General features: G+C 68.5%; 18 protein-coding genes and 2 pseudogenes. 7 read left to right on the plus strand and 13 right to left on the minus strand.

All coding sequences use genetic code 11. The features are described 5' to 3' along the window. Positions 1-521 precede the first annotated feature (521 nt). From ACF08M_RS37295 to ACF08M_RS37310, 4 genes are all read right to left on the minus strand, one after another. A complete protein-coding gene (locus ACF08M_RS37295; protein ID WP_392189744.1) occupies positions 522-896 on the minus strand; it encodes a nuclear transport factor 2 family protein in 375 nt (124 codons plus the stop codon). A 134-nt stretch (positions 897-1,030) separates the two neighbouring features. Further along, the gene (gene car / locus ACF08M_RS37300; RefSeq protein ID WP_392189745.1) at positions 1,031-4,432 is read right to left on the minus strand and encodes a carboxylic acid reductase; all 3,402 of its coding nucleotides are present in this window, start codon (positions 4,430-4,432) and stop codon (positions 1,031-1,033) included. Positions 4,433-4,626: 194 nt separating this feature from the next. Beyond that, entirely contained in the window at positions 4,627-5,823 is a 1,197-nt protein-coding gene (locus ACF08M_RS37305) for a cytochrome P450 (RefSeq protein ID WP_392189746.1), read from the minus strand. A 65-nt stretch (positions 5,824-5,888) separates the two neighbouring features. Next, positions 5,889-6,674 (minus strand): SDR family oxidoreductase, encoded by a 786-nt coding sequence (locus tag ACF08M_RS37310; RefSeq protein ID WP_392189747.1) that lies wholly within the window; start codon positions 6,672-6,674, stop codon positions 5,889-5,891. Between the two features lie 424 nt (positions 6,675-7,098). On the opposite strand from ACF08M_RS37310, the gene ACF08M_RS37315 reads away from it, so the two are divergent. Continuing rightward, a complete protein-coding gene (locus ACF08M_RS37315; protein ID WP_392189748.1) occupies positions 7,099-8,187 on the plus strand; it encodes an NADH:flavin oxidoreductase in 1,089 nt (362 codons plus the stop codon). A 91-nt stretch (positions 8,188-8,278) separates the two neighbouring features. On the opposite strand, the gene ACF08M_RS37320 is transcribed toward ACF08M_RS37315, so the two are convergent. The 5 genes from ACF08M_RS37320 to ACF08M_RS37340 form a co-directional block, all read right to left on the minus strand. Continuing rightward, the gene (locus tag ACF08M_RS37320; protein WP_392189749.1) at positions 8,279-9,205 is read right to left on the minus strand and encodes a LysR family transcriptional regulator; all 927 of its coding nucleotides are present in this window, start codon (positions 9,203-9,205) and stop codon (positions 8,279-8,281) included. A 97-nt stretch (positions 9,206-9,302) separates the two neighbouring features. Further along, a complete protein-coding gene (locus ACF08M_RS37325) occupies positions 9,303-29,297 on the minus strand; it encodes an SDR family NAD(P)-dependent oxidoreductase (RefSeq protein ID WP_392189750.1) in 19,995 nt (6,664 codons plus the stop codon). Beyond that, the gene (gene asnB, locus ACF08M_RS37330) at positions 29,294-31,339 is read right to left on the minus strand and encodes an asparagine synthase (glutamine-hydrolyzing) (RefSeq protein ID WP_392189751.1); all 2,046 of its coding nucleotides are present in this window, start codon (positions 31,337-31,339) and stop codon (positions 29,294-29,296) included. Before asnB ends, ACF08M_RS37325 begins: the two co-directional genes overlap by 4 nt. 33 nt (positions 31,340-31,372) lie before the next feature. Further along, positions 31,373-31,630, minus strand: a complete 258-nt coding sequence (locus ACF08M_RS37335) for a phosphopantetheine-binding protein (protein WP_392189752.1) — start codon at positions 31,628-31,630, stop codon at positions 31,373-31,375. Positions 31,631-31,633: 3 nt separating this feature from the next. Then, positions 31,634-32,680, minus strand: coding sequence for an ACP S-malonyltransferase (locus tag ACF08M_RS37340; protein ID WP_392189753.1), 1,047 nt, complete (start codon positions 32,678-32,680; stop codon positions 31,634-31,636). A 224-nt stretch (positions 32,681-32,904) separates the two neighbouring features. Between ACF08M_RS37340 and ACF08M_RS37345 the strand changes: the two genes are divergently transcribed. After that, on the plus strand, positions 32,905-36,168 hold the full coding sequence (locus ACF08M_RS37345) for a BTAD domain-containing putative transcriptional regulator (protein WP_392189754.1): 3,264 nt from the start codon (positions 32,905-32,907) through the stop codon (positions 36,166-36,168). Here ACF08M_RS37345 and ACF08M_RS37350 read toward each other — a convergent pair. Beyond that, positions 36,142-36,363, minus strand: coding sequence for an SAM-dependent methyltransferase (locus ACF08M_RS37350; protein WP_392189761.1), 222 nt, complete (start codon positions 36,361-36,363; stop codon positions 36,142-36,144). The two genes, ACF08M_RS37345 and ACF08M_RS37350, sit on opposite strands and share 27 nt — an antisense overlap. On the opposite strand from ACF08M_RS37350, the gene ACF08M_RS37355 reads away from it, so the two are divergent. The 3 genes from ACF08M_RS37355 (at position 36,350) to ACF08M_RS37365 (ending at position 38,766) form a co-directional block, all read left to right on the plus strand. Next, complete coding sequence (locus tag ACF08M_RS37355; RefSeq protein WP_392189755.1) at positions 36,350-36,901, plus strand: hypothetical protein; 552 nt, start codon at positions 36,350-36,352, stop codon at positions 36,899-36,901. The genes ACF08M_RS37350 and ACF08M_RS37355 overlap by 14 nt on opposite strands. A 76-nt stretch (positions 36,902-36,977) precedes the next feature. Further along, complete coding sequence (locus ACF08M_RS37360) at positions 36,978-37,106, plus strand: hypothetical protein (RefSeq protein ID WP_392189756.1); 129 nt, start codon at positions 36,978-36,980, stop codon at positions 37,104-37,106. Between the two features lie 358 nt (positions 37,107-37,464). Further along, on the plus strand, positions 37,465-38,766 hold the full coding sequence (locus tag ACF08M_RS37365) for a hypothetical protein (RefSeq protein ID WP_392189757.1): 1,302 nt from the start codon (positions 37,465-37,467) through the stop codon (positions 38,764-38,766). Here the strand turns inward: ACF08M_RS37365 and ACF08M_RS37370 are convergent. Together ACF08M_RS37370 and ACF08M_RS37375 are read right to left on the minus strand one after the other, a co-directional pair. After that, positions 38,750-40,570: an asparagine synthase-related protein gene (locus ACF08M_RS37370; RefSeq protein WP_392189758.1), complete on the minus strand. Its 1,821-nt coding sequence runs from the start codon at positions 40,568-40,570 to the stop codon at positions 38,750-38,752. The two genes, ACF08M_RS37365 and ACF08M_RS37370, sit on opposite strands and share 17 nt — an antisense overlap. 1 nt (position 40,571) lies before the next feature. Next, a complete protein-coding gene (locus ACF08M_RS37375) occupies positions 40,572-41,195 on the minus strand; it encodes a lasso peptide biosynthesis B2 protein (RefSeq protein ID WP_392189759.1) in 624 nt (207 codons plus the stop codon). Positions 41,196-41,629: 434 nt separating this feature from the next. On the opposite strand from ACF08M_RS37375, the pseudogene ACF08M_RS37380 reads away from it, so the two are divergent. After that, positions 41,630-42,104: pseudogene (locus ACF08M_RS37380) on the plus strand (ATP-binding protein). On the opposite strand, the gene ACF08M_RS37385 reads toward ACF08M_RS37380, so the two are convergent. Continuing rightward, positions 42,026-42,226: a hypothetical protein gene (locus ACF08M_RS37385; protein WP_392189760.1), complete on the minus strand. Its 201-nt coding sequence runs from the start codon at positions 42,224-42,226 to the stop codon at positions 42,026-42,028. The pseudogene ACF08M_RS37380 and the gene ACF08M_RS37385 overlap by 79 nt on opposite strands. 302 nt (positions 42,227-42,528) lie before the next feature. Between ACF08M_RS37385 and ACF08M_RS37390 the strand changes: the two are divergent. Then, positions 42,529-42,641 (plus strand): annotated as a pseudogene (locus ACF08M_RS37390) (IS630 family transposase); the annotation flags it as partial.

A 42,641-nucleotide genomic window follows, 5' to 3' on the forward strand; every position in this document is an offset into this window, starting at 1 on the left:
CCGCCCCGCCCACCGCAGCGTGACCCAGGCCCCCGCCCAACCCCCACACGCCCTGACGCGCCCTCAACCGATCAACACCCCACCAACGTGACAACACCAGCGGATGACGTCGGTGATCAGGCGGATCGGAGAGCGGCGTTCGACAGGGGGTGCTCCTTGGATCGGGGTCTGTGCGATGCGGTCGAGCTGCATGAGGCACCGGCCGCCGTCATGGCCGACCTGTTCGTAGGTCGGCTCGGAAGCCCGGATACCCTCACCGACCTGGTTTTTCCGGGACGTTGTACGTTGACATGCTCCCGGCGGAGGTTTCCAGGCCTTTGGATTTCTTTCTTGTCTGCCGTGGGCGAATGCCCGCCGACAGCTGCGTGGAGCCCTCCTGCCACGGACGAGTTGAGGCGCAAGACATGCGCCAGCAGCTGCATCATGGAGGGGACTGTAAAACGTTTGGCTCTGTTCCGTAGTCGGTGCCGGCCTGCTGCCAGTGGCCGGTGCCCCGCCTCCCCGGTGGAACAGAGGGCGGATCAGTGTGCCTCGGCCGTCGGGACCGTGTAGATGCACTCCTCGATCCGGTCGATGAGGCCGTCGCCCTCGAACCGGAAGCAGACCGCGGCGTGGACCCTGCTGCCCGACCCATCGGCCAAACTCAGGTGAAGCACCTGCTGTTGGAAGACCTCGTCCGCATTCTGGAACTGGCGGATTACGTCGTACCGCAGCGCATCGACGTCAGCGGCAAAAGCCTTGAACCGCTCCAGCATCGCGTCGATCGCACGCTCTCCCTGACCGTCGTTCTGCCACACCGTGGCCCTGCTGGTGCACATCGCCCGGCACCCGGCGAGGTCGTACACCTCCAGAGAGCGCAGAAACGAAATCGCCGTCTCGCTGTTGTTCTGTCCCATATCGAGTTCCCATTTCGCTGTCTCTCGTTGAATGTGCGGCTGCCGAAAGGCCGTTCCGCGCCGTTCAGCGGCCGGTGCCGGCGGGAGTACGCCACAGCCCGGGCCGGGGCCCCGACCGCCGGACGGGACAGCCCTCAGAGCAGTTCGAGCCGACGCAGGTCGGTGACGTACTTGCCGATGAGGGCCGCCGACAGATGGGGGATGTCCTGACCGGGGCCGACTTTGGCGGCATGCACGGCGGCATGGAACCGGTCCGCGGATATCGCCGAGCCGGGAACGCCCTCCTCGGGTTGCGCGAAGGCGTGCAGCAGGGGCAGCAGCGAGTGCTGACGCTGCTTCTCCGGCAGGGCGCGGAGAGCGGTCGTGATGCGGGCGAGCCATTCGCCGTAGCTGTCGATCCGCCGGATCGGGTGACCTGCCTCTATGAGCCAGTCGACGAAGGTGTCCAGCGAGATGCCGTCGTCGTGCGGGTTCAGCACGTTGAAGGTCTGGTAGCCCTCGGTGGCCCGCGCGCCCAGCGCGGTGATGGCCTCTGCGGTGAAGTCGACCGGCAGGCCGTCGTAGTGCGCGCGGTCACTGGTCCGGTAGAACGAGGCCGGCGCGATGCCGGTGGCGAGCAGGCTCAGCAGCAGACGGGTGAACAGGTCGGGGACATTCAGCTGCCCCTGGTACCTGCTGTGCGCGAGGATCATGTCCGACCGGAAGACGGCGACCGGCAGGCCGCACAGGTCGTGTGCCTCCCGGAGCAGGACCTCCCCGGCCCATTTGCTGGTCGCGTACCCGTTGGCGTAGCTCCGGTCGATCCGCCGCACCGGGCTGGTGCTGCGGATGTCGGCGTCCTCTCCGAGAGCCGGCACCCCGGCTCCGGCCCCTACGGCGACGGTGGACACGTAGGTGATGGGTTTGATCCGCGCGGTGAGCGCCAGCCGGATCAGCTCTGCCGTGCCGACGACGTTGGGTCCGATCAGCTGTTGGTAGGGCAGTACGTGGTTGACCAGGGCGGCCGGGTGGACGATCAGGTCCGCGGTATCGGCCAGGCCCTTCCACGTTTCCTCGTCCAGGCCCAGGTGCGGCTCGCCGATGTCACCCGCGAGTACGTCCAGGGTCCCTTCGGCCAGATCCCGGTACCGCCGGAGCAGTTCCGCGTCACCGCTGCCGAAGGCCTCCTCAAGCCGCTTCGCCGCAGCAGCCGCGTCGCTTGCGCGTACGACGCAGATCAGCTTGCCGCCGGAGGGCGCCAGCCGCTCCAGCCATTCCAGGCACAGGAACCGGCCGAGGTAGCCGTTGGCTCCGGTCAGCAGGACGGCGCGCACGGCACCGCGGGGGCGGGGCAGCGCCGGCGCGGCGGCGAGCGTCGGCGCGCCGATGAACTTTTCCAGGGTGAGGTCACCGGCGCGGACTTCGGTGCTGTTCTCGCCGTGCACGGACGCGAATGTGGGCCGTTCCGCCCCAGACTCGCGTTCCGACTCTATGTACCTCGCCAGCCGGGCCAGATCATTGGCCGGGCTGAGGACCACCCCGACCGGAACCTCGATGTGGAAGATCTCCTTCATGAGGAGGGAGAAGGACAGCGCGGACAGGGAGTCCCCACCCAGGTCCGTGAGGTGCGCGTCGGCGCCGAGAGCGGTGTTCGAACAGCCCAGCAGTGCCTGGGCGGCCCGGGTGACCGTCTCCAGCACCGGTCGGTCCAAACCGGCTTGGAGCAGCTCCTGCACCTCCCTGACCTGGCCCTCGGCGATCTCGGCGGACAGCCGGTCAAGAGCCTCCCCGTAGCGCTCCTTGAGCCTGGGGCGCAGCAGTTTGTGGCTCTCGGAGAGCAGACCGTTCTCCGGGCTGAAGGGTTCGGTCTCGATCAGGAAGTCACGCGGGACCTCGTACGAGTTGAGCTCGGCCTCCCTGGCCATCTGCTGGAGCGCCTCGCTGAGCAGCGACTTGAGCGAGTCCGACTCCTCACCGCCGTCGGCCTGCGCGCAGGGCGCGGGCACCACCACCGCGAGCAGGTAGGCGCGTTCGCTGTTGCCGTGCAGGTAGATCTGCCGGATGAGGGGGCTGCCGGCGAAGACGGTCTCCAGTCGGGAGACGGCGATGAATTCGCCCTGGGACAGCTTCAGAGTGTCCTTGGTGCGGTCGACGTAGACCAGCCGGTCGGGTCCGACCTCGGCCATGACGTCGCCGGTCCGGTAGTAGCCGTCCTCGTCGAAGATCTCGGCGGTGACCTCGGGCCGCTTGTAGTACCCGGGAATGATGCTCTCCGTCCTGAGCAGCAGTTCCCCGCGCGGATGCGGTAGGTCGGTGCGGAAATAGCCCAGTTCCGGGACGTCGGCCAGCTTGTAGTCGATCACCGGCGGGCGCTGCACCACCGTGTCGAGCAGTACTCCGCCGGCCTCCGTGGACCCGTAGCCGGTGTACAGGTGGAGGTTCAGACAGGACTCGACGAAGGCCGCCACCTCCGCGGACAGCGGGGCGGTCCCGCAGAACGCCTTGGCCACGCGCCCGCCCAGGAGGTTCTCGCGCAAATCCGTCCTGACCGCCGTCTCGACGTCACCCGGTTCACCGGCTCTGCGGCCCAGTTCGCTCTGGTACTGCTGAAAGAGCATGTCGCACAGGCGCGGGACCATGGTCAGCTCGGTGGGACGGATCAGCGCGATGTCCTCGAACAGGGTGGACAGGTCGCTCCTGGCGGTGAAGTAGCCGACACCGCCCCGCACGAGCGAGCCCATCAGAGCGTAGCGGCCCGCGAGATGGCTCTGCGGCATGTAGAGGATGCTGATCGGGGGCCCGTCCGCCGCCCCGTAGCTGAACCCGTACCACGCGGTCCCGACCAGCCGCTGGGTGTACATGGCCCCTTTGGGGGTCCCGGTGCTGCCGGAGGTGTAGATGAGCAGGGCCAGAGGATCGTCTCCCGCGTCTGCGGTGAACAGAGGGGCGGGCGGCAGGCCGGCTCCGCGTTCGATCAGCGCGGTCAGTGAGCCGACGGCCACCGGGCGGCCGGCTTCGGCCAGGCGGCGCCGGGCGGACTCGAAGGCTGTTCGCTGGTCGGCGACTTCGGGACGGTAGTCGAACACGATCACGTGCTGGATCGAGCTTCCCTCGGTCACGGCTTCAACAGCGGTGTCCAGACGCTCGATGCTGGTGGCGAGGGCGCGCGGCTCCGTCTCGGCGATGATCGGTGTCAGTTGGGACAGCGGCGCACTGGACTGCAGGGGCACGGACACAGCACCGGCGTGGATGCACGCGAGGTCGAGCGTCGCATAGTCGGTACTGGCGAAGCCGAGAATGCAGATCCGGTCGCCGGCGCTCAACGGATGCTGCGGATCGTGGTGCCACGTGCCGGCGACCGCGCGGACACGTGCCCACAGTTCGCGGTAGCTGATGGTGTCGAACTTCGGGAGCAGCCGCGCTGTCGATGTTTCCTCCGCGCGTTGACCGAGAGCCGGCCGGTCCCCGTAGCCCTCCAGCACGGCCGCCATGACCTCGGCGAGTCCCTTGTCGGGATCACGCACTGCCGCAGTGACCGCCCCCAGTGGTTCGGTCATGATCAGGCCTCCCTTGGCGTCCAGGTAATGTCGGCACGTCCTGGATGTGGACGTCGCCGGGCACTTGACTGCGTGCGTTGTCCGGCCGCGGAATCCGTACGTCACTCCTCACAGTGGGCTGCGGTTCGGCGCGTGGTGTGCCGCCCGGCCGTGACCGTGTCCGCGGAACGCGCACCCGTGGGCGTGTGCGGACCTCACCAGCTGACCGACAGGGCTTCCACCCCGCGGATCAGGCGGTCGGTGCGCCAGGAGATCTGGTCGACCGGCACGGCAAGGCGCAGGCCGGGCAGGCGGCGGAGCAGGGATTCGAGCACGATTCGCAGCTCCATCCTGGCCAGCTGCGCGCCGAGGCAGTGGTGCACGCCGTGCCCGAAGGTGACGTGCGGAACGTTCCCTCGGTGGAAGTCGATCTCCTCCGGGTGGTCGAACACTGCGGGATCCCGGTTGGCGATCCCCAACTCGGCGACCACCGCGTCGCCCGCCCGAATGATCTGGCCGCTCAGTTCCACGTCCTCGATGGCGATGCGAGTGAAACCGGCGGACGCGCTGATCGGGATGATCCGGGAGAGTTCCTCGACCGCGTCGGGCACCAGACCGGGGTCGGCGACAAGTTTCTGCCAGAGATCGGGTCTGGTCAGCAGCGTGTAGACGAAGTTGCCGAGCTGGTTGGCGGTGGCCTCCTGGCCTGCGGACAGCAAGCTGACCCCGAGGCTGACCAGTTCCTCGTCGAGGAGCCGGTCGGCCTCGTCCTCCGCATCGACCAGTTCGCCGAGCAAGTCGTCGGTGGGGGTGGTGCGGCGGAGTACGACCAGGCCGGCGAGGTAATCGTTGAGGTGTCCCCGGGCCTGCGCGGACTGCACCGGATCGGACAGCATCAGCAAGCCGTCCACCCAGACGTTGAACCGGTCGCGGTCGGCGACGGGCACGCCGAGCAGTTCGCAGATGACCGTGATCGGCAGCGGCCAGGTCAGCGTCCGGGTCAGGTCAGCGGGCCCACCTGCGGCGATCATGGTGTCGAGCAGGCCGTTCACGATCTGCTCGACGCGCGGGCGGAGCGCTTCGACACGGCGTACGGTGAACGAGTTGGCCACCCGGCGCCGCAGCCGGCTGTGCTCCGGCGGGTCCATGCTCAGCATGGAGGTGCTGGGCAGACCGGTGGCGACCGTGCGGGGGATGTCCTCGCCCACGGCGGCGGCACGGCTGAACCGGGGATCGGCCAGTACCGTCTTGACGTCCGCGTGCCGTGTGACCAGCCAGGCGTCGCCACCGTAGGGCAGACTCACGCGCAGCACCGGCTGTTCGCCGCAGATCTCGGCCAGCTTCGGGTCCACTTCGAGCCGGTCGACCGGACCGAACGGGTAGGCCCGTATCCCTTCCCCTGTGGCGGTCATCGTGTCAGTCCTTTCAGTCCTGGCAGACGGTTACCTGCGCATACCTGGTCACCGATGAAGGAGGTTCAGCTCAGGGCCGCACTGCGCCCGCCGTCGATGACGAGAGTGCTGCCGGTGATCCACGCGGCGCGGTCCGAGACCAGGAAACCGACAGCCTCCGCGATGTCGCCCGACTGGCCGATACGCCCGAGCGGGATTTCGTCGGCCCACTCCACGGAATCGTTGCCGAGGTAATCAACGATCTTTTCGCGTGCCTCGTCCGCCCCTGGTGTCATGACGTTCCCGAGAGAGACGGCGACGACGCGGATGCCTTGCGGCGCCAACTCGGCCGCAAGCCCATTGCTGTAGGTCTCCAGTGCGGACTTGGCGGCTGCGTAGTGCAGGATCATCGGGTAGGACGCAATGGTGGCGATGGACGAGACGTGTACGACGACTCCGCCTCCGCTCTCGCGCATGGACGGCACGAGTGCGGAATTGAGACGGACCGCGGCGAGGAAGTTGATGTCCACTGTGTACTGCCAGTCCTTCTCAATGTCCAGCGCACTCTGAAAGGCTCGGCAGCCACCCGCGTTGTTGACGATGATGTCCACTCCGCCGAGATTTTCCAGAGCGGTATCCGCGAACTCGCGCACACCGTCGGGCGTACTGAGGTCGGCTCTGACGAACTTGGCTGCGGACGGGGTCTGCTCGGTCGGATTGCGGGCAGAGGTCACGACGGTGGCGCCGGCGCCGAGCAATTTCTGCACGATCGCGGCGCCGATACCGCGGCTGCCGCCGGTCACCACGGCCCGCTTGCCTTCCAACTCATTGGCGAGATTTTCAGTCTTTTCGGTAAGGCGATATCGGCCCATTCCGGGTTCCGCCCCCTTTTCTGCCTCAGCAGGCCTGTCCGCGCAGTGGATCGGCAATGGAGATCGGCTCTCCTTATGCTATTCGGAATGGGAGTTCCAGCCCGACCGACGGTGGCTACGCGGAATCACGAAGACCACTATCAACGGCCTCTCCGATACGGTCAAGCTGATTATTTCGATGAACTGGATCGCATCATGCGATACAAGCCGGAATGACCTCTGAGAGCTGGACATCGCTATCAGTGAGGCCGATAATCATGCGCTACCGGTGTGTGGCAGCAACAATTTCCGCACAGCCCGGGAACATCTCGTCAAGGGCTGCCCCGCACTGCCTGATGGATCAGTGCGCAGCAGTGGGACGCGTGGGGGAAACAGGTGTACACGGAACGTCCGTGTAAGCAGTGCCGACAAATCTGGAGGAACAATGGCCAGCCTGGACGAGCCGTTCACCGTGGGCGGCCTCACGGTCCCCAACCGGATCGTGATGGCCCCGATGACCAGGATGCAGTCCCCCGGCGGCGTGCCGGGCCCGGACGTGGCGGAGTACTACGCCCGCCGGGCGGCCCACCAGGTCGGCCTGATCATCACTGAGGGCACCTACATCAACCGGGCCGCCGCCGGCGCGTACGAGAACGTTCCCCACTTCTACGGCGAGCAGCCCCTCACCGGCTGGGCCCATGTGGTGCGGCGGGTGCACCAGGCCGGTGGCAGGATCATTCCTCAGCTGTGGCACACCGGGGTCATACGCTTCGGGACGGAACCGTCTGCGGAGGGCCCGTCCGGGCTCGGACTGGACGGCGCCCCGGCCGGTCATGCCATGACCCAGCGGAACATCGACGACACGGTGGCCGCCTTCACGGAGGCCGCCGCGGCCGCAGAGCGGCTCGGGTTCGACGGCGTGGAACTGCACGGCGCGCACGGCTACCTGATCGACGACTTCCTGTGGCGCGGCACCAACCGGCGTACCGACCGCTACGGCGGAGACCCGGCCTCCCGCGCCCGTTTCGGCGCCGAGATCGTGCAGGCGATCCGCGCGGCCGTCAGTCCGGGGTTCCCGGTTTTCTTCCGGCTCTCCCAGTGGAAGGTCAACCACTACGAGGCCCGCATCGCGGAGAACCCGGACGAGCTGGCGCAGTTGCTCACGCCGCTGGCCGAGGCCGGTGTCGACGCGTTCCACGCCTCCACCCGCCGATACTGGCTGCCCGAGTTCGACGGCAGTTCGCTCAATCTGGCCGGCTGGGTACGCAAGCTCAGCGGCAGGGCCACGGTGACGGTCGGCTCCGTCGGCCTGGACCAGGAGTACGGTGTGGGCGACTTCGCCCAGGGCTTCACCGAACAGGCCGGTCTGACCGGGATCGAGGAGCTGGTGGCCCGCCTGGAGCGCGACGAGTTCGACCTCGTCGCCGTGGGCAGGACGTTGCTGGCCAACCCGGACTGGGCGGAGAAGGCACTGCGCGGTGAGCTGGCCCAGACCGTTCCCTACGACCCGGCCGTGCTCAAGACCCTGATCTGACGGCCGCACGTCCGCTCCCGGCGCGCGCGGGACCTCCGGCAGTGGGCCGGCAGTTCACGAGCCGCCGGTCACGTCCGCAGAACGTTCCATATCACGCAATCGAATTCACTTCGCCACTGATCGAAACCGCAGAGCCCAGCACTTCCAGGAAGGCCCTGCCGCGGCTGCTGAGGTGCAGATCGGGCATCATGGCCACACCGAGGGACGAAGCAGGCACCTCTCCGGCGATCTCGACCGATCGGATACTCCCGCCGTCCAAAGTCCTCGCATGGGCCGCGCGTTGATACATCAAAGCGAACCCGGAACCTGCGGCCACCAGTGCACGCATGGTCTCAAGACTCGTCGTCGTGATCACTTGCGGCATCCGGACTCCCGCAGTGGCGAACATCGTCTCGAAATGGTGCAGAACGGCCGGGACGTTCAGAGTGACGAGCGGCCGAACGGCCAGCTCGTCCAAACCGATCGAGCCAGTCATGCCCATGGGGCCACCATCCGCCAGCAGGGCATGAACAGGCAGCTCGGCCAGAGGGTGAAACCTGGCACCGCCCGACAGGAAATCGTACGTCACGGCCAATTCGCACCGGCCGTCCTGCAGCAGCTCCAACAGCCGTTCCGATGCCTCGTGAACGTTCAACTGCAGGGCCATATAGCGCTCTTCAGTCATTCGGCGGACCAGGGGCAGCAGGAAGGGTGCGATCGAGAAGAAGAAACCCACATCCAGCCGGCCGGCGGTGTGGCCTGCCAGGGCGTCGCCCTGAGCTTTGAGGTTTCTGGCCTGCCCCAGCAACGCGCGTGCCTCCCGGAGCAGGTGGCGGCCGCTCGGGGTCAGGGTGACACCTCGGGCATGATGACGAAGCAGCAGCTGCACACCGAGTTGGCGTTCCAGCCTCATCACAGCGGAGGAGACCGTTGACTGCGATGCGCACAGCTGCTCCGCCGCCTCCGATATGTTGCCGAGCTCGGCGGATACGACGAAGTACCGCAATTGCGTCAGGCTGAAGCCCAGCCGATCGCTCATCGCGCACACCCGGAGAGCCTCGGATGCGCGGGCCGGTCCCGTCGGGCACGCGATTCCGCCAGGACGTCGGGACGCCCGCACGGGCCGGCCGGATGATTCATGATCCCTCTTCTGCGTCTCGTGGTGGAAGGGGCGTGGAGAGCCGGGTTTCTGCCGAGCCGGTCGCATCTCGTCGTTGGAACTGCCGCCGGGAGGCACAGTGTTCGCGCAGCCATTCATGAACGGCGAGTGCGGTCGGCTCCGCGTACTCCTCAAGCATGGAGAAGTGATCCCCCGCCACCTGTGTCCGTACGTGTTCCAGCGGCCAGTCGGCGCGCGCGTCATTACCGAGCAGTTCGAGCAGGGTCCTGCCCTCCGCGGCGCTGACCAGGAGAGTCGGGGTGGTCACCGGCAGCGGGCGCCAGCCTTCGAGCAACTGCGCGTACCAAGCCATCGCCGTGAGCTGATCGTCGAGGACGGGCAGTTGCGGGAACCGGTCGAGCAGCCGTCGGGTGAGCACCGACATTCCCCGGATCATGGCGGTTCCGGCCGACTGGAGCGTATCGAGCAGCACCAGAGCGGCGGGCGGAGCACCGGCCTTCTCCAGCCGCCGTACCAGCTCGTGGGCGGGCCACCCTCCGGAGGAGTAGGCGGCGAGCGCGAACGGTCTGCCGTCGAACCGTCGGAGCAGCGTCCCGGCCAGCCGGTCCGCGGCCGCTTCCAGGTTCACCGGAAGCGGCTCACCGGTGCCGTATCCGGGGATGGAGACCGTCCACACCTGGCGGCGGCCGCGGAGTGCGGCTGCGAATTTCACGTACTGGTGGGCCCCGGTGGGTGCGATGAGGGAGGACAGGCAGACCAGGGCCGGTTCCTGGTCGCCGTCCGACAGCCGCAGAGTCTCCGGCTCCGGTCCTGCTCCGGTCGCGGAGGTCGGCCGGAGCCGGGCGGCGATCGACAGCAGGTCACCGGCCTGCTGCGGGGTTCCGGTCCGCACCGCCGCGCGGAATAGCGCGGCAATGGGCTGTGCCGGTCCGGTGACGGGAAGCGCGGACGGCTCCGGCGGCCGGAACTCGGTGTCGGAGACGGCTGTCCCCGCCGCCGCGGGGTTCAGGCGAGCCAGGAGGGCGTCCACCCGAGAGCTGCCGGTCGCCATGAAGTGGCCGGCGAGTTCCTCGATGGACTCGGCGTCGAAGAGCAGAGTGGACGGAACCTCTCCGAGGTCCTCACGCAGCGCGGTGGTGAGCTGAAGGACGAGGATGGAGTCCATCCCGTAGTCGCTGAGCGGCGCGGAGAGCGCGATCCTGTCCGGCGGAATACCGAGAGTGTGCGCGGCCTGGTCTCTGAGGTATCCGGCCATGGTGCCGGCCCGGCTCTGAGCATCGCTGCCGGAGGTACCGGCTGTCCCGCCACTGGTCGGGGGCTGTGCCGGGGCGGGGCGGGAGTGCGGGGGTGCGGTGGCCTTCGGCGGAGGCTCCGGAAGCGCTCGCGGAGCAGCGGATTCCCGCTGCTCCGGCGGGGTCACTGCCTGCCGGACGATCCCATCGCTCTCGGCGGCGATGATCTGCTGCCCGAGCTCAAGAGTCTCGGGCAGCACGGAGACGACGGGGGAGAAACCTTCGCTCACCAGCACCTTCCGCCAGTTCGCGGGCGACAGCGCGGGCGAACCGGGTACGCGCAGCGCGTGGTCCTCGAAGAGCCACCAGCCCTCCAGCAGTCCGAATGTGAGATGGCTGGAGACATCGAACGCCGCCAGTTCGTTCAGCAGGAGCCACCCCCCGTCGCGCAGCGCCGCCTTCGCGTTGCGGATGGTGTTCCGGGTGTCGCGGGTCGCGTGCAGCACGTTGGCGGCGATGACCAGGTCGTAGCTCCCGCTCTCCACCCCCTGCCCGGCCAGCGGCTGCTCGGCGTCGAAGCGGGCGTAGGCGAGATACGGAACTTCCGGTCCGTACTCGGTCCTGGCGTGGTTCAGGAACGCCTTCGAGAGATCGGTGTACGCGTAGGTCTCGATGTGGTCCTGGAACGGGCGCAGTGCGGCGAACATCCCGGCGCTCGTGCCGCCCGTACCGGCGCCGATCTCCAGGATGCGCAGGCGTGCGGCCGGGTCCAGACGCAGCCGCTCCCCGACGATGGCGGCCGCGGCATCCGTCATGGCGCGGTTGTACATGTCGGCCACGCGGTTGTTGCGGTACGTGCCTTCGACGAGCGCGACGGAACCGCGCGGGAACAGGATGTCCGTGGGCCTGGTCCTGCCGGTGAGGATGTCTGGCAGCGCACGGAGTGCGGCATCGAGCAGGGCGAGCTCTGCCGCCTTGTCCGGATCCGTGGACCAGCCCTCGCGGCGCCGGTCCCACTCACGGCTGAGGACGTCCAGCGGCGGGGCCGCCGGCGGCACGATACGGAGTGCGTGGTCGAGCCAGGTGTCGTACCGCTCCAGGATTCCGGCACGGCGGCGCAGCCGGGCGACGTCGTCGCGGGACGGCGGATTACCGAGGCCGCGCAGGCCGCCGAGCGCTTCCAGGTGTCCGCGGACCATGCGCGCAAGGAGCGGATCGCGTTCGTTCCTGCGCCACGCGGCGATCGCGTGGATCGCCTCCCGTTCGGACGGAGCCCTGGTGGCTGCCACAACGGCGGCGGGCGTGATGCGGGACCGCGCCCTTCCGTGGACCGTGAGCCGCGTCGCCGGGTCGATCCCCGCGATGGCGTCGGGCTTTTGCAACTTGACGAAGCTCAGCTGACGCTGCGGCCCGCGCAGCAGCGTGTCGAGTGCCTCCATCGCCTCGGGCGGCTCGATCGAGAGGAGGCCCCAGCGTGCCATGTGTTCCCGGTGGTCTTCGGTCGAGGCGCTGCCGATACTCCCCCACCACCCCCAGTTCATCACCTTCACCGGGCACTCCCAGTGCCGGGCGAGGAACTGGGCGTAGGCGTCGCTGAAAGTGCATCCGGCCGCGTAGTTGCTCTGGCCCGCGGCGGTCGTGAACGACTGGACGGACGAGAAGAAGAGGACGAAGTCCAAGGTCTCATCCGCGAAGACCTCTGCCATGGCCACGCTGACGTCGACCTTCGCGGTGAGGCCGGCGCGCAGTGTCGCTTCGTCCATGCGCGCCACGCTCCGGTCCCGCAGGTCCAGCGCCGCCTGGATGACGCCGTGGATCCGCGGATGGTGCCGCCTGATCTCCTCGTAGGCGGTACGCAGCGACTCGGGGTCCGCAGCGTCGGCGGAGAGGTAGCGCACACTGCCGCGCCCGGTGCAGGTGCTCAGTTTCGCTGCGATCGACGCGTCCTGCGGGCGCCGCCCGATCCAGATCACGTGAGCGCCGTAGCGCTGGACGACATGCCGGGTCCATTCGGTGCCGAGCCCGCCCGCACCTCCGATCACGACATAGAGACCGCCTTCCCGGTACGCGGTCCGCTGCATGGTTCCTGGCTGGTTCGGCACCCAGCGCCGGACCAGCCACTGGCCCGCGCGGCGCACCAGAGTGTCGCTCTCCGCGCGGTCCGGGAGTGCCGGCAGCCCCTCGGGGAGGTCGGCGGTGTCGAGGTCCGTCCGGCGGACCGACCAGTTCGTGTACTCCTGCCCGAGCGAACCGAAGAGGCCGTGCAGCCCGGCGTGGGCAGGTGCTGTCGGCTCGGTGTCGTAGGTGGCCAGGGCGCTCCGCGTCACCAGTGTCACGGCGAGCGGACGTGCGTCGTGTCCCGTGCGGACGAGGGCCTTGATCATGCGGAAGGCGGCGATGACGCCGTCCTCCTGGGCCGCGGTGAAGCCGGCGGTGTCGGTCGGCAGGAGTGCCTCCTGGTCCTCCGGCGCCGCACCGGAAGCGATCCAGACGAGGTGGCCGACCGGCGTCAGGTCCCGGAGCCGGCACATGATCTGGTCCGTCGACGCGCTCGGTGCGAGGTCCCACATCGTGACCCGCGGGTACTGGCGGGCGAGCGTGGCCCGCTGCCCGGTGGTCCCTCCCACCACAAGGACCTGCCCCGCAGGCGGCAGGGCACGGGTGCCGGAGGTGCGCTCGGATACGGGTTCCCAGACCGGTGCGAACAGTGAGGGTGCCGGTTCCTTCACCCGGCGCGAGGTGTACCCGGTCATCCGGGCACAGACCTCCCCGTCGCCGTCGACGAGATCCACGTCGAGTCGGCTCAGCGCGGTCGCCGTCTCCGTGCCGTCCGCGACGCGGACGACGGCCCACATCGAGGCCGTGCAGGGGGCGAAGAGTTCGAACCGGTCGAGCGCGAACGGCACCACGGTCTCCACGGAGGCCCTGCCGTCGGCGAGTTGCAGCGCGATCGAGGACTGGATGGCCGAATCCAGCAGCGCCGGGGGCAGAACATGCCCGGCGTCGGCGGGGTCCGTCTCTGCCGGCAGGTCGAGCCGTGCCAGGACGGTGCCGGTACCGACGTGTGCCTCGCGGACGGCGCGGAGAGAGGGCCCGTGGACGATGCCCATCGCCGCCAGCGCCTCACGGACGCGCTCCGCGGACACGGATGTCACGCACACCGCACGGAGCGACGCGAGGTCGACGCGGTCGGGCCGGGCCGTGCCCAAGGGCGCTATGCGCCCGGTGGAGAACACGACCGGACCGTCGTCCCGACCGGTCTCCGAGGCGATCTCGAAGGTGAGTTCCTCGCCCTTTGCCGGCCTCACCAGGACATCGACGGTCAGTGGCGCGCCGTCGAAAGCCACCGGCCGTACCCAGGTCATGTCGCGTATCAGCAGGGGCGTTGACGTCTCTGTGCCCCAGGCACGCGCCGCAGCCTCCCGTGCCATTTCGAGGTGGGCGGCGCCCGGGAGGACGCGCTGCCCGCGTACCGTGTGATCGCGGAGGATGGCTTCGTCGCCCTTGAACACCGTCGAGGCCCGCAGTGTGCCGGGAAGGTCCGCCACCACCGACGGCCGGTGGATCGGCGGACGGTCCGGGACCGGCCGGCTCAGGGTCGTGACAGGCTGAGGCGGCAAGGGCGGCGGCCCGGCCCAGTGGCTCTCCCCGGCGAACGGGTAGGTCGGCAGCGGGACCCGGAGATGGGCCCCTGCCGCGAACGCCGCCCCGTAGTCGAGGTCGACGCCCTGTGCGAAGTATCCGGCGAGGGCGGTGAGGTCCGCGCGGTACAAATCGGCGTCCGCACCGGAACCCGTCGGGTGTGCGCAGCGGTGGAGACATTCCTCGCCATGGCTCTTCGCCGCACCGGCGCCCACGTCCGCAGCGCCCTTGCGCGTCGCCACCACTTGGCCGGTGAACGCCCTTGCTCCGTCCGGTCCTTCGCCGAGGATCCGCAGCAGCTCACTGCGGTCCGCCGCCACGCAGGCGAACCTGTGGGCGAACCAGTCCCTGCCGACGGCAAGCGTGTAGGCGAGGTCGCCCAGGTCCGGGAGGTCCGCGCGCCGGCAGTGCTCCGCCAGCCGGGCCATCTGCTGGACCAGCTGCTCACGTGAGTGCGCGGAGAGGACCACGAGATACGCGGGACGTGGCGTACCAGCGCGGGCACGGACAGCCGGAGGCGCTTCCTCGATGACGAGATGCGCGTTGGTGCCGCTCGCGCCGAAGGAGCTGACCGCGCCCCGGCGCGGTCCGCCGTCGGCCGGGGCCTCCCAGCGGTGGCTGCGCGTACTCAGATAGAAGGGGCTGCCTTCGAGACTGACGGCGGGGTTCGGCTTCTCGAAGTGGAGTGAGGCCGGGATCTGCTGGTGCCTCATCGAGAGGAGGATCTTGAACACTCCCGCGACACCTGCGGCGAACTGCGTGTGCCCGAGGTTCGTCTTGACCGAACCCACGGCGCAGTAGCCGGACTTCTCCGTACCGGCCCGGAACACGCGGCTGAGCGCCGAGAATTCGATGGGATCGCCGAGCGGGGTTCCGGTGCCGTGCGCCTCCACGAGCCGGATGGACTCGACGTCGATACCGAAGGACTCGTAGGTGTCGCGGAGCAGACGCTCCTGCGAAACGGAACTGGGCGCCGTGATGCCATTGGTCGCACCATCGTGATTGATGCCCGTGGCGCGGACCACGCCATGGATGTGGTCCCCGTCGGCCACGGCGTCATCGAGCCGCTTGAGCACCAGCACACCGACGCCCTCGCCCGGTACGAAACCGTCGGCACGGTGGTCGAAGGTATGGCAGCGTCCCGTCGCGGAGAGCATTCCGGCGCCGCCGGCCAACTCGTAGAGGCGCGGCGTCGACTGGACGAAGACACCGCCCGCCAGCGCCATGTCCGTCTCGCCCGACCAGAGTCCCCGGCACGCCAGGTCGATCGCGACGAGCGAGCTGGAGCACGAGGTGTCGACCGCGAGCGCGGGACCCTTCAGGTCGAGGAAGTAGGAGACACGGGCCGGGATGAGGGACGCCATGTTCCCCCAGAACGCCTGGGCCGGCGCGTCGTCCCCGACGACCTCCTGGTAGTCACCCTTGTAGCAGCCCACGTACACGCCGCAGCGGGTCTCGCCCAGGTGCCGGCCGGCGTACCCCGCGTCCTCCAGTGCCTTCCACGCCTCTTCGAGGAGCAGACGCTGCTGGGGATCCATGGCGGCGGCCTCGACGCCCGAGATACCGAAGAACAGCGGGTCGAACCGGTCGATCCCGCGGAGGAATCCCCCCTGTGTGCAGCGCGCGGAGCCGTCGGCACCGGTTTCCGCTAGATCCCAGCGGGTCGCCTCCGTGATGAGATCGTCACCATTCACGAGATGCGTCCAGAGGTCGTCCAGGCTGTCGGATCCGGGGAACCGCCCGCTCATCCCGACGATCGCGATCGGCGCGTGGGCGGCGGGCCGTTCCGCGGGAAGGGAGCCGGGCGTGGTCCGCGGACGCGCTTCACCGGTGACGGCCGGCGGCGGGGCGGCGGGGCCGATGTCGGCGTACTCCGCGAGCAGATGCGCGACGAGACGGTCGGCGGAGCTGTGGTCGAAGACGACGCCGGTCGACAGGTCGAGCCGGAGGGCGTCGTTCAGCAGATGGACGAGACGGACCGCGAGGATGGAGTCGAGTCCGTAGTCGGCGAACGCGAGCCCGCCGTCGACCTCGTTCGGTGACATGGCCAGCACGTGCGCGATCGTCGCGCGCACGGTGCGGGCGACCCATTCGTCACGCGTGTCGTCGGGTGCGGCATCCGATGTGCCGTCGGGGGTGATGTGCGGCCCGGCCTCTTCCGGCTGCGGTGCGGCGACGGCCGGAGTCGCGCCGGGCGCCGCCTCCCGGACCGGCTCCAGGTCCCCGACCCAGAACCGGTCCCGCGCGAACGGGTACGTCGGCAGGGATATCCGGCGGGGCGAAGCGGCTCCGTGCAGCCGCCGCCAGTCCAGCTCCACTCCGCCGGCCCAGAGCGCGGCCAGCTTGTCGTGCTTCCCCTTTCGCGCCCACCGTTCGACCAGGAGTTCCCGGAGGTCGTCGTCGGCCGAGATCTCGGCGACGGCGCCCAGGGCCTGTCCGGCCGTGCCCCGGTGAAGGCCGGGTGCCGCCACCCCGTCCCCGCTCTCCGCGTACCCGCGCAGAACCCGCAGGAGCTCGGGCAGTGAGGCGGTGGTCACCGCCAGGCGCTCCTTCATCGCCTCACGTCCTACCTGCAGGGTGAAAGCGAGATCCGCCAGGCCGACCGCTGCCCGCTCCGTCTCCCCGCGTTCGAGGAAGGCCACCAGACGGGCGGCGGAGTGCCGCAGCTGCTCCGGTGTCCGCGCGGAGAGAACGACGAGCTGCTCGCCCTCACCGGACGCCGGCCGGTCCGGGGCGGGGTCCGGCACGTACTCCTCAAGGATCACGTGGGCGTTCGAGCCGCCTGCCCCGAAGGACGAGACCGCCGCGATCCGTGGTGTCCGCGACTCCCACGGTGCGAGCGTCCGCTGGACGAAGAACGGCGTCTCCTCGAACCTGATGCCGGGGTTCAGCTCTTCCGCGTGCAGGCTCGGAACGAGCGTGCGGTGCCGGAGCTGGAGTACGGCCTTGGTGACCCCCGCGATCCCCGCGGCGGCCTCCAGATGCCCGATCACCGACTTCACTGAGCCGATCGCGCAGAACTGCCTCTCGTCCGTCGACTCTTCGAAGGCGAGCGAGAGCCCCTTCACCTCGATCGGGTCGCCCAGCTCCGTGCCCGTGCCGTGCGCCTCGACGTAGCTCACCTCCCGCGCCGCAACCCCGGCACGGGTCAGCGCGTCGCGGATCAGTTCCGCCTGGGCGGTCGGGCTCGGCACCGTATAGCCGTGGGACCGCCCGCCGTGGTTGATGCTCGTCCCGCGGACCACCGCGAGGACCTGGTCACCGTCGGCCAGAGCGCGGGCAAGGGGCTTCAGCAGTACGGCGCCCACACCCTCGCCGGGCACGAACCCGTCACCGCCGCTGCCGAAGCTCCGCACGCGGGCCTGCGAGGACAGCATGGTGGAACGGCACAGCTCCACGTAGTCGGAAGGGTGCAGATACAGGTTCACGCCCCCCGCGATGGCCAGCTCGCAGGAGCCCCGGCGAAGGTACTCGCAGGCTTCATGGACCGCCGTGAGCGAAGAGGAGCACATCGTGTCGATCGTCAGACTCGGGCCACGGAGGTCGAGGACGTACGAGGTCCGAGCGCTGAGCGAGGCGAAGGAGAGCGAGGGCACGACCGTTTCACCGGACGGCAGCCGGGCCGCGCCGTGCCGTGCGTGGCCGGACTTGGTCACACCGGCGAAGACACCCACGCGCCGCTGATGGCGTCGGGCCAGCTCCTCGCGGGTGTAGCCCGCGTCTTCGAGCACTTCCCAGGAAGCCTGGAGGAAGAGTCGCTCCTGCGGGTCCATGGCGTAGGCGTCACGCGGTGCGATCCGGAAGAAGTGCGGATCGAACGCGTCGAAGTCCCGCAGGAATCCGCCCCACTTGCTGTAGCTGCGCCCGGTGGCGACGGCTGTGGCGCGATCCGGCTCGTAGAAGCCGTCCAGCGGCCATCGGTCGGGGGGAATCTCCGTGATGGAGTCGCGTCCCGCCGTGAGGTTCGCCCAGAACTCGTCGGTGTTCTCGGCCTGCGGATAGCGCCCGCTCATCCCGATGATCGCGATGGCGTCGTCCGGCGCGGGCGGGCCGGAAACAGCGGCTGCCCCGGGTGCGTGCCGCGCCGTCGGCAGCCGGACCGCGCCGGACGGTCCGTCGGCCCGCGCACCGGGGGCCCGCGGGGTGGGGGCCCCGGCGAGCGCTCCGGCGACGGCGCGCAGCGTGGGGAATTCGTAGAAGAGCGTCGTCGGGACCACGCCGTATACCGAGGACAGCTCCCTGTTGAGTTGCACGACCATGACCGAGTCGAGGGCCAGGTCGTCGAGCGGCCGGTCGGCGTCGATGTCACGGAGGGGGAGCTTCGTGACCCGGGCGAAAAGCTCCACGACCGACCGGAGTGTCTCCCGGTCCGGCCGCCTGTCGGCCGTCTCCGGCGCAGAAGAGGCAGCGGCGGGTGGGGGCACGGATGCGGGCTTGGCCGGCTCGCCGTGGTGCACCCAGATCTGGTCCTCGTCGGCCTCGCCCAACCGCCAGGCCCTCAGGAGGGCTTCGAGTCCTTCGTCCGACTCCATCGGTACGAGACCGCGGCTGCGCCGGAGGTACGCGCGGGTCGCGTCGTCAACCGCCATTCCACCGTCCTTCCACAGCGGCCACGCGATCGCGACCGTGCGCCCCGGCCGTTCGCCCGCCGCGACGCGCGTGTTGCGGCGGGCGGCGTACTCGCCGAGATAGCCGTTGGCCGTGGCGTAGTCGGACTGACCGGGATTTCCGGTGACTGCCGTACCGGACGAGAAGACGAGAAAGAACTCGATGGGCATGTCCGCCGTGGCCCGGTCCAGGTGGACCACACCATCGACCTTCGGGGCGAGGACCTTGTCCCACTCCTCCGTGGTCTTGTTCGTGACGTACGCATCGTGGATCACGCCCGCGGCGTGCACGATTCCGTGGATCGCGCCCGTCTCCCCGCCGACTCGCGCGATGAGATGGCGTACCTCCTCCCAACGGGAGACGTCCGCGACGGCGTACTGGGCCACCGCACCGGCTTCCCGCAGCTCGGCAAGCAGTTGGCCGATCCGGGCGTCCGGTGCCGAGCGTCCGACGAGGACGAGCGTCGGGCGTACGGCTTCCCGTGCGATCCGGCGGGCGACGACGGCGCCGATGCCGCCGGCGCCCCCGGTAATCAGGTACACGCCTCCCGAACGCCAGGGTGTGCCCGTGCCGTCGGCCGCCCCGGGCACCCAGGTCCGCACCTGGCGCTCCGTGCCCCGGTGAAGAACGAGTGTGTCGTCCGCGTGCCTGGCGTTCTCCAGAACGACCGCAGCGGTGTCGTCCGCGTCGCGCTCGCCGTCGAGAGCGAGGACCTGTCCGGCGATGTGCGGGCTTTCGAGCGCCGTCGTGCGCAGAAGTCCCGCGAGCGCGGGCCCGACCGCTTCGTCGCCGTCCGCCGGTGTCACGACTTGCACCAGGGTGGCGCCGTCGTGCGCCTGCCCGGCGAGTTCCCGGACGATCTCGAAGACCTGGCGTGAGAGGTCGGTGAAGCGGGTCTCCGGGCGCCGCCTGGTGGTCGTGACGGCGTGGCAGTGCACACCCGGCAGGCGGCGTTCCATGCTGTCCCGCACGGCCGCCGGCGCTCCGCAGAGGATCACGGCATGACGCGTGTACGGGGTCCCGCCGGTCAGGTCCCGCGACGCGGGCTTCGGCGTCCAGCGGGGTACGAACAGCGTCGTCATGGCCGAAGAACCTTGTTCAGCACCGCTGTTGGCCTTCCCGGCGCTGCCGGGGAGCCAGTACCTGTCGCGTGCGAACGGGTACGTGGGCAGGTGCGCGCGCCGCGGCAGGGCCGAACCGGAAGCCCCGTACAACCGCCGCCAGTCGACCTCTTCCCCTCCGCTCCAGCGCGCGACCACATCGGCGAGGCCGTCCTGCGCCGGTCCGCTCACCGGTCCGCTCACCGGTCCGCTGATGAACTCCCGCAATTCATCAACGAGTTCCCGGCGGGAGGAGACGACCCAGCCGAGCCGTTCGGCCATGGCTTCGCGCCCGGTCTGGAGCGTCCAGCCGATCGAACGGAGTGCGGCGGGACGGGGCGTGTCCTCCAGGTAGGCGAGCAGGTTCCGCGCCCGCTCGCGGAGCTGCTGCTCCGTACGCGCGGAAAGGGGTACGGCGACCCGGTCCCCGGGGCCGTCCGCGTCCTGCGCCGGACTCGTGTCCGCCGCCTGCCCGGTGTACTCCTCGATGACGACGTGACAGTTCGCGCCGCCGAATCCGAAGCTGCTGACCCCCGCCCGCCGCGGCGCGGGCTCACCGTCACGGTCGCGGGGCCGCTCCCACGGTTCATTGGCGCGCACGATGCGGAACGGGCTGCCGTCGAGCTGAATGTAGGGGTTGATCCGGTCGCAGTGCAGGCTCTGCGGAAGGGTGCCGTGTTCCATCGCGAGGATCACCTTGAGCAGCCCGGCGATTCCTGCGGCGGCTTCCAGATGACCGATGTTGGTCTTCACGGAGCCGAGCCCGCAGGTGGCGGGGCCGTCGCTGCCCAGCTGCCGGAACGCGGCCTGGAGCGCGCGCACCTCGACGGGGTCGCCCAGGGCCGTGCCGGTACCGTGGGCCTCCACATAGCCGATCGTGCGGGGGTCTATGCCGCCCATCGCCCGCACCACGAGGTCCGACTGCGCGGTACCGTTCGGCGCCGTGAGGGAGTTCGCCCGGCCGCCGTGGTTCTCCGCGGTCCCGACGATCACGGCGAGGATCGCGTCCCCGTCGCGCTCCGCGTCGGCGAGGGGCTTCAGTACGACGGCGCCGACGCCCTCACCGCGCACGTATCCGTTCGCCTCGCTCGCGAAGGTCTTGCACCGTCCGTCCGGGCTCAGCATGCCGGCCCGCCCGGCGCTGACGAAGGTGTCGACACTGAGCAGGAGGTTCACCCCGCCCGCTATCGCGGCGTCGCACGCCCCGGAGCGGATGGCCTCGACGGCTCGGTGGACAGCGACGAGCGAGCTGGAGCAGGCCGTGTCGACGGGCTCGCTCGGGCCGTGGATGTCGAGTACGTACGAGATGCGGTTGGCGAGCATGGAGTGGGCGTTGCCCGTGGAGGTGAAAGCGTCCGGCGGGGCGCCGTGGGCCGCGAGCAGAGTCGCGTAGTCGGTTCCTGAGACACCGAAGAACAGCCCGGTGTTCGCCGGCAGGCCGGACGGGGCGTAGCCGCTGTGTTCCATTGCGTTCCAGGCCGTCTGCAGCGCCAGCCGGTGCTGAGGGTCCATCAGCTCGGCCTCGCGCGGCAGGATGCGGAAGAAGGCGGCGTCGAAGGCGTCCACGTCGTCGAGGACGGCCGCATGGTGCGGAAACTCGGCTGCCTCCGCGATCCGCGCATAGGCCGCGTCGTACCGGTCGAGGGGGAAGGCCGTGACGTTGTCGGTCCCCGCGGTCAGGTTCGCCCAGTACGCCTCCAGATCGGGTGAGCCGGGGAACCGGCCCGCGGCTCCGATGACGGCTACCGGCAGGGGCGAGTCCGTCGGTGCGGGGCGCTGTGAGCCGGCCGGCGCGACGGCAGGAGCCCCGGTCGTCTCTCCAGCCGTTGCGGTCGTCTCTCCACGGGACCGGCTTCCAGGGCTCGGGACCGGCTCCCCGGCGGGGTCCGGCGGGAGCGACCGCTCGTACGCCGCGCGCAGCGGGCCCTCGTACTCCGTGAAGAGGTGCCTGCCCAGCGAGTCGAACGTATTCCGGTCGAAGAAGACCGCGGGGGTCAGATCGATGCCGAACCGCTCGCGTACCTGCTTCGACAGGGCGATGAGCGAGATCGAGTCGAAGCCGAAGGCGTCGAAGCCGGTACGGGCGTCGAGCTCACCCAGCTCGAACTTGAGAATGCCGCCCGCCATTTCACGCAGCTCGTCCACCGCGAAGGAGATGACGCCGTCGCCGTCCTCCCCCGGTGTCCCCCGGTCCGCTGCTTCCGCTCCGTCCACCGTTCGTTCGCTCACACCCGGGTCCTTTCGCGGTCCTTCGTCATCGCCGCACCACATGTCGGAGAGCACGCCGGCCACCTGGCCGTTTTGGTCCAGCAGGCCGACGGACCCGCCGAGGCCCTCTCCATCGGCGGTCACGTCGAAGACGACGTACGCGACCGGGACGCCCCCGCTGCTCCCGTCGGTGAAGAGCCGGATCTCGTCGATCCGGTGGGGCACGGTCCGTGCCCAGTCCGGTGAGCCCTGCCGCTTCGCTTCGCACTGGAGGCCCTGCGCGATGGCGGCGAGGACGTGCGGAGCGAGGGTGACATGCGGCTTCACATGGTCCCGCTGGAGTTCGGGGGTGGCGACCTTGAGCACCAATCGCCCGTCCCGCAGGCGGAATATAGCCTCTGTGCCGCTGAGTTCCGGCGCGTATCCGATTCCGCCCTCCGCGAGTTCCGCGAGGAATTCTGCCGGGGAGAGCAGCTCTGCCCGGTCGGGCGCGAGCACACCGGCAGCGATTCCCGCGAAGGAGTTCGTGCGGGGGTGGCCTGACAGCGGCGTACGGTGCTCCTCGCCCGCCGGCACGTCGAACGCCGCCACGGGCATCCGAGTTCCCGCGGCGTCCTGCGCGAACACGAGTCCGGAGGCCCGCTTCCCGTCGGGGGTGTCGAAGACCGTCACCAGTCGGGCGGCGGTCGCCCAGTTGACCGGGCCCAGGAGGCGCAGCCGACGCACGACCGACCCGTCGGCGAATCCGGAGACCTTGGTGGCGGCGATCGCCAGGTCGATGGCGAACGTCGGGACCATGCCGCGCTTCTTGTCCTGCCGCTCCCCCGAGGTGCAGCCGTAGTCGAGGAGATCGTCCAGGTGCACGTCGAGCACGTACCGCAGCCCGTCGGCGTCCGACTCGTTCCGCCCGAGGAAGGGGTGGAGCTTGTCGCGCAGCGCGAGCGGCTCGATCACGGACGGCGCGCCCTCCTCCGGGGTGACCCAGCAGCGCACGCGCTCGAAGGGGTACCCGGGGAGAGAGACCCGCCGGGGCGTGGGTGCTCCCCCGTCGGCGCCGCGCCAGTCGACGCTCCTGCCGCCCACCCAGGTGGTCGCGAGCTTCCGAACGCCCTCGTTTGGCGGGCCACCACTCGCGAGCGCCGCACCGAGGTCCCGGTCTCCCGCCAGATAGCGGTCGACGGCGGCGAGGGCTTCCCCGGTGGTCTTCGCGAGGAACGCCCAGCGGCACGGGAGTTCGTTCTTGCCGACGCGGAGTGTGAACGCGATCGCCGCGGGGTCCGTCTCCGTGCCGGCGGCCAGGTATTCGCGGAATCGGGTGAGATATGTCTCCAGGACCGAGTCGTTCATCGCGGAGAACACGAAGAGTTCCTCTCGCCCGCCCTGTGCACCGTGCGGATCGCGGTCAGGCTGCGGGTACTCCTCCAGGATGATGTGTGAGTTCATCCCTCCCGCGCCGATCGAAGTGATCCCCGCCCGTCGAGGATGCGTGATCCTGCGTCCCTCCACGGTTGTCACGGCGGGTTGCCATGCGGCGAGCTGTCGCTGCAGACGGAACGGTGTTCGGGAGAAGTCGATGTCCGGATTGGTCACCGAGCTGTGCAGCGAGGGTGCGAGTTTCCCTTTCTGGAACTGGAGGACGACCTTGGCGACAGCGACCATTCCGGCAGCGTGCAGAAGGTGACCCATGTTCGATTTGACGGAGCCGATCGCGCAGAAATCGGTGTCCTGTGTGTACTTCTGAAAGGCCGTGGTCAGGGCCTTCACTTCGATCGGGTCGCCCAGTGACGTCCCGGAGCCGTGAGCTTCCACATAGCTGATGGTCCGCGGATCGACTCCCGCGTCGTCGATCGCCTTCTCGATCGCCCGCGCCTGCATACGCGGGCTGGGGACGGTGAACCCGTTGCGCACCCCCGCGTTGGCGAGGGCCGTTCCCTTGATGACGGCGTATACGTGGTCGCCGTCGCGCTCGGCCTCGACGAGCGGCTTGAGGACGAGGGCGCCGACGCCCTCCCCGAGAATGGTCCCGTCCGCGCCCAGGCCGAAGCTCCGGATGACATCAGAGGTCGCCGTCGTGAAGTGCTCCTGTGACGAGCTGATGAGGTTGTACGGGTGCAGAAGCAGGTTCACTCCGCCCGCCACCGCCATCCGGCATTCGCCTGCCCGGAGCATCTGCACGGCTTGGTGCACACAGGTCGAGGACCCGGAACACATCGTGTCCACGAATATCGAGGGACCGGTGAATCCGTAGAAGTACGAGAGCATATTGGGCAGCGTCGCCGTGTAGCTGCCGCTTGCCGGGGAGCCGCGCTTCAGACTGTTCTGAAATCCGTACAGGCCGTAGTGGTTGCTCATGGAACCGGCGAGTACGCCGACATCCCCGTCGTACTGCCGCTGGATCGTCTCGCGCGAATAGCCGGCGTCTTCGAGCGCCTCGACGCCCGTCTGCAGGAACAGGCGGACCTCTGGCGACATGTTCTCCGCATCGCGCTTGGAAATACGGAAGTAGCGGGGATCGAACATCTCGATGTCCCGGAGGAAGGTTCCGGTGCGGATGGAACTCTTGCCGAGGACGCTGCGGTCGCGGCTGTAGACCGCGTCGTGGTCCCAGCGTTCGCGCGGTACTTCGCGGAACTCATGGCGGCCTTCTCCGAGCACGGCCCAGAGTTCGCCGAGGGTGTCGGCTCCGGGATAGGTCCCGGAGATACCGATGATCGCGATGTCGTGGTGGTCGTCGCGCGGCCCGGGTGCGGCAGACCTGTCACGGGCGACGGGCGTGCTGCCGGTGCCGGGAGCGGAGGGTGCGGGTGCGGCGGGGGCCGGTGCGTCGTCCGTCCCGGCCGCGGGCGCTGGGGCCGACGGCTTCGGGTCTCCGGCGCTGATGATCGCGCGCAGCTTGTCACGGTGTTCCGCGATGAGGTGACCTGCGACGCCCTCGATGGTCGTGTACTCGAAGAAGATCGTCTTGGACAGCGGGCCGAAGAACTCTTCGAGCGACGCGGTCGTCTCCAGGATGGCGAGCGAGTCGATCCCGTATTCGACGAGATTGACCGTCTCGTCCAGCGTCAGGGGGTCACGGTGCAGCACCCCGCCCACGATGCGGCGCAGAAGAGCTGTCGTACGCTCCGTCAGGTCTTCCTCCGCGACGGCGGCCGCCGGCTCCACGGGCGTGGTGTCCACGGGTACGGAGTGGGGCGCTTTCGGGAGCGGGGCGGCGGCCGTGAGCGTCGCTGCGGGGCCGTACGCCACCACGGTGTGGGCGGGCGCGTCGCGCAGTACGCCGCCGAGAACCCGGAGACCGTCCTCCGTCGGGAGGGGCTCCCAGCCTCGGTCCCGGCGCATCGACTCCCGCGTCACGGGGTCCATGGACATCCCGCCGTCGGCCCACAACGGCCAGCTGATGGCTGACGTCCTCCCGCTCCGCTCGCCGATGTCCGCCAGCGCCCGGCGATGGTGGGCGAAGGCGTCCAGGAAGGCGTTGGCCGCCGCGTAGTCCGACTGCCCGGAGCTGCCGAACACCCCGGCCACGGAGGAGAAGGCGACGAAAAAATCGAGCGCGAGGCCGCGTGTGGCGGCGTCGAGGTTGAGAACGCCGTCGACCTTCGGCTCCAGCACCGCCCGGACGTCCGAGGCGTCCTTGGTGAAGAGGTACGCGTCACGGAGGACGCCCGCCGCGTGGACGATCCCGTCGATCGCTCCGTGGTCCCGTGTGATGGCGCGCACCGCACGGTCCACGTCGTCCTTCGAGCCCACGTCGACGGGGAGGTAGTGGGCCTCGACCCCCGCTTCCCTCAGCCCGCGCAGGACCGTCCCGCTCGCGGCTCCGGGCGCCGACCGGCCGCTCAGGACGACGACGACGCCCGCACACCGCCCGAAGTACCGCGCGACATGCAGCCCCAGGCCGCCGAGACCGCCCGTGACCCAGTAGACCCCGCCCGCCTTCAACGGCGGGATCTCCGCTCCTTCGCCCAGGCGGAATTCCACGGGCCGTGCCGCGTGACGGGTGCCGTCGGCCCCGTAGCGGATCTCGCAGTCGGCCGACCGGTCCGCCGCCTCTGCCCGGAGGATGTCCGCGATCCGCTCCGGCGACGCGGTGTCGAGTTTTGCGACGCGTACGACACGGCCTGTGACGCGCGGGTTCTCCAGAACGACGGTCCTGAACAGGCCGGTCAGCGGCGCGTGGTGGTGCCGTGGCATCCGCTCGTCCACCAGGACGACGAACCGGTGCGCTCCCCCGGGCTTCGACCTCACCAGCTCCGCCGCGTGCCCGAAGACCAGGTCCACCACGGACCCGACACCATCGGCGACACGACCAGGCGCGACATCGGGAAGGCGGGCGAGAGTGAAGCCGGTCGTGTCTGCCACGACGGCGGCGTGTGCGGCGGCTCGTCCACTGAGGTACCCGCGCACGGACGGGCAGGCCGTTGCCCGGTCCTGCTGTACGTCGAGGGGTGTCCGCACCCAGGGAACGGCGGCGGTGACGACGCCTGCGCCGGTTTCGCGTCCGGACTTCGCCCCGTGCGTCCGCTGGACCAGCCCGCGCAGGCCGACCTGCACCACGCCCTCGGCGTCACAGAGGTCGATGTCGAACACGTCGAGCGTGCTGTGTCCTTCGCGGCGCCTTACCCACGCCCATGTCTCCGACACACAAGCGCCGTAGACCGTGAGTTCCTCGAACGCGAAAGGCAGTGCCGGGCTGTCGGCCGGCTCTCGCGAGGTCTCCGCCAGGAGCACGAGCGAGGACTGGAGGGCCGCGTCGAGCACGCTCGGAGGCAGGACGTATCCGGCGTCCGCTGCCTCACCGGCGGCGGGCTTCCCCATACGCGCGATCAGCTCCCGCGTTCCCAGCCGGAGCTCCTTGAGCCCGCGCATGGCCGGTCCGTACTCCATGCCTCGGTCATGGAACGCCGCGTACACATCCTCCGGGCCGCGCTCCCCGGGGCAGGCCGCCAGCAGCGCGCCGAGATCGACGCGATCCGGCTCCTCCGCCCCGCCGGCCTCGACGACTCCCGAGCTGTGGACCACGGCCGGGTCCGTTCCGGTGGCGACCTCGAAAGCGAGGGTGGCGCCGTTCTGCGGGGTGAGCCGGACACTGACCTCGACCGGCGCGTCCCGTACGACGAGCGGGCGCGGCCATGCGACGTTGCGGAGCCGGACGATGGCCGGCTCCGCCGCGTCGGGCCCCGCCGCACGCACGGCCGCCGCCCGGACCATCTCGACGTGAGCGGCTGCCGGCAGCACACGGGCACCGCCCACCACGTGCGAGGCGAGAAACGGCTCCTCTCCGGTGAACGTCACGCTGTACCGGTGACCGGCGGGGCCGGAGGTATCAGCGTGAACAAGTGGATGCGCGGCGGCAGCAGCGTTCGCTGCCGGTGGCGTCGCTCCTGCCTCGACGTCCTTCTGCGGAACGCTGAACCAGTGCCGTTCGCGGGCGAAGGGATACCCGGGCAGCCGCACACGTCGTGGACGTGGCTGGGATGCGCCGTGACCGAATTGATCCGCCCAGTCCACCGCCCCGCCCTGTACCCAGCGTGTCCCCGCGGTCCTCAGCTCGGCCACTTCCTCTTCCGTGAACTCCACCGACCCGCCCAGATGGAGCTCACCCGCTGCGCGGGTGCCGTCCGTGAACTCCCGCAGAAGCGATTCGAGTTCGGCGCGATGCGCGACGGCGAACGCGACCCGGGCGGGCATGGGCTCGCGGCCGATGCGCAGGGTGTACGCGATATCCGCGAGCGCCTGCGACGGGTGCTCGCGCAGGTGGGTGAGCAGGTTGCCCGTGACCGCGCGCAGCCGCTCCGGCGTCTTCGCGGAGAGCGGCAGGAGCTGCGGGCCCCGAAGGGGCGCGTCCCGCGCCCCCGCACCGGTTTCATCGGTGAGATGTTCCTCAAGCACGACATGTGCGTTCGTGCCACCGAATCCGAACGAGCTCACCCCGGCCCGCCGTGGCCGGATCCTTCCGTCCGTCCCCGGGGCCGACGCGGCCCAGGGCTGGGTGTTGCGGATGACATGGAACGGGCTGTCCTCAAGCTTGATGAGCCTGTTCTGATTCTGGAAGTTGACGTTCGCGGGCAGCATCCGGAGTGCCAGCGAGCTGATCACCTTGGCGATTCCGGCAACCCCGGCGGCCCCTTCCAGATGCCCGATGTTGGTTTTGACAGACCCGATTCCACAGCTCGCCGGCTGGGCGACGGTGCCCTGTGCAGCGTGCAGGTTCCGGAAGGCTTCCTTCAGAGCCATGATCTCGATCGGATCACCGACGGGTGTTCCGGGGCCGTGCGCTTCGATATAGGTCACAGTCTCCGGCCGGATCCCGGCTCGTGTGTAGAGCCCTTCGATCAGATTCGCCTGTGCCGTCGGGTTGGTGACGGTTAGTGAATGGGTCCGGCCACCGTGGTTCGTGGCGACACCCTTGATGACCGCGTGGATGGGATCGCCGTCCGCGAGGGCCCGTGCGAGGGGCTTCAGGAAGAGCACTGCTCCGCCTTCACCGCGGACGTAGCCGTCGGCACTCTGGTCGAAGGCGCTCGCACGACCGGTGCGGGACAGCATGCTCGCCTGGCTGAACGCGACGAAGTGCTTCGGCGACCAGATCAGGTTGACTCCGCCGGCCAGGGCGACACCGCACTCGCCGTTGCCCAGCGCGCGTACCGCTTCGTACACCGATACGAGCGAGCTCGAACATGCCGTGTCGTTGGCGATGCTCGGGCCCTGGAAGTCGAAATAGTACGAGATCCGGTTCGCAATGATCGAGTAGGCCGTCCCGGTGGGGAAGTAGGCGTCCGTCCTTGCCCCTTCACGTTCCATCATTTCCGCGTAGTCCGCATGGCAGACACCCATGAAGACGCCCGTTTCCGTACCGGCGAGAGAACTCGCCGCATAGCCTGCGTTCTCGATCGCCCGCCAGGCGAGTTCGAGAGCCATGCGCTGCTGGGGGTCCATGCTCTCGGCCTCACGCGGCGAAATGTTGAAGAACTCGGCATCGAAGCGGTCCGCATGCTCGATAAAGCCTCCCCAGATGCTGTTCGTCTTCTGGGCTCCGAGCCTCGGATCACCGAAATACCGGTCCTTCGACCAACGCTCTGGGGGGACTTCCGAGATGAGCGACCGGCCCGCGACGAGATGCGCGCCGAGCTCCTCCAGTGTTTCCGCACCGGGGAATCGCAGAGCGAGCCCGATGATCGCGACATCATCCGTCGCGGGCGCCGGTTCGAACGTACTCATCGGATTCCTCCTGCAGCGGGGAGGTCTTGGCCGGCCGGCTTCGATCCCTGAGTTTTCCGCTGATCAATGATGGTGCCCACTTTGAAGTCGCCCTCTGCTGACGTGTCCCCGGGTATTCCCTGTCCCAGCACGAACTGCTGATTGAGGACCGCGGTCGAGAGCAGGTAGATGAAGGCCTGGTCCTCCTTCGTACTGATCTTCCCCGTGGGTGTGGCCGTGATCTTCTTGACAAGCTTCCGGGCGAACACCGGGTCGATGCCGCTGACCTTCTCCAACTCGGTCGCTGAGAGAAGAAGTTCCAGGTAGTCGGGCTGCTGCTGCTTGAAGACGGCTGCGCCGGGAGCGCGGTACGGCTGCTTCCGCCGAGTGAGACTCGATTCCGGCAGCTCACCCCGGAACGCCTTCTTGAGGATGGCTTTCTCATCGAGACCGTCATCGAAGCGCAGATTGATCGAAGCCGCCGCGCGGACGACCGCGGGATCGAGGAATGGGCACCGGTTCTCGACGCCATGGGCGAGACTCATGCGCTCTCCCTGGGTGGAGAGGAGATAACCGGGAAGCAGCGTCTTGAATTCGAGCCACTGCGCCTTCCGGACCGGGCTCAGCGCGGCGTAGCCGGGTGTCGCGTCCGTCAGGGCCATGAGGTCCGCGAACGGTTCGTCATGTCGTCTCAGCAGACGCGCGGCGAAACGGCCGTTCTGGTATCGGAGTTCGTGGGAGAAGAGACCAGGAAGCCGTTCCACGGCGAACTGCTCGAAGAGGCTCTTCATTCGCGCCCGGTTCGCGGGACCGAAGTGACTCAGCTCCGGGTGGAGGCTGCCGAGCCTGGCCATTCGCTCGTCATCCGACAGTTCGCTCCATGAAGCGCGCAGCAGCGTCTCGCGGAAGAGCGAATAGCCGAGGAACGCCTCATCGGCACCCTCACCACTGAGGATCACTTTGATTCCGGCGTCCCGCGCGTGGCGGGACAGGAGAAACATGGGGACGAACGCGGCGCGGAACGCAGGTACTTCCGCGTGATACACGGCAGACGGGAAGTTCGCGGCGATATCGGCACTCGACACGGCAATGGACGAGTGGCGAGTCCCGAGGTGCGAGGCAACGACCTGCTGACTGCTCGACTCGTCGAAGACCGCGTCATCGAACTCCACGGAGAAAGTGCGGACCTCGTGCGAAGAGAGGTCGGTCGTCAGCTTGGTCACGATGGAGGAGTCGAGGCCGCCGCTCAGATAGACACCGACCTCGACATCGCTCCTCAGCCGCATCTCGACGCTCTCGCGCAGGGTGTCGCGGACCAATGCGGCCGCCTCCCGCTCAGAACCGGTGAACGGTGGTACTTCGAGTTCGAGTTCCGCGTAGTCACCCAGCACCGCCCGCCCGCTGCGGACGGTCAGGTAACACCCCATCGGGAGCTGGCGGATGTGCTTGAAGGGGGTCCGGTCGGGCAACGGCGTCCATACCGCGAAGGTGGAGGCGAGTTCGCGGGGGTCGAGCTCGAAACGGAACCCCGGGAATGCGCGGAACGCCTTCATCTCAGAGGCGAAGAGGAATTCTCCACTCCCGCCCGCCTGGGCGCCGCAGCCCTCGTGGTCGACGTAGAAGAGCGGCCTCTTGCCGTATCTGTCACGCGCCAGGAACACGTCTCCCGATCGCACGTCCCGGATCGCGGCCGCGAACGCGCCGTTGAATCGGGGCAGACACGCCGGCCCCCATTGCGCCCATGCCTGCAGGAATACCTCTGTGTCGGAGCGAGTACGGAAATGGCGGCCGAGTCCTCTCAGTTCCTCGCGCAGTTCAATGTGGTTGTACAACTCGCCGTTGAAGCAGATCCAGTAGCGTTCCGTCGGGTCGGCCATCGGCTGGGCACCCCTGGCGAGGTCGACTACCGACAGCCGTGCTGTGCCCATGGCGATGCCGTCGTCCAGGTAGTAGCCCGCCTCGTCCGGCCCTCGGTGACGGATGAGCGACAGCATCGAGGCCATCACTTCCGGCGTTTCTCCGGCGCGGAGCGAGGGCGCGACGAAGCCTGCGATTCCGCACATGCGGGGTCTCCTTCTCCAGCGATCGTCGCGGGCTCAGCGGCCGTCGCGCTCGGTGAGCTTGTTCGCCACGAAGGCGTCGATGGCCTCCAGCGAAGAGAAGATGTTCCTGAGGAATTCCTCGTCCGTCAGCCGGAGCGAGAAGTCTCTTTCAAGAGCAGTCAGGAGCTGAATGTATCCGAAGGAATCCATCACCCCTGTCTTGAACAGATCGGTATCAGCTGCCAGTTCACCTTCGAACTCCACGAGGAACTGGTCCTCGATAAGCCTCTGTATGTGCTGCTTCCTGTCCATGTCTCACGCCCCGCTCTTGATGGGAGTGTTCTGGGTACCGGCCTTCGCGATACTTTTCACCATACGGAGAAGGGAGTCACCACCTATCTCCTCGTACTCAAGACCGTTACCGAGGGAAAGGAGGTACCGGATGCTGTCGACCCATCGCACCGGCTCCACGAGCTGCCTGCTCAGCATCTGAGGTATCGCGCCCCGCTCATAGGGCCGCCCCGTCACATTGGAGATCACAGTTGTTCTGGGCTCCGCGAACGTGAACCCCGCGAGAAAACTCTCGAATTCGGAGCGAACGGGCTCCATGTGACGGGAATGGAAGGCAGCGCTGACCCGCAGCGAGGCGAAGCGGATACCTCGTGCCTTCAGAGAGGCGTGGGCGGCACGCAGCGCGCTGTCGCTGCCGGCGATGACGACCTGGGCTTCGGTGTTGTAGGCCGCCACCTCCGCCCCCTCGACACCGTCCTCCCGCAACACGTCGAGCAGGCGCGGAGCAGAGATGTTCATGACCGCGCTCATGCCGCCGCCAGAGGCCGCCGCCATGAGTTCGCCGCGCTTCTTGACCAGCCGCAAACCCGTTTCGAAGTCGAAGACCCCGGCCGCCAGGAGCGCGTTGTACTCCCCCAGACTGTGTCCGAGGCAGTAGTCGGCAGGCGGGCCCTCGCGGCGCTCACGCTCGAAGGTATGCAACGCGTTGACGGTGAACAGGGCCGGCTGTGTGCACTCCGTCCGCGAGAGCACGTCGTCTTGATTGTCGCGACAGCGCGACACGAGGTCATACCCCAAGAGGTCGCAGGCGAATCGCGTCATGCCTGGATAGCGGCCGAAAACATCTGCGCCCATACCCCGGAACTGCGCTCCTTGCCCAGGGAAGAAAATCGCGAACACCGTGATGCCTCCAGGGTCTGCGCCGGTGGTTGGCCCACACCACGCGGCGATGCCGGTTCCGCACATGCTGTGCCACCCCTCTTGCGGTCCACTGGCCGGAATGCTGATGGCCCGACGCGATCCCTTGCCCGGATCCTTGCCTGCCGACTGCCGTTCGCTTGCCGGTTCCATCGGTATGCAGGAGAAGCACATTGCTAATTCTTTGATCGTTTATTGGCCATTCATCAACTCAAATCACGTGGCAGAACACCCACTGTTCTAGGATCAATTCGCCGGAGAAGTCTCAAGCGTGAGAACGAATGGGGCCGAAGATGTCTGCACGTCAGGCTCGGAGCGCACTGCTGCCTCCACCGTCAGCCGCCCACTCCGGACCGGTGCTGCAGGTCCTGGGGCCTATGTCGGCACAGTACGAAGGGCACGACATCCCGCTCGGCTCACCACGTCGCAGAGCACTGCTCGCCCTCCTGCTGATCAGGCTGGGCCGGGTCGTCCCCACCACCGTGCTCGTCGATGAGCTGTGGCGGGAAGACCAGCCTCGGCGGGCTGTCGCCACCCTGCAGAGCCATATCTCCCATCTGCGCCGGGCACTGGCCCCCGTGGCCGGCCCCGACTGGTCGGCGATCCTCCGCTACCGGGCCCCCGGATACGTCCTTGAGCTGCCTGCGGAGCAGGTGGACGTCCACCGGTTCGAGCAACTCTTCTCCACAGGGCGCCGCTTCCTCGCCCGCCAGGACCCCGAGGCCGCCCGCGACCGGCTCACCCGGGCACTCGCGCTGTGGCGCGGCTCCCCGTACGCGGAGTTTGTCACCCACCAGCCGCTCGCCGACGAGAGCACCCGGCTGGAGCAGGTCCGGCTCACCGCCCTGGAGGCCTCCGCAGAGGCCGGTCTCGTCCTGGGCAGGACCGCGGAGGTGGTCACGGAACTGGAACGCGAGGTGCGTCAGCACCCCACCCGGGAGCGCCTGGTAGGTCATCTGATGACCGCGCTGTTCCGGTCGGGCCGACAGGCGGAGGCGCTGGAGGTGTACGAATGGACCCGCAGCTATCTGGTCGAGGAGTACGGCGTGGACACGACGGCCGAACTCCAGCAGCTGCACACCGCTCTGCTCCGGCAGGAACTCGGTGGGCAGCGGGCACACACTGTGCTGAGTGACGAGTTGCCGTCCAGGGCCACCGAATTCCCCCGGCCCGTCCGGACCGTGTTGTCCGGCGGGGCGGAGCGGGTGCCGGAGGTTTCTCCCGCGACCGGGAAGACAGCCATGCGCAGCATGGGGAAGCCCAAGGAACCGGACCGTACGGCACCGGCCACGTCCATGGCCCCCGGGCTCACCCTCTTTGAACCCGTGCCGCCCCCGCCGTTGATAGGCCGGGAACGGGAGTTGCGGCGTTTGGTCGCCGCAACGGCCGGTGCGGCGACGGGCCGTGGACATCTTGCCTGTGTGTTCGGCTCGTCCGGGCTGGGCAAATCCCACCTCATGGTGGAGCTCGTCCAGCGCCTCCAGAGCATGGACGAGGACATGGAGACGATCCGGAGCAGCTGCTTCTCCGGTGAGGGAGTCCCGCGGTACTGGCTGTGGACCCAGGTGCTGCGCCGACTGTCGGCGGCGCGCCCCGACGCCTTCGAGGCAGCTGCCGCGCCGTTCGGCTCGCTGCTCGCCTCTCTGCTGCCCGGACCGCAGGCCGGAACCGGCGCTGGGAACAGTTGCGACTCCGACAGCTCACAGAGCCCGTTCCGCATTCACGACGCGCTCTGCGAAGTCCTGTTCTCGCTGGCCGCGCAGAGACCCCTGGTGCTGCTGCTGGAGGACGTGCACTGGGCGGATGCCGTCTCTCTGGACTTGCTCCGGCTGCTGACCACCCGCCGCCAGGGGCATCCCCTCAGTATCGTACTGACCGGCTGGGACCTGGAGGCCTGGCCCGATGCCTCGCGGTTCCGGGTGATGAATGAAGTACTGAAGGGTCCGGACGCGGAGATCCTGCGGCTCGCCGGCCTGGCCCGCCCGGACGTCGCCAAGCTGGTCGACGCGCACGCGGGACCGGGCGTCAACGAGCGGATCATCGACGCGCTGCACCACCAGAGCACGGGCAGTCCGTACTTCGTCCTTCAGATGCTCTCTCTTCTCTGCGACGTCAGGGACCTGCACGAGCCAGGCGCCACGGACGAAATCCTCGGCCTGATCGTGACCTGCGCGCGCAAGGTACTGCGTCAGGAGTTCGCCATGCTGCCGGAACCGGTCCTGCGGCTTCTCCGGCTGTGCGCGGTCATCGCACCCGATATCGACGTGGACACGGTCTGCCGTGCCGTCGGCAGCAATTCGGCCATCGCCATCGTGGAATCGGCCATCCGGTACGGCCTGCTCGCTCCTGACCGGCAGCGCACCGGACGGCTCCGCCTCGCCCCTCCCCAGGCTCAGGAGGTGCTCGTCGGCGAGCTGACGGACGAGGAGTGCCAACGGCTGCATGCCCGGTACGCCGACGCACTGTCCTCGCACGTCCAGGCCGGCGGCGATCCGGAGGAGACCGATCGCGTCGCTCGCCACGCCTGGCTCGCCAAGGACGTCATGCCCGCGGACCGGGTCCTGCCCTGGCTGCTGCGCGCGGCGGAGAACGCGGAACTGCGCCTGGCCTCCGAGGAACGCGAGATGTGGCTGCGCCGTGCGGTCGCCATGGCCGGCTCACTGCCCGACGGCACGACCGCTCGCGACCTGAAGCAGCGGCTTCACCTGGAGCTGGGCCATGTGCTGGGCCAGGTACGCGGATTCGGTGACGCGGAGGCGGAGGCGGAGATCACCCGGGGACACACCCCGCATAAGACACCCCATGCACCGGACGACCCGGCGGCCGTGTCGTTGCTGGCCATGTCGCTTCTCGTCCGCGGCTGCTACGACGAGTCACGGCAGTTGTCCGTGCTGCTGAGGAACATCGCGGAGCGCACCGACGGTCCGACGGCCCGGCTCGGCGCGGCGTACGGCGAGGGTATCGCGCTGTTCGTCCGCGGGAACCTGCCCGATGCGCTCAAAGAGTTGGAGCAGGGCGCGGAACTGGCGGAGCGCCTCGCCCGTGAGGGCCGATTACCGGGCGGAATGTACCGGTCCGATCCACGCGTCTCCTTCCGCTGCTACTGCGTCCTCGCCCGCTGGCTGCTGAACGACCGCGCGGCGGCCACGGAACAGCGCCGGCGCCTGCTGCGGCTGACGCAGTACGAGAGCAGGCCGTGGGACCGGATCCAAGCCCTCTACGTCAACGCGATCGTGGCCACCTGGGAGGGCGACGTGGAGACAGCGCGAGCCTCCGGCGCCGAGGGCGTCGGGCTGGCTGGCGAGCACGGACTGTACTACTGGAAGGCGATGCTCCATCTGCCCCTGGGCTGGGCCCTCGCGTACACCGGCCGCCGCGAGGGGATCTCGGACATGAAGAACTCGCTGGCCGAACTGCGACAGTCCAGAACGAACATACGTCTCCCGCTCCACCTGGGGCTGCTGGCCCAGGCCCAGCACCACGCCGGACAGCGGGAGGACGCCGTGGACACCCTGCGCACCATGGTCGCGGTGGTCGAGCACCGGCGCGAGTACGTGTACCTCGACTCCGCTCTGCCTGCAACGCACCTGCTGCACGAGCTTCTGGGCCCGGAATCAGCAGAAACGGTACTGCCGGAGTGAGTGGTGGTTGCGCAGTACTTGCGCCGGGCGGCCGGTGAACACCCGGGTCCCATACCCCTCGCCGGCCGGGTGCCGTACTGTCCGTCCGAGGAGGGCGCCGGTCGCGATGGCCAGGTCGGCTGCGCCGGGGTACTCGCGCTCGATCTGCTCGCCGGGTTCCCGGTCCGCGGCAAAGTTGTCCTTGTCGCCCAGCAGGCAGTCTCAGAATCTTGCGGAGTGTGGTGTCTCGGGCTGGAGGTCCGGGGGCCCTGCCCGCCACACCCTTGCCCTCGACGCGGCACAACGCGTCCAACGCAGGCTGACGGCCGAGATCTGCCCGACCGCCGCCCCGCTGACGCGCGGCCCCGACCACTCCGACCGCACCATCTGCGACGTCGAGCACCGGCAGGAGTTGCCCGGCAGACGCATATGCGGAGAGGGCGAGGCCGGCGTTACGGACGCCTCGGTCAATCACGCCTACGACGGCCTTGGAGCCACCTTCGACTTCTCTCTGCAGACCCTGTCCCGCTCCTCCATCGACGGGGCCGGCCTCCCGTTGGACGCCAGCGTTCACTACCGCCAGGACTACGACAATGCCTTCTGGGACGGCGAGCAGATGGTCTTCGGCGACGGGGACGATCGCGCCGGCCGTATCTGGTACGACGTGCTCACCAGTGGCACGCTCGCCAGCAACGCCGACTTCACGTCCTTCGCACGCCTGACGGCAGACGCCACCGATGCCTACGGGCCATAGGAACATGACGCGGTACTCCAGGCGTTGGATGCGGTCGGCGTACCCACGTCCTGAGTCGGCCGGTGCCCCAGTAGATTTGAGCGCCTTCGTGATCGGCACGAAGGGCTTCTTCAGCTACGGCTGGGCACTCATCCCCGCCGACGAGGACCAGCACGAGTTCCTCGTTCGCTGCAGCACCGGCGACAGCGAACCCCCTGTCCGGTGATCGAAGGGGACTCATTCGTGTAGGCCGTCCGGCGGCATCCGGATGGTGATCCGAATGATCACCACGGACGATGGTGCCTGAGCCCCGGCGCAGCACCAGGTCTCCTGATCCGCTGCGGGGATCGGACGCTCCGCGACGCCACCGCGAGGTACGTACCGCAGGAGGCCCGGCAGGGGCTCACCAGACGGCGCTTCACCCATGCAGTGCCGCAGTGACGGTCGAAGGAGAACCCCGTGGGTCCAGTTGGCGTGGGCCGGTGCCTACCGGCGAGACTCTTCGCGGTCGGCTTGAGTGTGTGTTCCGGTCTCGGTCACCGTCAGCGCCTGGTGGACGGCCTGCGGCGTCAGGAGATGATCCTGTGAAGACTCCCCCCGGGGCCGGCGTCGGCTCACACCTGCGGGCGCTACTGATCACGACGAGCACCGGGCGGTCACCGGCTGCCATGGCATTGATCCTGCTGGTCCTCCTCCCGACGGCGCTGTTGCTGGGTTGGTGGGGCATCGAAGACCTCGGCCAGGCCCTGACCTATTCGGGGCGCATCACCGGTGCCATCCTCATTCTGGTCTCGGCCCTCTCGTTGTTGGGCGCTGCCGCGGTCGTGGACCACTGGTGCCGGAGCAGCTTCCCCTATTCCGGGATGGTCGCGCTGATCGGTACGGTCGCGGCATTGTTGGCCAACGCCATGCTCCTGCTCGAGGCATTCAGGGTCGGCGATTCCACGCTTTACCGGGTGCTGTGCAGCCTGCTCACGGCGGGTTCCGCATGGGCTGTCTTCACGGTGTGGCGGACATCGGTCGTGATCCCTGCTCCGAAGCGGGTGGCCGCGGCACTGGCCGTCTCCTCGGGTCTCGCAATGGCCAATTTCGGCTACCAGCACCTCTACCAGCCGTCCCAGCAGGGTGCCAGGCCCCTCGTCAATATCGCCGTGGGAAAGCCTGTGCTGAGTAAGGACCGTAAGAAATTCGCCCTACCGGTCGACATCAGGATCGAAAACCACAGCGATATGGGCTTTTTTGTGCTCGGCACCGAATTCCACACCATGGGCGAACGGGTGTCGCTCAGCCAGAAGGACCGGCTCCGCAAGCAGTGGCGTGCAGATGCCCAGACGTTCCGTGACTTCGAGATACAACACCCGCTCTCCCGGAAGGAGATCTACCAGCCCGGCCAGTTGGTGCTGGCGCAGCCATGGGTGCCTGCCGGAAACTGGATCGAGGAAAACGACGTGTTCGTCACCCAAAAAGTTGTACAACTGCCCATCGACACACCGTATGACCAGTTGGCGTTCTACGCCTCCGCGCACTTGGCACGCAAGGACCGGCTCGGTCTGGAGAAGCTCCAGGTGAACGGGTATTCCTGGGATGGCAGCAAGGTGCCCCAGTGGGTCAAAATGGATAAGAGCCTCGACACCGTCGTCTCCCGCGGCCGGGTGTACGAAAACAATGCCATTGACCAGCATACGATGGCCCCCCGCTACGTCACTGTTTATTGGCAGTTCGGCACGCATGGCGCAGGCCTGACGGAATCCATCATGCGAAACGGTGAGGAAAACCGCATCCTATCCGAAGCGGCAAGTCGCGAGATGCGGATCCGGTACGGCTTGGTCATCGCCGAAACGGGTCCAATCGAAATGACGCTCTGGGGCATCAAGAACCAGCGATGACCGGCATGGCCGCGCGGCGCACGCGGGAGCGCTGGTCCAATCGCTCCAGCCACACCACGAGGGCGAGAGAACTGTTCACACGGTCCCAGGAATAGGAGTCCCCTATGCCGAACTGCGCCTCCCTCACTGCCCGGCACAGCGTCTCGACGTCGAACATCTCCGCGATCAGCGGATGCCTCGCGGAGCGGCAGAGGTCGATGAGTTCGTCGCCGTGTGTCCGCAGGCCGCGGGCGTAGAGCTGATTGAAGGGGACCTTGACGACCCGGCCGCCGATCCGGGGTGGAAGCAGGTCCGCCATCGCCTCGCGCAGTACCGCCTTGGGACGGCCCGGATGGAACGTGGTCTCGGCGGGGAGGCAGCGCATCGTGGCGATGACCTCCGGGTCGAGGAAGGGGTGCGAGAGGAAGAACCCGTCCTGCCGTGCGCGGCGCCAGGACAGCGGGTCGGGAGCGGTGAGGTAATTGGCGGCCTCGTAGAGGGACTGTTCCGGCCTGCGTCCGAACACGAAGCGGCTCTCCGCGATGCTGGACTCACGGTAGCCGTGAGCCCGCGCGAATCCGGAGCGCAGCCATCGGGGGCGGGCGAAGTTGCCGAGGCCACCGAGCACCGTTCCGTGGCGGCGGAGGAGCGCTGTGCCCCGTTCGGCGGCCAGCGGAAGAGCCGGCTGCAGCACGTAGGCGAAGACGATGTCCCACAAGCCCCGCTCGCTGCCCGCGGCCCAGTCACGTGCCTGCCTCGTCATCAGCCGGAGCTGTCCCGTGCGGGCCAGCCTGTGCAGGTGAAGCGGGTTGGCGTCCGCAATCGGATCGGCCCCGCAGCCGGTCAGGAGGGTATCGCAGCCCAGATCCGCCGCAGTGGCATGGAGCCTGCTCCAGAACGGGGCGCGGAAGGCGTGCGCATGAGGCTCGTCCGGGTCTCCCGCGTGGTGCTGGAAGTCGTCGAAGTCGGCCACGTCGTCGACATCGACGATCACCGGGCGGGCTGCGGGCGCATGCCGGCGGATCTCCGCCATCGCCTCGTCTATATAAGGCTGTTCGGCAGCGAGTTCTCCCCTTGCGAAGCGCCCGGCGAGCAGGACAAGGTCCCCGGGGTGGCCCTGTCCCGCGGCCAGCAGACGTGCCGCCAGCAGCGCGACGCTGGTGGAGTCGGTGCCACCGGATACATGGCATGCCGTCATCCTGCCCATACGGCGCCTGACAGCGTGCTCCAATGCGAGGCGCAGGTCCTTCGCGGCCCCGCCGAGGCCGGGTTCGTCCGCTGCCCGTACCAACGGATCGTGGGCCCGAGGGACGTGTTGCAGCACCCGACCGCGCAGCTGCCCCGTGATCGAAAGTTCCACCACCTCGCCACCGAGTATGCGGTGTACCCCGGCGAAGGGGGTGAGTTCCGAGTGGGGTTGCGCCATGTTCCCGGTCAGGTATCGGCAGAAGTAGCGCCGTTCCAGCTCTGCTCCGCCGCCCAGCTGGCGCGCCGAGGTACTCGCCGCGCTGACACGGCCACCGGACTCCCTGAAGTACAAGGGGATGCGTGCATGCTCGTCCCGCATCAGCAGGATGCGGTCGCGGCACACCAGGACGGCCGCATAGTCGCCGGTCGGCAGACGCGGTGACGCTTGCGGCCGGCCCCAGTCGTCGAGGAGGCCTCGCGCTCCCGCCACGCGCTCACGGACGGAGCCGACCCAGCCGGCGACCACCGCGGTCCCGGCCCGTGAGGAAACCGTCGTCACGAGCCCCTGCCGCGCCATGGCCCCGGCTGCCCAGAGCTTCGGGACGCCCCCTTCCCACTCGAGGCGGAGTGCTTCCACGTCACTGCCCTCCGCCGCCGACCGAGAGAACGGGCGCGAACGCGTGCCCGCGCGGATCGGCGTCAGGGATGCACAGGCCAGCCGAAGACGTCCAGGCGTGCAGGGCGAACGGGTGCTCGCGTACACCGACGTGAAGTACGGCCTTCAAGCCGCGCCGCCGCAGCAGGACGAAAGCCGTCACAGCCTCGGCCTTGCAGTCGTCGTTGACGAACCAGCTTCTGCGACCGTGTGATTGCACTGCCCGTTTCAGCCGTTCGACGTCCTCCGTGGCGGCGGGGTCCGCACGGGCGTATTCCGGGGCTGCCAAGGACAGGAGCCGAAGAGCGCGCCCGAATCCCATGGTCCGGATCAGCAGGTACACACCGCGCAGCCAGAGCCCGATCGCGATGTCCGACTGCTGCCTCCGGCGGGCCGTCGCACACCCGGCGCGGATGAGACCGGCAACGATTTCGGCGCGTTCCTCAGAGATTCCATCAGCGAACTTCCGAATGTCCGCCGTCGCCACTCCCAGAAAGCGCGTACGCCGCCAGTCCGCGATCAGCGCACCGTCGGACATCCTGGTGACACGGCAATGCGGTGACAGGATCCTCGTCATGGCCACCAGCGCATCGATATCCTCTGCCACCGCACATCCTCCAAGGTCGGCCTGACGCCGTCCCCGCAGCGGACTCGGTCCGACGTGGGGACGGTGTCAGGAGTGGTACCCGTGACCGTCGTAGAAGCCGCCGCTGAAGCCCCGGATCAGACGGCCGTTACCGAGAAGGACGAGCCCATACGGCATACGATGGCGCAGCAGTCGGAGAAACATCGCCTACCTCCAGAATCAGGCAGTATCGATCAACTTCAGGCTACTCTGCCCTGGTTACCCCGCAACCGGACAAGGCATCCGCGCCGCGAAGCACGGGGGATTCGCGGCGCGGACGCCTTCTCCGACGTCTCGACTGCGCGGTCGAGCAGCGAGCCGGCGAACCCGACCACCAGATAGCCCTCACCCTCGATATCTGCGGCGGACTCCTTGGGCAGCACGGTCAGGCTGCCGGACCGGCTGACCTCGATGCGCTGCACGGCCCCGTAGGGCTGCCCGGGACAGACAACTTCCAGCAGTGGCCGCTGTGGCGGCCGCTCGTAGTCGAGACCGCCCGCCGTGTACTCGACTACACCGGCGGCACTCTGCCGATGCCCATGACTGTCCTGGTCGAGCAGTACTGGCGCAAGATCAGCGGGGGCCTCGCCCAACATGCCATTCCGGTACGGCACCTCGACCTCCACGCTGACCAGGACACACTCCGCGGGCGCATCGAGGGGGACACGCTTATGGGCCCCTCCCCCATTCCGTCTCCAATACCTTGAGCCCTACGCCGAGGCCGCCCGCACCTGGCTGCACGGCGAGGCCGAGGTCGTCGACACCACGCACCTCACACCCGACCAGGCCGCCCTGCAGATCGCAGGGGCCGTTCAAGAGTTGAGGTCCACCTGCCACGCGCGGCCCTCACCCACGAAGGCCCCTGCGACCGCGAGGCGCGCGGCACCCTGATCTACCAGGTCCGCCAGGCCGAGGCCCACCTCGCCCTCGGCGACATCGACGCCGCTCTCGGCCTGGGCAACCAGGCCATCGACACGATCGGCGGTGTCGGCTCCGTCCGCAATCCAGCGCACTCGAAGAACTTCGGTGCGGGCCCGGCACCCCAGCCGACCGTCCACCGCACGAAAACCGATGGGAAGGCAACCAAGATCCGGACCACCCCCGGACCAACGGAACTGCAACTACCACCGCTTATGCCATCTATGCAGGTCAGATGCATCCGAGCCCTGTACCACCAGCAGACGAAGAATCTGCTGGTGTCGTACTCGCCGAAGAAGCTGGGCTTCTTCTAGTGCTCTGACCACGTAGGTTCGCCGGGTTGGGTGTCCGAGCGGTTGGATGAGCGGTGACGTCCAATCTGACCGCTGGGGGTGTGGTGGCTGAGCCTGTCCGTGTGCGCAGGTTGACTGACCAGGAGGGGCAGAAGCTGCAGCAGATCGTGCGCCGGGGCAGCACCAGTTCGGTGCGTTACCGGCGCGCGATGATGTT

This window comes from Streptomyces sp. NPDC015032 (genome assembly GCF_043080425.1).
In the GTDB taxonomy this organism is placed as follows: domain Bacteria; phylum Actinomycetota; class Actinomycetes; order Streptomycetales; family Streptomycetaceae; genus Streptomyces.

Excerpts from the sequence above, each read along its gene's own strand:
- asnB (WP_392189751.1), bottom strand. The coding sequence starts at position 31,339 with ATGTGCGGAATCGCAGGCTTCGTCGCGCCCTCGCTCCGCGCCGGAGAA.
- ACF08M_RS37335 (WP_392189752.1), bottom strand. The coding sequence starts at position 31,630 with ATGGACAGGAAGCAGCACATACAGAGGCTTATCGAGGACCAGTTCCTC.
- car (WP_392189745.1), bottom strand. The coding sequence starts at position 4,432 with ATGACCGAACCACTGGGGGCGGTCACTGCGGCAGTGCGTGATCCCGAC.
- ACF08M_RS37295 (WP_392189744.1), bottom strand. The coding sequence starts at position 896 with ATGGGACAGAACAACAGCGAGACGGCGATTTCGTTTCTGCGCTCTCTG.
- ACF08M_RS37310 (WP_392189747.1), bottom strand. The coding sequence starts at position 6,674 with ATGGGCCGATATCGCCTTACCGAAAAGACTGAAAATCTCGCCAATGAG.
- ACF08M_RS37345 (WP_392189754.1), top strand. The coding sequence starts at position 32,905 with ATGTCGGCACAGTACGAAGGGCACGACATCCCGCTCGGCTCACCACGT.
- ACF08M_RS37340 (WP_392189753.1), bottom strand. The coding sequence starts at position 32,680 with ATGGAACCGGCAAGCGAACGGCAGTCGGCAGGCAAGGATCCGGGCAAG.
- ACF08M_RS37325 (WP_392189750.1), bottom strand. The coding sequence starts at position 29,297 with ATGAGTACGTTCGAACCGGCGCCCGCGACGGATGATGTCGCGATCATC.
- ACF08M_RS37305 (WP_392189746.1), bottom strand. The coding sequence starts at position 5,823 with ATGACCGCCACAGGGGAAGGGATACGGGCCTACCCGTTCGGTCCGGTC.
- ACF08M_RS37320 (WP_392189749.1), bottom strand. The coding sequence starts at position 9,205 with ATGAGCGATCGGCTGGGCTTCAGCCTGACGCAATTGCGGTACTTCGTC.
- ACF08M_RS37315 (WP_392189748.1), top strand. The coding sequence starts at position 7,099 with ATGGCCAGCCTGGACGAGCCGTTCACCGTGGGCGGCCTCACGGTCCCC.